The sequence below is a fragment of the Streptomyces sp. JJ38 genome (genome assembly GCF_019303475.1).
Lineage (GTDB): Bacteria > Actinomycetota > Actinomycetes > Streptomycetales > Streptomycetaceae > Streptomyces.
Genome location: NZ_JABLSI010000021.1, coordinates 10,047 through 66,578 on the forward strand (window position 1 = coordinate 10,047; position 56,532 = coordinate 66,578).

Annotated in this window: 54 protein-coding genes, 1 tRNA gene and 2 pseudogenes (1 of these 57 cut by a window edge); 48 read left to right on the forward strand and 9 right to left on the reverse strand. The window is 73.5% G+C overall.

Features of this window, described 5'->3' with window-relative positions; translation table 11 throughout:
- Positions 1-53: transfer RNA gene (locus tag HPT28_RS13995), tRNA-OTHER, on the forward strand; it begins 77 nt to the left of the window's first position.
- Here HPT28_RS13995 and HPT28_RS27425 read toward each other — a convergent pair.
- On the reverse strand, positions 16-660 hold the full coding sequence (locus HPT28_RS27425) for a transcriptional regulator (protein WP_219091392.1): 645 nt from the start codon (positions 658-660) through the stop codon (positions 16-18). The genes HPT28_RS13995 and HPT28_RS27425 overlap by 38 nt on opposite strands.
- Here HPT28_RS27425 and HPT28_RS27740 point away from each other — a divergent pair.
- A pseudogene (locus HPT28_RS27740) lies at positions 658-878 on the forward strand (monooxygenase family protein); the annotation flags it as partial. The gene HPT28_RS27425 and the pseudogene HPT28_RS27740 sit on opposite strands and share 3 nt — an antisense overlap.
- Positions 879-1,110: 232 nt before the next feature.
- On the opposite strand, the gene ndgR reads toward HPT28_RS27740, so the two are convergent.
- Complete coding sequence (gene ndgR, locus HPT28_RS14010) at positions 1,111-1,836, reverse strand: IclR family transcriptional regulator NdgR (RefSeq protein WP_191211955.1); 726 nt, start codon at positions 1,834-1,836, stop codon at positions 1,111-1,113.
- 151 nt (positions 1,837-1,987) lie between these two features.
- Here ndgR and leuC point away from each other — a divergent pair, with 151 nt between their 5' ends.
- The 5 genes from leuC to HPT28_RS14035 all read left to right on the forward strand — a co-directional run bounded on the left by leuC (position 1,988) and on the right by HPT28_RS14035 (position 5,702).
- Complete coding sequence (gene leuC, locus HPT28_RS14015; RefSeq protein WP_219091393.1) at positions 1,988-3,412, forward strand: 3-isopropylmalate dehydratase large subunit; 1,425 nt, start codon at positions 1,988-1,990, stop codon at positions 3,410-3,412.
- Positions 3,413-3,417: 5 nt separating this feature from the next.
- Positions 3,418-4,011 (forward strand): 3-isopropylmalate dehydratase small subunit, encoded by a 594-nt coding sequence (leuD, locus tag HPT28_RS14020; RefSeq protein WP_219091394.1) that lies wholly within the window; start codon positions 3,418-3,420, stop codon positions 4,009-4,011.
- A 229-nt stretch (positions 4,012-4,240) separates the two neighbouring features.
- Positions 4,241-4,465: a hypothetical protein gene (locus HPT28_RS14025; RefSeq protein ID WP_219091395.1), complete on the forward strand. Its 225-nt coding sequence runs from the start codon at positions 4,241-4,243 to the stop codon at positions 4,463-4,465.
- Positions 4,466-4,591: 126 nt separating this feature from the next.
- Entirely contained in the window at positions 4,592-5,224 is a 633-nt protein-coding gene (locus tag HPT28_RS14030; protein WP_219091396.1) for an HU family DNA-binding protein, read from the forward strand.
- Between the two features lie 274 nt (positions 5,225-5,498).
- The gene (locus HPT28_RS14035) at positions 5,499-5,702 is read left to right on the forward strand and encodes a hypothetical protein (protein WP_219091397.1); all 204 of its coding nucleotides are present in this window, start codon (positions 5,499-5,501) and stop codon (positions 5,700-5,702) included.
- On the opposite strand, the gene cofC is transcribed toward HPT28_RS14035, so the two are convergent.
- Complete coding sequence (cofC, locus tag HPT28_RS14040; RefSeq protein WP_219091398.1) at positions 5,674-6,333, reverse strand: 2-phospho-L-lactate guanylyltransferase; 660 nt, start codon at positions 6,331-6,333, stop codon at positions 5,674-5,676. The two genes, HPT28_RS14035 and cofC, sit on opposite strands and share 29 nt — an antisense overlap.
- Before the next feature lie 159 nt (positions 6,334-6,492).
- On the opposite strand from cofC, the gene HPT28_RS14045 reads away from it, so the two are divergent.
- From HPT28_RS14045 to HPT28_RS14055, 3 genes are all read left to right on the forward strand, one after another.
- Positions 6,493-7,338: a 1-acyl-sn-glycerol-3-phosphate acyltransferase gene (locus HPT28_RS14045; protein ID WP_219091399.1), complete on the forward strand. Its 846-nt coding sequence runs from the start codon at positions 6,493-6,495 to the stop codon at positions 7,336-7,338.
- The gene (locus HPT28_RS14050; protein ID WP_219091400.1) at positions 7,335-8,336 is read left to right on the forward strand and encodes an NAD(P)H-dependent glycerol-3-phosphate dehydrogenase; all 1,002 of its coding nucleotides are present in this window, start codon (positions 7,335-7,337) and stop codon (positions 8,334-8,336) included. The genes HPT28_RS14045 and HPT28_RS14050 overlap by 4 nt, the downstream gene beginning before the upstream one ends.
- Before the next feature lie 144 nt (positions 8,337-8,480).
- The gene (locus HPT28_RS14055) at positions 8,481-9,638 is read left to right on the forward strand and encodes a D-alanine--D-alanine ligase family protein (protein ID WP_219091401.1); all 1,158 of its coding nucleotides are present in this window, start codon (positions 8,481-8,483) and stop codon (positions 9,636-9,638) included.
- 170 nt (positions 9,639-9,808) lie between these two features.
- On the opposite strand, the gene HPT28_RS14060 is transcribed toward HPT28_RS14055, so the two are convergent.
- Positions 9,809-10,042: an Lrp/AsnC family transcriptional regulator gene (locus HPT28_RS14060; protein WP_219091402.1), complete on the reverse strand. Its 234-nt coding sequence runs from the start codon at positions 10,040-10,042 to the stop codon at positions 9,809-9,811.
- 98 nt (positions 10,043-10,140) lie between these two features.
- On the opposite strand from HPT28_RS14060, the gene HPT28_RS14065 reads away from it, so the two are divergent.
- Complete coding sequence (locus tag HPT28_RS14065) at positions 10,141-11,127, forward strand: thiamine-phosphate kinase (protein WP_219091403.1); 987 nt, start codon at positions 10,141-10,143, stop codon at positions 11,125-11,127.
- A 66-nt stretch (positions 11,128-11,193) separates the two neighbouring features.
- The gene (thiD, locus tag HPT28_RS14070) at positions 11,194-11,994 is read left to right on the forward strand and encodes a bifunctional hydroxymethylpyrimidine kinase/phosphomethylpyrimidine kinase (protein ID WP_219091404.1); all 801 of its coding nucleotides are present in this window, start codon (positions 11,194-11,196) and stop codon (positions 11,992-11,994) included.
- Positions 11,995-12,075: 81 nt separating this feature from the next.
- Here thiD and rpmB read toward each other — a convergent pair whose 3' ends face one another.
- Complete coding sequence (gene rpmB, locus HPT28_RS14075; protein WP_219091405.1) at positions 12,076-12,261, reverse strand: 50S ribosomal protein L28; 186 nt, start codon at positions 12,259-12,261, stop codon at positions 12,076-12,078.
- 414 nt (positions 12,262-12,675) lie between these two features.
- On the opposite strand from rpmB, the gene HPT28_RS14080 reads away from it, so the two are divergent.
- From HPT28_RS14080 to mutM, 9 genes are all read left to right on the forward strand, one after another.
- The gene (locus HPT28_RS14080; RefSeq protein ID WP_219091406.1) at positions 12,676-14,319 is read left to right on the forward strand and encodes a DAK2 domain-containing protein; all 1,644 of its coding nucleotides are present in this window, start codon (positions 12,676-12,678) and stop codon (positions 14,317-14,319) included.
- 84 nt (positions 14,320-14,403) lie between these two features.
- On the forward strand, positions 14,404-16,647 hold the full coding sequence (gene recG / locus HPT28_RS14085; RefSeq protein ID WP_219091407.1) for an ATP-dependent DNA helicase RecG: 2,244 nt from the start codon (positions 14,404-14,406) through the stop codon (positions 16,645-16,647).
- Positions 16,648-16,816: 169 nt separating this feature from the next.
- Positions 16,817-17,404 (forward strand): 16S rRNA (guanine(966)-N(2))-methyltransferase RsmD, encoded by a 588-nt coding sequence (rsmD, locus tag HPT28_RS14090; protein WP_219091408.1) that lies wholly within the window; start codon positions 16,817-16,819, stop codon positions 17,402-17,404.
- 26 nt (positions 17,405-17,430) lie between these two features.
- Positions 17,431-17,910 (forward strand): pantetheine-phosphate adenylyltransferase, encoded by a 480-nt coding sequence (coaD, locus tag HPT28_RS14095; RefSeq protein ID WP_219091409.1) that lies wholly within the window; start codon positions 17,431-17,433, stop codon positions 17,908-17,910.
- A 71-nt stretch (positions 17,911-17,981) separates the two neighbouring features.
- On the forward strand, positions 17,982-19,322 hold the full coding sequence (locus tag HPT28_RS14100) for an ATP synthase F0 subunit B (protein ID WP_219091410.1): 1,341 nt from the start codon (positions 17,982-17,984) through the stop codon (positions 19,320-19,322).
- A gap of 210 nt (positions 19,323-19,532) precedes the next feature.
- On the forward strand, positions 19,533-20,144 hold the full coding sequence (locus tag HPT28_RS14105) for a DUF177 domain-containing protein (RefSeq protein WP_308119224.1): 612 nt from the start codon (positions 19,533-19,535) through the stop codon (positions 20,142-20,144).
- Between the two features lie 2 nt (positions 20,145-20,146).
- A complete protein-coding gene (gene rpmF / locus HPT28_RS14110; protein ID WP_191211935.1) occupies positions 20,147-20,320 on the forward strand; it encodes a 50S ribosomal protein L32 in 174 nt (57 codons plus the stop codon).
- A gap of 19 nt (positions 20,321-20,339) precedes the next feature.
- The gene (gene rnc / locus HPT28_RS14115) at positions 20,340-21,152 is read left to right on the forward strand and encodes a ribonuclease III (protein ID WP_219091411.1); all 813 of its coding nucleotides are present in this window, start codon (positions 20,340-20,342) and stop codon (positions 21,150-21,152) included.
- A gap of 7 nt (positions 21,153-21,159) precedes the next feature.
- Positions 21,160-22,074 carry a bifunctional DNA-formamidopyrimidine glycosylase/DNA-(apurinic or apyrimidinic site) lyase gene (gene mutM, locus HPT28_RS14120; RefSeq protein WP_219091412.1) on the forward strand — a complete coding sequence of 305 codons (915 nt, stop codon included), beginning with the start codon at positions 21,160-21,162 and terminating at the stop codon, positions 22,072-22,074.
- A 25-nt stretch (positions 22,075-22,099) separates the two neighbouring features.
- Here the strand turns inward: mutM and HPT28_RS14125 are convergent, their stop codons facing one another.
- Complete coding sequence (locus HPT28_RS14125; protein ID WP_308119225.1) at positions 22,100-22,909, reverse strand: CAP domain-containing protein; 810 nt, start codon at positions 22,907-22,909, stop codon at positions 22,100-22,102.
- A 257-nt stretch (positions 22,910-23,166) separates the two neighbouring features.
- Here HPT28_RS14125 and HPT28_RS14130 point away from each other — a divergent pair.
- The 5 genes and pseudogenes from HPT28_RS14130 to ftsY form a co-directional block, all read left to right on the forward strand.
- Positions 23,167-23,439, forward strand: a pseudogene (locus HPT28_RS14130) (acylphosphatase); the annotation flags it as partial.
- A gap of 325 nt (positions 23,440-23,764) precedes the next feature.
- Positions 23,765-23,971: a hypothetical protein gene (locus HPT28_RS14135; protein WP_219091414.1), complete on the forward strand. Its 207-nt coding sequence runs from the start codon at positions 23,765-23,767 to the stop codon at positions 23,969-23,971.
- Positions 23,972-24,186: 215 nt separating this feature from the next.
- Positions 24,187-27,750, forward strand: a complete 3,564-nt coding sequence (smc, locus tag HPT28_RS14140) for a chromosome segregation protein SMC (RefSeq protein WP_219091415.1) — start codon at positions 24,187-24,189, stop codon at positions 27,748-27,750.
- Between the two features lie 242 nt (positions 27,751-27,992).
- Positions 27,993-29,414 (forward strand): sugar porter family MFS transporter, encoded by a 1,422-nt coding sequence (locus tag HPT28_RS14145; RefSeq protein ID WP_308119226.1) that lies wholly within the window; start codon positions 27,993-27,995, stop codon positions 29,412-29,414.
- Positions 29,415-29,577: 163 nt separating this feature from the next.
- Positions 29,578-30,798 (forward strand): signal recognition particle-docking protein FtsY, encoded by a 1,221-nt coding sequence (gene ftsY / locus HPT28_RS14150; protein WP_219091416.1) that lies wholly within the window; start codon positions 29,578-29,580, stop codon positions 30,796-30,798.
- A 97-nt stretch (positions 30,799-30,895) separates the two neighbouring features.
- Here ftsY and HPT28_RS14155 read toward each other — a convergent pair whose 3' ends face one another.
- Positions 30,896-31,618: a bifunctional DNA primase/polymerase gene (locus tag HPT28_RS14155; protein ID WP_219091417.1), complete on the reverse strand. Its 723-nt coding sequence runs from the start codon at positions 31,616-31,618 to the stop codon at positions 30,896-30,898.
- 325 nt (positions 31,619-31,943) lie between these two features.
- On the opposite strand from HPT28_RS14155, the gene HPT28_RS14160 reads away from it, so the two are divergent.
- From HPT28_RS14160 to ffh, 5 genes are all read left to right on the forward strand, one after another.
- Positions 31,944-33,455, forward strand: coding sequence for a hypothetical protein (locus HPT28_RS14160; protein WP_219091418.1), 1,512 nt, complete (start codon positions 31,944-31,946; stop codon positions 33,453-33,455).
- Between the two features lie 362 nt (positions 33,456-33,817).
- Complete coding sequence (locus tag HPT28_RS14165; protein WP_219091419.1) at positions 33,818-35,110, forward strand: ammonium transporter; 1,293 nt, start codon at positions 33,818-33,820, stop codon at positions 35,108-35,110.
- A complete protein-coding gene (locus HPT28_RS14170) occupies positions 35,107-35,445 on the forward strand; it encodes a P-II family nitrogen regulator (RefSeq protein ID WP_219091420.1) in 339 nt (112 codons plus the stop codon). Before HPT28_RS14165 ends, HPT28_RS14170 begins: the two co-directional genes overlap by 4 nt.
- A 63-nt stretch (positions 35,446-35,508) precedes the next feature.
- On the forward strand, positions 35,509-38,004 hold the full coding sequence (locus HPT28_RS14175) for a [protein-PII] uridylyltransferase (RefSeq protein ID WP_219091421.1): 2,496 nt from the start codon (positions 35,509-35,511) through the stop codon (positions 38,002-38,004).
- A gap of 174 nt (positions 38,005-38,178) precedes the next feature.
- On the forward strand, positions 38,179-39,735 hold the full coding sequence (gene ffh, locus HPT28_RS14180) for a signal recognition particle protein (RefSeq protein WP_219091422.1): 1,557 nt from the start codon (positions 38,179-38,181) through the stop codon (positions 39,733-39,735).
- Between the two features lie 62 nt (positions 39,736-39,797).
- Here ffh and HPT28_RS14185 read toward each other — a convergent pair whose 3' ends face one another.
- Positions 39,798-40,592, reverse strand: a complete 795-nt coding sequence (locus HPT28_RS14185; protein ID WP_219091423.1) for a methyltransferase domain-containing protein — start codon at positions 40,590-40,592, stop codon at positions 39,798-39,800.
- A gap of 296 nt (positions 40,593-40,888) precedes the next feature.
- On the opposite strand from HPT28_RS14185, the gene proS reads away from it, so the two are divergent.
- The 17 genes from proS (at position 40,889) to HPT28_RS14270 (ending at position 55,526) form a co-directional block, all read left to right on the forward strand.
- Positions 40,889-42,304, forward strand: a complete 1,416-nt coding sequence (gene proS, locus HPT28_RS14190; RefSeq protein ID WP_219091424.1) for a proline--tRNA ligase — start codon at positions 40,889-40,891, stop codon at positions 42,302-42,304.
- 264 nt (positions 42,305-42,568) lie between these two features.
- Complete coding sequence (locus HPT28_RS14195) at positions 42,569-43,159, forward strand: hypothetical protein (RefSeq protein ID WP_219091425.1); 591 nt, start codon at positions 42,569-42,571, stop codon at positions 43,157-43,159.
- A 342-nt stretch (positions 43,160-43,501) separates the two neighbouring features.
- A complete protein-coding gene (gene rpsP / locus HPT28_RS14200; protein WP_219091426.1) occupies positions 43,502-43,957 on the forward strand; it encodes a 30S ribosomal protein S16 in 456 nt (151 codons plus the stop codon).
- Between the two features lie 2 nt (positions 43,958-43,959).
- Positions 43,960-44,199, forward strand: coding sequence for an RNA-binding protein (locus HPT28_RS14205; RefSeq protein ID WP_219091427.1), 240 nt, complete (start codon positions 43,960-43,962; stop codon positions 44,197-44,199).
- 164 nt (positions 44,200-44,363) lie between these two features.
- Entirely contained in the window at positions 44,364-44,990 is a 627-nt protein-coding gene (gene rimM, locus HPT28_RS14210) for a ribosome maturation factor RimM (protein WP_219091428.1), read from the forward strand.
- Positions 44,987-45,796, forward strand: a complete 810-nt coding sequence (gene trmD / locus HPT28_RS14215) for a tRNA (guanosine(37)-N1)-methyltransferase TrmD (protein WP_219091429.1) — start codon at positions 44,987-44,989, stop codon at positions 45,794-45,796. The genes rimM and trmD overlap by 4 nt, the downstream gene beginning before the upstream one ends.
- A gap of 128 nt (positions 45,797-45,924) precedes the next feature.
- Entirely contained in the window at positions 45,925-46,275 is a 351-nt protein-coding gene (gene rplS, locus HPT28_RS14220) for a 50S ribosomal protein L19 (RefSeq protein WP_219091430.1), read from the forward strand.
- Between the two features lie 201 nt (positions 46,276-46,476).
- A complete protein-coding gene (gene lepB / locus HPT28_RS14225; RefSeq protein WP_219091431.1) occupies positions 46,477-47,199 on the forward strand; it encodes a signal peptidase I in 723 nt (240 codons plus the stop codon).
- On the forward strand, positions 47,192-48,424 hold the full coding sequence (gene lepB, locus HPT28_RS14230) for a signal peptidase I (protein WP_219091432.1): 1,233 nt from the start codon (positions 47,192-47,194) through the stop codon (positions 48,422-48,424). The genes lepB (HPT28_RS14225) and lepB (HPT28_RS14230) overlap by 8 nt, the downstream gene beginning before the upstream one ends.
- Entirely contained in the window at positions 48,414-49,229 is an 816-nt protein-coding gene (gene lepB, locus HPT28_RS14235; protein ID WP_219091433.1) for a signal peptidase I, read from the forward strand. Before lepB (HPT28_RS14230) ends, lepB (HPT28_RS14235) begins: the two co-directional genes overlap by 11 nt.
- 99 nt (positions 49,230-49,328) lie before the next feature.
- Complete coding sequence (lepB, locus tag HPT28_RS14240; RefSeq protein ID WP_374226963.1) at positions 49,329-50,072, forward strand: signal peptidase I; 744 nt, start codon at positions 49,329-49,331, stop codon at positions 50,070-50,072.
- Between the two features lie 38 nt (positions 50,073-50,110).
- Positions 50,111-50,434, forward strand: a complete 324-nt coding sequence (locus HPT28_RS14245) for a DUF2469 domain-containing protein (protein ID WP_219091434.1) — start codon at positions 50,111-50,113, stop codon at positions 50,432-50,434.
- 134 nt (positions 50,435-50,568) lie between these two features.
- Positions 50,569-50,943: a YraN family protein gene (locus HPT28_RS14250; protein ID WP_219091435.1), complete on the forward strand. Its 375-nt coding sequence runs from the start codon at positions 50,569-50,571 to the stop codon at positions 50,941-50,943.
- Between the two features lies 1 nt (position 50,944).
- Positions 50,945-52,552, forward strand: coding sequence for a YifB family Mg chelatase-like AAA ATPase (locus HPT28_RS14255; protein ID WP_219091436.1), 1,608 nt, complete (start codon positions 50,945-50,947; stop codon positions 52,550-52,552).
- Positions 52,489-53,730, forward strand: a complete 1,242-nt coding sequence (gene dprA / locus HPT28_RS14260) for a DNA-processing protein DprA (RefSeq protein WP_374226964.1) — start codon at positions 52,489-52,491, stop codon at positions 53,728-53,730. Before HPT28_RS14255 ends, dprA begins: the two co-directional genes overlap by 64 nt.
- 304 nt (positions 53,731-54,034) lie before the next feature.
- A complete protein-coding gene (whiG, locus tag HPT28_RS14265; RefSeq protein ID WP_219091437.1) occupies positions 54,035-54,877 on the forward strand; it encodes an RNA polymerase sigma factor WhiG in 843 nt (280 codons plus the stop codon).
- A gap of 88 nt (positions 54,878-54,965) precedes the next feature.
- Complete coding sequence (locus tag HPT28_RS14270) at positions 54,966-55,526, forward strand: TetR/AcrR family transcriptional regulator (protein ID WP_219091464.1); 561 nt, start codon at positions 54,966-54,968, stop codon at positions 55,524-55,526.
- Here the strand turns inward: HPT28_RS14270 and HPT28_RS14275 are convergent.
- Positions 55,489-56,274 carry a M23 family metallopeptidase gene (locus HPT28_RS14275; protein WP_308119229.1) on the reverse strand — a complete coding sequence of 262 codons (786 nt, stop codon included), beginning with the start codon at positions 56,272-56,274 and terminating at the stop codon, positions 55,489-55,491. The genes HPT28_RS14270 and HPT28_RS14275 overlap by 38 nt on opposite strands.
- Positions 56,275-56,532 lie beyond the last annotated feature (258 nt).

A 56,532-nucleotide genomic window follows, 5' to 3' on the forward strand; every position in this document is an offset into this window, starting at 1 on the left:
TAGCACGCCGCCCTCTCAAGGCGGTAGCGCCGGTTCGAATCCGGTCGGGGGTACTCGATCAGGGAAACCCCGCACCTCACGGTGCGGGGTTTCTCGTTGTGTGCCCTCCGTCTCGGGGTGGGCCGCCGGCCGAGCGGCCCACCCCGAGGCAGGCGGCTCAGGTCCGGCGTACGGCAGGAGCTCCTCCAGGGCGCGGGGGTAGCCGAGCCGTAACCGGGTGGCCACCGCCTCGACGAGAGCCTCCTGGCCGCAGGACGTGGCGACCTGGTGCCAGCCGAGTCGCTCCCGCAGCTCGGCGACCCGGCGCCGGGCGGCCTCCCGCTCTTTCGGCCCGGCCGTGGACGGCCGTCCGCCCGGCACCGCCTCCACGGCGGTGCTGAGCCGCGAACCCTGGTCCAGCCCCTCGTTCTCGATGGCGCTCAGCACGTCCCGCGCCGTCGCCACCGCTGCCCGGCCGGTCTGGATCAGGGCCCGGGCCAGGCCGAGTCGCCGGAGGTGCTCCTCGGTGTGCTCGGCCTGCGTCGCGCTCCCCCGCTCGCCGGGCGGCAGCAGCCCCTCCCGCAGGTCGTACTTGACCGTCGCCGTATCGGGATGCGCGTCAACCGGATGCCGGCGGTACGCACGTGATGGCCGGTGCTGTGGGCCACGCCTTCCGGGCATCGTCCGGCGTGGGCGGCTTTCAACCGACGGGCGCGGGGGTCCGGAGGTGCTGTGGGGATCTGGTACGAGACATACGTGGTCCCCGGCGGGGCCTACGAGAGCGTCCATGCCCCGATGCCGCCCTTCGGGCCGGCCGCGGCCACCGGCGTCGAGCCGGTGGGGGCAGGGGCGAGCGTGCGGCACAGCGGCTGCGGCTTGGCCGCGGCTCGCTGGGCTGACGCCGCGCCGTGCCCCCACGGGGGCCCGTGCGCCTGGGGGTCTGCGCGAAGGGGCAGGGCTGGCACGTGCAGCCACCGTGCTCCGGCGCCTGTAGGGGGTTGCCCCTCCTCGGGCGTTGCGGGCCGTGTGTGTGCGCCCACGCGGGGAAGCCCGCGCACGGCCACGGGACCGCCCGGGCGGCGACGCACGGGTGGGGGCGGCCTGGTTCCCCGGGTGAGTCGCCGGGCGGCCTCAACCGCGGCGCAGAGCCTCGGAGAGCCGGTTGGCGGCGTCCACGATGGCCTGGGCGTGCATGCGGCCCGGGTGCCGCGTCAGGCGCTCGATCGGTCCGGATACCGAGACGGCGGCGACGACGCGGTTGGATGGGCCGCGCACCGGGGCGGAGACGGAGGCCACCCCCGGCTCGCGTTCGCCGACGGACTGGGCCCAGCCCCGCCGTCGCACGCCGGAGAGCGCCGTAGCGGTGAACCGGGCGCCCTGAAGTCCCCGGTGCAGTCGCTCCGGCTCCTCCCACGCCATGAGGATCTGGGCGGCGGAGCCGGCCTTCATCGGCAGCGTCGAGCCCACGGGCACGGTGTCGCGCAGGCCGGAGAGCCGCTCGGCCGCGGCCACGCAGATGCGCATGTCGCCCTGGCGCCGGTAGAGCTGCGCGCTCTCCCCGGTGACGTCGCGCAGGTGCGTGAGTACCGGGCCGGCGGAGGCCAGGAGCCGGTCCTCCCCGGCCGCGGCGGCCAGCTCGGAGAGCCGGGGGCCGAGTATGAACCGGCCCTGCATGTCCCGTGCCACGAAGCGGTGGTGCTCGAGAGCCACCGCGAGCCGGTGCGCCGTGGGGCGCGCCAGGCCGGTCGCGCTCACCAGTCCGGCGAGCGTGGCCGGACCGGACTCCAGAGCGCTCAGTACCAGAGCTGCCTTGTCGAGAACGCCCACACCACTTGAGGCGCCGCTAGAGTTGTCCATGCGTCGATACTTGCGTCTCACATTACGAAACGCAAGTTCAATATCCCCGGGAACCCGCCAGTCTGGGGTGACGGCTACCACCTGGGCACGCAGTGGGTGGGGCGAGGATCTCTATGTGTGGTCGGCGGCGCGGCCGGCCGGAGGGACAGCGATGGGACGGACACTCGCGGAGAAGGTCTGGGACGACCACGTCGTCCGGCGTGTGGAGGGCGAGCCTGACCTGCTCTACATCGATCTCCACCTGCTGCACGAGGTGACCAGCCCGCAGGCCTTCGACGGTCTGCGCAAGAGCGGGCGTGCCGTGCGTCGCACCGATCTCACCATCGCCACCGAGGATCACAACACCCCGACCCTCGACATCGACAAGCCGATCGCCGACCCCGTCTCCCGTACGCAGCTGGAGACCCTGCGGAAGAACTGCGCGGACTTCGGTGTGCGCCTGCACCCGCTGGGCGACGTCGAGCAGGGCGTCGTCCACGTCGTGGGACCGCAGCTCGGCCTCACGCAGCCGGGGATGACGGTCGTGTGCGGCGACAGCCACACCTCCACCCACGGCGCCTTCGGCGCGCTGGCCTTCGGTATCGGCACCAGCCAGGTCGAGCACGTGCTGGCCACCCAGACGCTGCCGCTGGCGCCGTTCAGGACGATGGCGATCACCGTCAACGGCGAGCTGCCGGCCGATGTCACCGCCAAGGACCTGATCCTCGCGGTCATCGCGAAGATCGGCACCGGCGGCGGCCAGGGCTACGTGCTGGAGTACCGGGGCGAGGCCATCGAGAAGCTGTCGATGGAAGCGCGCATGACCATCTGCAACATGTCGATCGAGGCCGGTGCCCGCGCGGGCATGATCGCCCCGGACGAGACGACGTTCGCGTACGTCAAGGGCCGTCCCCACGCCCCCGAGGGCGCCGACTGGGACGCGGCCGTCGAGTACTGGCGCACACTGCGGACCGACGAGGACGCGGTGTTCGACCGCGAGGTCGTCATCGAGGCCGCCGAGCTGGCCCCGTTCGTGACCTGGGGAACCAATCCCGGCCAGGGTGCCCCGCTGTCGGCCAGCGTCCCGGACCCCGCGTCCTTCACCGACGAGAGCGAGAAGCTGGCGGCCGAGAAGGCCCTGGAGTACATGGGCCTGTCCGCGGGCCAGCCGCTGCGGGACATCGCGGTGGACACCGTCTTCGTCGGCTCCTGCACCAACGGCCGCATCGAGGACCTGCGCTCGGCCGCCGCCGTCATCGAGGGCCGCAAGGTTGCCGACGGCGTCCGCATGCTGATCGTGCCCGGCTCCGTACGGGTCGCCCTGCAGGCCGTGGAAGAGGGCCTGGACAAGGTGTTCACCGCCGCGGGGGCCGAATGGCGGCACGCGGGTTGCTCGATGTGCCTGGGTATGAATCCCGACCAGCTCGCCCCGGGGGAGCGCTCGGCTTCCACGTCCAACCGCAACTTCGAGGGCCGGCAGGGCAAGGGTGGACGCACCCATCTGGTCTCGCCGCCGGTGGCCGCCGCCACCGCGGTGCTGGGCCACCTCGCCTCGCCCGCCGACCTGTCCGACAACGCCGTGCCCGCGGGAGTCTGATCACGATGGAAGCCTTCACCACCCACACCGGCCGGGCCGTTCCGCTGCGCCGCAGCAACGTCGACACCGACCAGATCATCCCGGCGCACTGGCTGAAGAAGGTCACCCGCGACGGGTTCGAGGACGGACTCTTCGAGGCGTGGCGCAAAGACGACGCGTTCGTCCTGAACCAGCCCGAGCGCGAGGGTGCGACCGTCCTGGTGGCCGGGCCGGACTTCGGTACCGGTTCCTCGCGTGAGCACGCCGTCTGGGCCCTGCAGAACTACGGCTTCAAGGCGGTCATCTCCTCCCGCTTCGCCGACATCTTCCGGGGCAACTCGCTCAAGAACGGCCTGCTCACGGTCGTTCTGCCGCAGGAGACGGTGGACGTCCTGTGGAAGTTGACCGAGTCCGACCCCGCGGTGGAGGTCACCGTCGACCTCGTGGCGCGCAAGGTCGTCGCCCCGGGCGTCGATGCGGACTTCGAACTGGACGAGAACGCTCGCTGGCGCCTCCTGGAGGGGCTGGACGACATCAGCATCACGCTGAAGAGCGAAGCCGACATCGCGACGCACGAGGGTCGGCGCCCCGCCTTCAAGCCGCGCACGCAGGCGGCCTGAACTCCCGGCGGCAGACCCCCGTTCGCAGCAACGCGGTGCCCCCGTTCTCCGGAACGGGGGCACCGCGTTTTCGTCCGCTCTGACCGGGTACGGGAGCGCTGAAGTCGAGGGGTTTACCGTACAGTTGGCTGGATAGGTACCCTGGGTGGCTGGAACCGCACGGGTCTGGCGGGGTGGAGCGTTGACGCCTCCTGAGGCGACAACTCCCCCCAGATGGCACAATCGGTGCATGGAAGGCGACGACGAACTGGCTCTGTACGGTCTCGTCGCCGACCGGCTCAAGGAAGCACACCGCAAGGTGCGCGCACTGCAAGTCCCGGAGAGTGAACGGGAGGCGCTCATCCGGAAGCTGCTCGTTGTCACGGCCGCGTCGAAACACGACCTGGCCTCGGCGGCGCAGCGGCTCGAACGGCTGATGGAGGAGATCGACGGCCGCCGCTTCCCTTCTGCGTGACCGACGGAGTTCGTTGCGGCACAAGGGTGATTAGCCCGTTTCGTGTTTGATTTGCGGTATATATCTGCCTACCGTGCGAAAAAGCTTGAACATCATTCGTTACGGAATGCCTCCGAAGGGGAAGACGTGAACAAGGCGCAGCTCGTTGAAGCGATCCAAGACAAGTTGGGCGGTCGCCAGCAGGCCGCCGACGCGGTCGATCACGTGCTGGACGCGATCGTCCGCACGGTGTGCGCGGGTGAGCGCGTCTCGGTCACCGGCTTCGGCTCGTTCGAGAAGGTCCAGCGCCCCGCGCGCTACGCCCGCAACCCGCAGACGGGCGAGCGGGTTCGGGTCAAGAAGACGGCCGTGCCCCGCTTCCGCGCCGGCCAGGGCTTCAAGGACCTGGTGAGCGGCGAGAAGAAGCTCCCCAAGAACGACGTCGCGGTGAAGAAGGCGCCCAAGGGCAGCCTCTCCGGGGGTACCACCACCAAGAAGGCCGCCACCAAGAAGGCCGCGGCGAAGAAGGCGGCGGCGAAGAAGGCGACGGCCAAGAAGGCGCCCGCGGCGAAGAAGACCACGGCGAAGAAGACGACGGCCAAGAAGGCGCCCGCGGCGAAGAAGACCACGGCGAAGAAGACGACCGCCAAGAAGACCAGCGCGGCGAAGAAGACGACCGCCAAGAAGGCCCCCGCGAGGAAGAGCACCGCCAAGAAGGCGCCCGCGCGCAAGACCACCGCGCGCAAGACCACCGCGAAGAAGACCGCGCGCAGCCGCTGAGCACCGCTCGGGCAGCCGGGCCGGGTCCGCTGGGCCCGGCCCGCGGCATGTCCGGCCCCGATGGCGCTTCGAAGGGGCGCGGGGGACCGCGCGAACAGCCTCGGTGCCTCCGCAGGCCGCGCCGTGAGTCGAGGAGCAGCCCGCGCAGACCCGGGCCGGGGCGCCTGGGCCCCGCGCCGGCCAGCCGTGGGCCTTCGGGTGGACCCCAGCGCGAGACGGCGATGGGTGCTCCCTCCCCGCGGCTCGTCCGCCGGACAGGCCTTAGGCTCTGGGTATGCAGGCCACCGCGTACACCTACGATCCGCAGACCCGCACGGGCAGCGTCCTGTTGGACGACGGCACCCCCGTGTCCTTCGACGCCGCCGCCTTCGACGCGGGCGGCCTGCTCCTTCTGCGCCCCGGCCAGCGGGTCCGCATCGAGACCGAGGGCGGCGAGACCGAGCGCCGTATCACCCTGGTGACATTGCAGACGCTGTGAGGGTGTGACACCCGACGCCCAGGGCCAGCGCCGCACCGAGATCGGCGCCGGTGTCCACGTCCCGGCGCACGCTGTCCACCCCGGTGACGCCGAGTTCCACCGCTCCGGACGCCCGGTGCCGCCGCCGGGACTCCCCGCCGAAAGCCGGTGCGAGGGCCACTCCGGGGCGTGCGGTCAGGAGCGTCGTCCCCACCCCGGCGGCGTCCGCCAGGAAGGCGCGGGGGAATCGCGCCGCGGCGGCCAGGACCCGGCCCAGTTCCGCCGGGCGCAGCGCGGGCAGATCCGCGTTGAGGGCCGCGAGGTGGGTGCGCGGGGCCTGGGCCCGCACCCGCTCGGCGCCGTGCCGCAGGGCCGGGTTCAGCCCGGCCCCCGGTATGTCCGGCAGCACCCGCGCCCCGAGCGACGTCAGCTCGCGGGTCGCGAGCGGATCGTCGGTGACGACCACCACACTCCACACCCCGGGGCAGGCCAGCGCCGCCGTCACGGTGTCCAGGGCGAACGCCAGCGCGAGCCGCGGGCGCAGGTCGTCGTCGAAGGTGGGAGCCAGTCTGCTCTTGGCCAGCCCCAGCGTTTTGAGGGGAACGACGACTGACCAGCGCGCCCCGGCCACCTCTCGCGTCTCCTGCTGCATCGGGCCCATTCTCACCCGGCGGTGAACCCTGGGGTTACGGTGTCCTCGACAGGGTGGTGGCCGAGGGCCACACTTGTGCGGTTGTCCCCGGCGCACAGCGCGAGCCGGCCGGTCCGGTGCGACCGCCCGGTGAGAAGAGCAAGAGGAGATGGTGTCCCGGTGTCCCGCCGAAAGATCGGGTTCTGGTACCGCTTGGCGGCGGTCATCGCCAAACCCCTGTTGCTCCTCCTCTTCAAGCGGGATTGGCGCGGAATGGAGAACATTCCGGCGTCGGGCGGATTCATCGTCGTGGTGAATCACAACTCGTATCTGGACCCGCTGTCCTACGCGCACTTCCAGTACAACACCGGACGGGTTCCGCGCTTTCTGGCGAAGGTGAGCCTTTTCGGCCGCGGCTTCGTGGGCGCCGTGATGCGGGGGACCGGCCAGATCCCCGTCTACCGCGAGTCCGCCGACGCCATCGGCGCCTTCCGGGCCGCCGTGGAGGCCGTCAACAAGGGAGAGTGTGTGGTCTTCTACCCGGAGGGCACCCTCACCCGCGATCCGGAGCTGTGGCCGATGGAGGGCAAGACGGGGGCCGCCCGGGTGGCCCTGCTGACCAGGGCCCCCGTCATCCCCGTCGCCCAGTGGGGCGCTCACGAGGCCGTGCCGCCGTACGCGAAGCGCAAGCGGCTGCGGCTGTTCCCGCGCAAGACGCTGCGCGTCCGGGCCGGGAAGCCGGTGGACCTCTCCGCGTTCCTCGACCGGGAGCCGACCGCCGAGGTGCTGCGCGGCACCACCGACGCCCTCATGGACGCCATCACCGCCGAGCTGGCCGACCTGCGCGGCGAGCCCGCGCCGCAGGAGCGCTACGACCACCGCAAGGCCGTGGCGGAGCGCCGCCGCACCCGCCGCCCGGCGGCAGCGGAGGCCGCCCCGGACGCGCAGGCCGAGCAGGAAGGGCAGGCCGCCCCGCCCGGTCAGGACCGCCCGCGCACGTCGGCCGCAGGGGAGGAGCCCGCATGACGAAGTCAGCCGTGTTCGGCACCGGCTCCTGGGGCACCGCCTTCGGCATGGTGCTCGCGGACGCCGGCTGTGAGGTGACGCTGTGGGGGCGCAGGCCCGAGCTGGCCGAAGCGGTCAACACGCGGCACACGAACCCCGACTACCTCCCCGGCGTGGAACTGCCCGCGTCGCTGCGGGCCACGACGGACCCCGCGGAGGCCGCCGCGGGCGCCGAGTTCACCGTCCTGGCCGTGCCCTCCCAGTCGCTGCGCGGCAACCTGGCCGCCTGGGCGCCGCTGCTGCCCCCGGACACCGTCCTCGTGTCGCTCATGAAGGGCGTGGAGCTGGGCAGCACCAAGCGCATGAGCGAGGTCATCCAGGAGGTCGCGGGCGCCCCGCCGGAGCGCATCGCCGTCCTCACCGGGCCGAACCTGGCCAAGGAGATCGCGGCCCGGCAGCCGGCGGCCTCGGTCGTCGCCTGCCGGGACGAGGAGGTCGCGCGGCGGCTCCAGAAGGTCTGCCACACCCCGTATTTCCGGCCCTACACCAATACCGACGTCGTCGGCTGCGAGCTGGGCGGCGCCGTGAAGAACATCATCGGGCTCGCCGTGGGCATCGCCGACGGCATGGGGCTGGGCGACAACGCCAAGGCCTCGCTCATCACTCGCGGCCTGGCGGAGACCACCCGCCTCGGCGTCCGGCTCGGCGCCGACCCCGCGACCTTCGCCGGCCTCGCGGGCCTCGGCGACCTGGCGGCGACCTGCTCCTCCCCGCTCTCCCGCAACCACACCTTCGGCGCCAACCTCGGCCGGGGCATGACGCTGGAGGAGACCATCGCCGTCACCCGGCAGACGGCCGAGGGCGTGAAGTCCTGCCGGTCCGTGCTGGACCTGGCCACCGGGCACGGCGTCGAGATGCCCATCACCGAGACGGTCGTGGAGATCGTGCACGAGGGCAAGGCGCCCCTGATGGCCCTCAAGGAGCTGATGGGACGCAGCGCCAAGGCAGAGGGCCGCTGACGGTTCCGTCCGGGGCTCCCGCGCGCCCTCACGGGCCGCGGGGCCGCGGGACGGACGGGCCCGGACGTGTGCGGTGCGTAGCGTGCGGGCCACGGCCCGTGCCGTGCCTGCGCCGGAGGCCGATCAGCCGGTAATCTCAGCGCGATGAGCACGTCAGACACCTCCAGCACCTCCCCCCGTCCGTCGCGCAAGCCGCGCGTCGCCGTCGTCTTCGGCGGGCGCAGCTCCGAGCACGGCATCTCCGTCCTGACCGCGGGAGCCGTGCTCCGCGCGATCGACCGTGAGAAGTACGACGTGCTGCCGATCGGCATCACGCCCGACGGGGGCTGGGCGCTCACCAGCGACGCACCCGAGCGCATGGCGATCACCGACCGCCGACTGCCCAGCGTGCCGGAGCTGGCCGAGTCCCGAACCGGCAGCGTGGTCATGCCCGTGGACCCGGCCAGCCGCGAGGTGGTCTACAGCGAGCCCGGCCGCGTGCCCGAGGCGCTGGGCGACGTCGACGTCGTCTTCCCCGTCCTGCACGGCCCCTACGGCGAGGACGGCACCCTCCAGGGCCTGCTGGAGCTCTCCGGCGTCCCCTACGTGGGCTCCGGCGTGCTGGCCTCGGCCGTCGGCATGGACAAGGAGTACATGAAGCGGGTCTTCCTCTCCTACGGCCTGCCGGTCGGCCCGTTCACCGTGATCCGGCCCCGCGAGTGGGAGCAGGACCAGGCCGCCGCGCGCAAGAAGATCGTCGACTTCGCCGCCGAGCACGGCTGGCCGGTGTTCGTGAAGCCCGCCCGAGCCGGCTCCTCCATGGGCATCACCAAGGTCGACGACCTCACCGGGATCGACGAGGCGATCGAGGAAGCCCGGGCGCACGACCCCAAGATCCTCGTCGAGTCGCTACTGCGTGGCCGGGAGATCGAGTGCGGCGTGCTGGAGTTCGGCGACGGCCCCCAGGCCAGCGTCCCCGCCGAGATCCCGCCCGTCACCAGCCACGACTTCTACGACTTCGAGGCCAAGTACATCGACTCGGCCACCGGCATCGTGCCCGCGCCGCTCACCGACGAGCAGACCGCCGAGGTCCGCGCGCTCGCCGTCCGGGCCTTCGACGCCGTCTCCTGTGAGGGCCTCGTCCGGGCGGACTTCTTCCTCCTGGAGGACGGCCGGTTCGTCATCAACGAGATCAACACGATGCCCGGCTTCACGCCGATCAGCATGTACCCGCGGATGTGGCAGGAGTCGGGCGTGGGCTACGCCGAACTCGTGGACCGGCTGATCCAGGCCGCGCTGCACCGTTCCACGGGGCTGCGCTGACCCCGACGGCGTCCGCCCCCGGGTTGTAGGGTTCGCTCCCGGGGCGGGGCCCGGGCTCCGGAAGCGGACGCGGAAGCGTGCCCGGGCCGGGCGGAAGGGGGCGCGCGGAAGGCGCGGGCAGGGTGGAACGACGGCGGGAGCCCAGGGCTCCCGCCGTGAGCTGTGGGGAGCTACAGATGGACGACCGGGCAGGTCAGCGTGCGGGTGATGCCGTCCACCTGCTGGATTCGGGCGACCACGAGCTTGCCCAGCTCATCCACGGTGTCGGCCTGGGCGCGGACGATCACGTCGTAGGGTCCGGTCACGTCCTCGGCCTGGACGACACCCGGGATCTCCCCGATCACCCGCGCGACGGTCGACGCCTTGCCGACCTCGGTCTGGATCAGGATGTAGGCCTGTACCACGGGACCTCCAGGGCGGCTTCGAGGATCATGGGAGTGGGAGGGACGCTACGGTATCGCGTCGTCACCACCAGCGGCGAGCTTTGTGAAAGGGCAGACGGATGCTGAGTTTCCCCGGGGGCCGTCCCCCGACCCCTGGGACCGTCGGCGATCTCGGGGAGTTCGGCCTCATCCGGGAGCTGACCGCCCGGCTGACGGCCACGCCGGCCGTCAAGCTGGGCCCGGGCGACGACGCCGCCGTCGTGGTCGCCCCCGACCGCCGCGTCGTCGCCAGCACCGACGTGCTGCTGGAGGGGCGGCACTTCCGGCGGGACTGGTCCACCGCCTACGACGTCGGGCGGAAGTCCGCCGCCCAGAACCTCGCCGACATCGCCGCCATGGGCGCGGCGCCCACCGCGCTGTTGCTCGGTCTCGTCCTGCCCGCCGACCTGAACGCCAACTGGCCGGTGGAGCTGATGGACGGGCTGCGGGACGAGTGCGACGTCGCCGGAGCCGCCGTGGTCGGCGGCGACGTGGTGCGTGGTGAGACGATCACCATCGCCATCACGGCTCTCGGCGACCTGCGGGGCCGGGAGGCGGTCACGCGCGCCGGAGCCCGGCCCGGGGACGTCGTCGCCGTCACCGGCTGGCTGGGCTGGTCGGCCGCCGGGTACGCGATACTCAAGCGCGGCTTCCGGTCCCCGCGGGCGTTCGTCGAGGCCCACCGCCGGCCCGAGCCGCCCTACCACGCGGGCCCGGCCGCCGCGGGGCTCGGCGCCACCGCCATGACGGACGTCAGCGACGGGCTCATCGCCGACCTCGGGCACATCGCCGAGGCCAGCAAGGTCCGCATCGACCTGAGCACCGAGGCGTTCGACATCCCCGCACAGATGCACGACATCGGACAGGCCGTCGGCGTCGACCCGATGCGCTGGGTCCTGACCGGGGGAGAGGACCACGCCATCGTCGCGACGTTCCCGCCCGGCCGGAAGCTGCCCGCGCGCTGGCGCGTCGTCGGCGAGGTGCTGCACCCCTCGGCCTCCTCCCGCGTCACCGTCAACGGCGCGCCCTGGCACGACGGCGGCGGCTGGGACCACTTCGGCGCCTGACCCCGGCCCAGGCCACCCCGCCCCGGACGCCGAGGACGGCCACGTGCGTTGCGTAGGCTTCCGCCCATGCGCATACCCCCAAGGGTTCTCACCATCGCCGGCTCCGACTCCGGGGGCGGGGCGGGCGTCCAGGCGGACCTGAAGACCATGCTGGCCCTGGGCACCCACGGCATGAGCGTCCTGACCGCCGTCACCGCGCAGAACTCGCTGGGCGTGCAGGGCGCCTGGGAGCTCCCGGCCCAGGCCGTGCGGGCCCAGTTCCGCAGCGTGGTGGAGGACATCGGCGTCGAGGCCGTGAAGACCGGCATGCTGTCCTCCGCCGAGCTGGTCCTCACCGTGGCCGGGCTCCTGCGGCGGCTGGACGTGCCCGTCGTCGTCGACCCGGTCGGCGTCTCCAAGCACGGAGACCCGCTGCTCGCCGCCGAGGCACTGGAGGCGGTGCGCACGGAGCTGCTGCCGACCGCCACCGTGGCCACCCCGAACCTCGACGAGGTCGCCCAGCTCACCGGCATCACCGTCACCACGGAGAGCGAGCTGCGCAAGGCGGCGTCGGCGGTCCTCGGATTCGGCCCGCGCTGGGCCCTGATCAAGGGCGGCCACCTGCGTGGGGAGGCCACCGACCTCCTCACCGACGGTGACCGGGAGCACTGGCTGCGGGCACCCCGCCACCCGAACCGGCACACCCACGGCACCGGCTGCACCCTCGCCAGCGCCGTCGCCGCCGAGCTGGCCAAGGGCGCGGACGTTCCCGCGGCGGTGGCGGCGGCCAAGGAGTACGTCACCGGGGCCATCGCGGCCGGCTTCGCCCTCGGCTCCGGCATCGGCCCCGTCGACCACGGCTGGCGTTCCCGTCGAGACGCTCGGTGACGACCGCCGGGCAGCACAAAGCCGGTCCGCCGTGGGCGGACCGGCTTGCGGCAACCGGGAGGCTGCGCTGCGACTAGGGCGTCAGCGCGAGACCTTGCCGGCCTTGATGCACGAGGTGCAGACGTTGAGGCGCTTCGGCGTCCCACCGACCGTGGCACGCACGCGCTGGATGTTGGGGTTCCAGCGACGCGGGGTGCGGCGGTGCGAGTGGGAGATGCTGTTGCCGAAGCCCGGCCCCTTGCCGCAGACGTCGCAGTTGGCAGCCACGGGTCACTCCAAAGACTTCAGATACACGTACGGTGGGTCCTGGCCTCGCGGAGATCAGACCGAACGCTCCGGAGCGAAGTCCCGATCCGACGGGATCGGACCGAACGCTCACAGGACTGACCGGCTTTGCCAGGGAGATGGTCACCTGACTCAACGCATCGCGTCAGGCAACCGAAGCAGCATACAACGACTGCTCACAGACCCTGAAATTACCATGGGTCGCCTCGCTCCCGCCCGGCGCCCGTCCCCGCCCACCCGCCGCCGCTCCCCTGCTCCCGCCCCGGACGGCACTCCCGCCCCGGACGGCCGTCGCGGCGTGCGACTACCCTTCCCGGCTGGGCCTCGTGGGCCGGGCGCACCGCCCGGTCACGGGAAGGGCGGGGCCGGACACGAGCTGAGGAGGTGCGTCGCCCGGTGCCGCACACGCTGGACGCCGCCACGGTCCGCACCTGGTGTGCCCGCGCCCTGGACGCCCTGGGCAGCGCCCGGGAGACGATCGACGCGATCAACGTCTATCCCGTCGCCGACGCCGACACCGGCACCAACCTGTACCTCACCGTGGAGGCCGCCGCGCAGGCCGTGGAAGCCGCGGGAGCGGGAGAGCCCACGCTCGCCGAGGCCACGGCCGCCATGGCCCACGGCGCGCTGCTGGGCGCCCGCGGCAACTCCGGCACCATCCTCGCCCAGCTCCTGCGCGGCCTGGCCGGTGAGATCGCGGCGGGCCGGGACCTGCGCTCCGCGCTGCACGGCGCGGCCCGGCTGGCCCGGGCCGCGGTGGCCCACCCCGTGGAGGGGACCATCCTCACCGTGGCGACGGCCGCCGCGGAGTCCGCCGAGCGCGCCGGGGGCGGGGACGCCGAGGTGGCCCGGGCCGCGTGCGAGGGCGCGCGGGCGGCGCTGGCCGCCACACCCGCACGGCTGCCGGTGCTGGCGGGGGCCGGAGTGGTGGACGCCGGCGGCTACGGCCTCGTCACCGTGCTCGAAGCGCTGCTCACCGCGCTCACCGGCGAGCTTCCGGCGGCGCCGCCCCCCGAGCGCGTCCGCCCCGCCGGAAGCACGCCGTCCGTGTTCCCCGGCTGCGCGGCCGGCCCGGAGGCAGGCCCGAAGGCCGGCCCTGAAGCAGGTCCGGACGCCGGCCGGGAGAGCGGCACGGAGACGGAGGGGCCGGAGTTCGAGGTGATCTACCTCCTCGACGCCACCGAGGCCGCCGTCGAGCGCCTCCGGGAGCGGCTCGACGGGCTTGGGGACTCGCTCGTCGTCGTGGGCGGTGACGAGCTGTGGCACGTCCACGTGCACGTCGACGACGCGGGTGCCGCCGTCGAGGCGGGGATCGAGGCGGGGCGTCCGCACCGGGTGCGCATCAGCCACCTGGCCGGACGGCACGCCGCCCCGGAGCCCGTGGAGCGCGCGGTCGTCGCCGTCGTCCCGGGGGAGGGGCTGGCCCGGCTGTGCGATGAGGCGGGGGCCCTCGCCGTCACCGTGCGCCCCGAGGAGCCGCCGGGCAGCGGCGAACTGGCCGCCGCCGTGCGGCGTGCGCACGCGCGCGAGGTCGTTTTGCTGCTCGGTGGCCCGGAGCTGCGGCACACCGCGGCCGCCGCGGCCGAGCAGGCGCGTGCGGAGGGCGTACGGGTGGCGATCATCCCGGCCCGCTCCCCGGTGCAGTCCCTGGCGGCGCTCGCCGTGCACGAGGCGGAACGGCGCTTCGACGAGGACGTCGTGGCGATGACGGCCGCGGCCGGAGCGACCCGCTACGCGGAGCTGACCGTCGCCGAGCGGCGCTCGTGGACGACGCAGGGCGTGTGCCAGGCCGGGGACGTGCTCGGGCTCATCGACGGCGACGTCGCCGTGATCGGCGGGGACCTGACGGACTGCGCGGCCGAGGTCCTGGACCGGATGCTCGCCGCGGGCGGCGAGCTCGTCACGCTCGTCCTCGGGGGCGGGGCGCCCGACGGGCTCGTCCGCGTCCTCACCGACCGGGTGCGCCGCTCCCACCTCGGGGTGGACACCGTCGTCTACGAGGGGCGCCAGCCCTCGCCGCTGCTGATCGGCGTCGAGTAGCGGGCCTGGAGGCGAGGGCGGCACCGGCGCGGGACGCGGTGCTCCATGCCGTTGTCGGCACCGTGGGGGAAGATGGGCCGCACGATGGAGAGTCCACTGGCCGAGCCGCTGAAGAAGACGGTCGGCGGCACCACCGCGAAGGTGCTCGCCGACCACCTCGACCTGCACACCGTCGGCGACCTGCTGCACCACTATCCGCGCCGGTACGCGGAGCGCGGCGAGCTGACGCGCCTGGCCGACCTGCCGTTGGACGAGCACGTCACGGTGGTCGCGCGGGTGGCCGACGCCCGGCTGCTGTCGTTCAACCGCGGCCGGGGCCAGCGGCTGGAGGTCACGCTGACGGACGGCAGCGGGCGGCTCCAGCTCGTCTTCTTCGGCCGGGCGGCCTACGCACACGAGAAGAAGCTGGTCCCGGGGCGGCGGGGGATGTTCGCGGGCAAGGTCTCCGTCTTCAACCGCAAGCTGCAACTGGCCCACCCCGACTACAAACTGCTGGACGAGGACGGCGACGCCGAGGCGGTGGAGCGCTTCGCCCGGGCACTGCTGCCGCTCTACCCGGCCGTCAGGCAGCTCAACTCGTGGAAGATCGAGCAGGCCGTGGAAACGGTGCTGAACTCGATGGAGGCCATCGGGTGGAAGGGCCTGGGCGATCCGCTGCCCGTCTCCCTGCGGGAGGGCCGGGACCTCCTGCCGCTGCCCGAGGCCCTGCGGTCCGTGCACCGCCCGCGGTCGTGGGCGGAGGTGCACGCGGCGCGGCGGCGGCTGAAGTGGGATGAGGCGTTCGTCCTGCAGGTCGCGCTGGCTCGCCGCCGTTCGGCCGAGGCGCAGCTGCCCGCCGTGCCCCGCGCCGCGCGGGACGACGGCATCCTCGCGGCGTTCGACGCCCGGCTGCCCTTCACCCTGACGGAGGGTCAACGCCGCGTCAGCGAGGAGATCTTCACCGACCTGGCCACCGCCCACCCCATGCACCGGCTGCTCCAGGGCGAGGTGGGCAGCGGCAAGACCATGGTGGCGCTGCGGGCGATGCTCACCGTGGTGGACGCCGGCGGCCAGGCGGCTCTGCTCGCCCCGACCGAGGTGCTGGCGCAGCAGCACCACCGGTCCATCGTGGAGATGCTGGGCGAGCTGGCCGAGGGGGGCCTGCTCGGCGGCGCCGAGCACGGCACCCGGGTGGTCCTCCTCACCGGCTCGATGGGCGCCGCCGCGCGCCGTCGGGCGCTCCTGGAGCTGGCCACGGGCGAGGCCGGGATCGTCATCGGCACGCACGCGCTCATCGAGGACAAGGTGAAGTTCCACGACCTCGGCCTCGTCGTCGTGGACGAGCAGCACCGGTTCGGCGTCGAGCAGCGGGACGCCCTGCGCGCCAAGGGCGAGCAGCCGCCGCACCTGCTGGTGATGACGGCGACGCCGATTCCGCGCACCGTGGCCATGACGGTCTTCGGCGACCTGGAGACCTCCGTGCTGGACCAGTTGCCCGCCGGGCGGTCCCCCATCGCCAGCCATGTCGTTCCCGCGGCCGACAAGCCGCACTTCCTGACCCGCGCCTGGGAGCGGGTGCGCGAGGAGGCCGAGGGCGGGCACCAGGCCTACGTCGTCTGCCCGCGCATCGGGGACGAGGAGGCGGACGGCGAGGCGGCGGAGGAGGACGCGGCGGGCTACGGGGCCGGGGAGTCCGAGGAAGCGGGGAGCGGCGGCGCCCAAGATGGCGAGCGGCGGCAGCCCCTTGCCGTGCTGGACCTGGCCGCGCAGCTCACCGGGGGGCCGCTCGCCGGGCTGCGGGTCGAGGCGCTGCACGGCCGCATGGCCCCGGAGGCGAAGGACGACGTGATGTGCCGCTTCGCGGCGGGCGAGGTCGACGTGCTCGTGGCGACGACGGTCATCGAGGTCGGCGTCAACGTCCCCAACGCCACGGTCATGGTGATCATGGACGCCGACCGCTTCGGCGTCTCCCAACTGCACCAGCTCCGCGGCCGGGTCGGGCGCGGTTCCGCGCCCGGGCTGTGTCTGCTGGTGAGCGAGATGCCCGAGGAGAGCGCGGCCCGCACGCGGCTGGACGCCGTGGCGGGCACGTTGGACGGCTTCGAGCTCTCCCGGATCGACCTGGAACAGCGCCGGGAGGGAGACGTCCTGGGGCAGGCCCAGTCGGGGGTGCGCTCCAGCCTGCGGATGCTCACGGTCGTCGAGGACGAGGAAGTCATCGCCGAGGCCCGGGCCGAGGCCACGGCCGTCGTCGCCGCCGACCCGGGTCTCGACGGCCATCCGGAGCTGCGCACGGCCCTGGCGGCCCTGCTCGACGAGGAGCGCGAGAGCTACCTCGACAAGGGCTGAACCGCCCGGAGAGCCGGTGCGGGATCCGGGCAGGGGGCCGGACGGCCCGCGGCCCGGCCGGAGTGCGGCCCGGGGCATATCGTGGGGGCGAGGCGGCCGGTGGCCGTCGCGACCGATCAGGCCGGCACGTCGCGCACGTGCCCACGTCAGCAGCTAAGGAAGCCTCGCCATGACCCGCGTGATCGCCGGAGCCGCAGGGGGGCGGCGGCTGGCCGTGCCGCCGGGGCAGTCCACCCGGCCCACCTCCGACCGGGCCCGGGAGGGGCTGTTCTCCAGCTGGGAGGCCCAACTCGGCGGAGGCTGGGAGGGGCTGCGCGTCCTGGACCTGTTCGGGGGCTCGGGCGCCGTCGGCCTGGAGGCGCTCTCCCGGGGCGCCGAACACGTCCTGCTCGTCGAGTCGAACGCCCGGGCGGCCCGCACCATCAGGCAGAACGTCGCGGCGCTCGGGTTGCCCGGCGCGGAGGTGCGGGTCGGCAGAGCCGAGCAGGTCATCGCGGGTGCACCGGGGGTTTCCTTCGATGTCGTCTTCCTGGACCCGCCGTACGCGGTCCCGGACGACGATCTTCGCGAGATCCTCCTCACACTCGCCGGTCAGGGCTGGTTTGCGGACGGCGCACTGGTCACCGTGGAGCGGAGCACGAGGGGCGGGGAGTTCCGTTGGCCCGAGGGCTTCACGGCGCTGCGCTCCCGGCGCTACGGCGAGGGGACGCTCTGGTACGGTCGCGCCGCCCGAACGGAAGTCACCGCCGCGTCATGAACAGCCCGGAGAGCGAGGAAAAGCCAGTGCGCCGCGCAGTCTGTCCGGGGTCCTTCGACCCCATCACCAACGGCCACCTCGACATCATCGCCCGCGCGGCCAGGCTGTACGACGTCGTGCACGTCGCCGTGATGATCAACAAGAGCAAGCAGGGGCTGTTCACGGTCGAGGAGCGCATCGAGCTCATCGAGGCGGTCACCTCGGAGTTCGGCAACGTCGTCGTCGAGTCCTTCCACGGGCTCCTGGTCGACTTCTGCAAGCAGCGCGACATCCCGGCCATCGTCAAGGGCCTGCGCGCCGTCAGCGACTTCGACTACGAACTGCAGATGGCGCAGATGAACATCGGCCTCTCGGGCGTGGAGACGCTCTTCGTGCCGACCAACCCCACCTACAGCTTCCTCTCCTCCAGCCTGGTCAAGGAGGTCGCCACCTGGGGCGGCGACGTCTCCCACCTGGTACCGCCGCAGGTCTCCGCGGCGCTCGCCAAGCGGCTCACGCGTCCCTGACGGGGCGCCGAGGCCACCCGGGCGTCCCTCGCGCTGTTCCCCCGGCGGTCCCTGCCCGTACAGTCGCTCCCGTGGACGTACAGTCAAGACTCGACGACATCGTCGCGGCGGTCCGTAACGCCCGAGCCATGCCCATGTCCGCCTCCTGCGTGGTGAACCGGGCGGAGCTGCTCGGCCTGTTGGAGGAGGTACGCGACGCCCTCCCGGGTTCGCTCGCGCAGGCGCGGGAACTCCTCGGCGGCCGGGAGCAGATGGTCGCCGAGGCCCAGGAGGAGGCCCAGCGCATCATCGAGGCGGCCCGCACCGAGCGCGGGTCGATGGTCTCCGACACCGAGGTCGCCCGCCGTTCCCAGGCGGAGGCCGACCGCATCCTGGCCGAGGCGCGCCGGGAGGCGGAGTCCATCCGGGCCGAGGCGGACGACTACGTCGACAGCAAGCTGGCCAACTTCGAGGTCGTCCTCAGCAAGACGATCGACTCGGTGGGCCGCGGCAAGGACAAGCTGCTGGGCCGCGCCACCGACGCGGACGCCCCCTTCGGCCACGATCCGGAGCAGGGCCACGAGGGCCCTGCGGCCCCGGAGCGCTCCGCGGACCCGGATGAGTTGCGGGAGCGCGCGGACACCTACGTGGAGGCGCAGTTCCAGGCGTTCGAGTCGGTGCTGACCAAGACGCTCGACGCCGTCGGGCGGGGCCGCAAGAAGCTCACCGGGCACCGTCCGATGGACGAGCTGGGAGCCCATCTGGCGGCCCAGGAGGAGGCCGGAGCGGACGGGCACCACCAGGTCCACGTCTCCGACGCGGAGTATCTGGCCGGGCTCGCGGAACCGCAGGCGGACATCCCCGCCCAGGCGCAGCCGCCCGTCACCGAGCCCGTTCCCCCGGGGGGCGTGCCCGAGCCCACCGCCCCGCCGCAGCCGGCTCCGGCGGCCCCTGCACCCGCCGACCCCTACGCCCCGGCCGCGGCCTACGACCAGGGCGGCTTCCAGCCCGCCTACGGCCAGGAGGCCGACCCGTACCAGCAGGGCGGCTACGCCTACCCGCCCCAGCCCGGCTACGCCCAGCAGGGTTACCCCCCGCAGCCGGTGCCCGAGGCCCCGCAGCCCGGGCACCCCGGGGGCTACGCCGAGCCCGACCCGTACGGTTACCCGCAGCAGGCCTACCCGGACGGCTACGGCCAGGTCCCGGCGTACGGCACCGAGGCCGGTTACCCGCAGCAGGGGACGGGCGGCTACCCGCAGCAGCACGCCCAGCACCAGCACCAGGCCGAGCACCAGCACCAGCACCAGGCCGAGCACCAGCACCAGCACCAGGCCCAGTACCAGGCCCAGGCCCCGGCCCTGGACGAGACCAGCTTCTTCGACACCAGCATGATCGACATGGAGGAGCTGCGCCGCTACGAGCAGGGGCGCTGACCGGCCCCGGAAGCGCGCGTTCCGCCGTCGGCCGGGCCGTCCGTCCCGGCCGACGGCGATTGGGCCGATCGGAGCCGGTGAAGTATCCTGGCTCATCGGTCGCGCGTACGCCCGCGGCTTTCGGCTGCCCGGCGATGCCGGGCCGGGCCACAGTCACACCGATGAAAGCAGGAAGCCCTGAACGCCCCCCTCGACCACCGTGCCCCGCTCGTGTTCGACACACGCGAGCTGGGCCGTCGTCCCGGTGCGCTCAAGCGGCTCTCCCGCACCGTCGAGGCGCCCCGCGACCTCGGCACGGAGGTCATCGGGGTGCCCGAGGGCGCGTCGGTCGAGCTGGAGCTGCGGCTTGAGGCGGTCATGGAGGGCGTGCTCGTCACGGGTACCGCCCGCGCACCGCTGACCGGCGAGTGCGTAAGGTGTCTGGAGCCGCTGGAGCAGGAGTGCGAGGCGGACTTCCAGGAGCTGTACTCCTACCCCGAGACCGACGACCGCGGCCGCGCCGTGGCCGCCGGTGACGACGCCGAAGGCGCCGAGGAGGAGGAGGACACGCTCTTCCTCGAGGCCGACCTGTTCGACCTCGAACCCGTGCTGCGGGACGCGGTGGTGCTGTCGCTGCCCATGCAGCCCGTGTGCCAGGAGGACTGCCCAGGGCTCTGCCCGCGGTGCGGCGCCCGGCTCGCGGACGAGCCGGACCACCAGCACAACGAGGCCGCCGACATCCGGTGGGCGGCCCTGGAGGGACTCGCCGAGAGCATCCGCCACGGCGAGAAGGACAACGTGAACGGCACCCGACCCGGTGCCGACGAGAAGCAGGAGAAGTAGCCGTGGCCGTTCCCAAGCGGAAGATGTCGCGCAGCAACACGCGCCACCGCCGGTCGCAGTGGAAGGCTGCGGTCCCCACCCTGGTGGCGTGCGAGCGCTGCTCGGAGCCCAAGCAGCAGCACATCGCGTGCCCCAGTTGCGGTACCTACAACAAGCGTCAGGTTCTCGACGTCTGATCGGCGGGTGACAGGCTCCATGTCAGACGCCAGTACGCCCAAGCGGGCAGCGGCGAGTCTGGTGGATGCGGCCTCGTCCCACACGCTTCTGGAAGGGCGGCTCGGGTATCACCTTGAGTCCGCCCTTCTGACGCGTGCGCTGACGCACCGCAGTTTCGCGTACGAGAACGGCGGGCTGCCCACGAACGAGCGCCTGGAGTTCCTCGGTGACTCGGTCCTGGGTCTCGTGGTGACCGACACGCTCTACCGTGCCCACCCGGAACTGCCGGAGGGCCAGCTCGCCAAGCTGCGCGCCGCGGTGGTCAACTCCCGTGCCCTCGCCGAGGTCGCCCGGGGGCTGGATCTGGGTGCCTTCGTCCGGCTCGGCCGTGGCGAGGAGGGGACCGGCGGCCGCAACAAGGCGTCGATCCTGGCGGACACGCTGGAGGCGGTGATCGGCGCCGTCTACCTCGACCAGGGGCTGACGGCGGCGGAGGAGCTGGTGCACCGGCTCTTCGACCCGCTGATCGAGAAGTCCGCACTGCTCGGTGCCGGCCTGGACTGGAAGACCAGCCTCCAGGAGCTCACGGCGGCCGAGGGGCTCGGGGTGCCCGAGTACGTGGTCACCGAGACCGGCCCCGACCACGAGAAGACCTTCACGGCTGCTGCCCGCGTCGGTGGTGTCGCGTACGGCACCGGCACCGGCCGCAGCAAGAAGGAAGCCGAACAGCAGGCCGCCGAGACGGCCTGGCGGGAGATCCGGGCCGCGGCGGACGCGGCGGCCGCCGGCGGAACTCCCGCGGAGGGCACCGAAGACGCCACGGCCGGCGGTACCGCCGACCCGGCGGGCTGAGGGCGCCGTGCCCGAGCTGCCCGAGGTGGAGGTCGTCCGGCGCGGACTGGACCGCTGGGTCGCCGGCCGGACCGTCGAGGCGGTCACGGTGCTGCACCCGCGCGCCGTGCGCCGTCATGTGGCGGGCTCGGCGGACTTCGCCGCCCGGCTCTCGGGCCATCGCTTCGGTGCCGTCCGGCGCCGGGGCAAGTACCTGTGGCTGCCGCTCGGCCCTCCGGACGCGGGTCCGGAGGACGCCGAGCGGCTGCCGTTCGCCGTCCTGGCGCATCTGGGGATGAGCGGGCAGCTCCTCGTCCAGCCCGCCACGGCACCGGACGAGCGGCATCTGCGGGTGCGCATCACCTTCACCGACCGCGACGGGGGCGAGCTGCGCTTCGTCGACCAGCGCACCTTCGGCGGGCTCTCCCTGCACCCCGTCACCGAGGACGGGCTGCCCGACGCCATCGCGCACATCGCCCGCGACCCGCTCGACCCGGCGTTCGACGAGGCGGCCTTCCACGTCGCCCTCCGGGCCAAGCGCACCACGGTCAAGCGGGCGCTGCTGGACCAGTCCCTGGTCAGCGGCGTCGGCAACATCTACGCCGACGAGGCGCTGTGGCGCTCCCGGCTGCACTACGACCGGCCCACGGCCACGCTCACCCGGCCGCGCGTCGCCGAACTGCTCGGACACGTACGCGACGTCATGACCGCGGCCCTCGCCGTGGGGGGTACGAGCTTCGACAGCCTCTACGTGAACGTCAACGGCGAGTCCGGCTACTTCGACCGGTCGCTGGACGCCTACGGCCGCGAGGAGGAGCCCTGCCGCCGCTGCGGCACCCCGATACGCCGGCGCCCCTGGATGAACCGTTCCAGCTACTTCTGCCCGCGCTGCCAGCGGCCGTGGCGCCCGCGGTCCACGGGCGCCACGGCCGCGGCACGCTGACCGGGCCGCCGGGTCCGAACGGGGGTCAGTAGCCGAAGGACTGCGTCCACCAGGGGCCGCCGTCGGCGAAGTGCGCACCGACACCCAGACTGGTGAAGCCGCAGTTCAGGATGTTCTTCCGGTGGCCGGGGCTGTTCATCCAGGCCTGCATGACGGCCTCGGCGTCGGCCTGGCCGCGGGCTATGTTCTCGCCGCCCAGGTGGGAGACGCCGTCCTCCTCGGCGCGGTCCCAGGGGTCGCGGCCGTCCGGGTCGGTGTGGGAGAAGTAGCCGCGCCGCGCCATGTCCGCGCTGTGGTCGCCGGCCAGCCGGGCCAGCGACGCGTCGGCCCGCAGCGGGCTGCAGCCCGCCCGGGAGCGTTCCTGGTTGACCAGGGTCAGCACCCGGGCCTCGGCGGCCGAGTGGGCGCCGGAGTCTCCGGGCGGCGACGGCGGGTCGGCGGTCGGTGCGGGCGGCTTCGGGGTCGGGCTGGGCTTCGCGGGCGCGGAGGTCTCAGGCGCGGGCTTCGCGGACCGGTCCTCCGCGTCCCGCTGCTTCTCCCCGGAGGGCTCGGCGGTCGGCGTCGGGCTGTCCTCGGGCGTCGTGGACGGCTCGGGCGTGGGCGAGGGCGAGCGGCGCTCCTCACTGCGCGAGGCGGCGGCGTCGTCCCGGCTCCCGGCGCCCTCCGACGCGCCGGGAGTGCGGGACGAGGCGCTCTCGGTCCGGGCCGTTCCCGGCCCGCCGTCGAGGAGACCGAACCCCTCGCCGAGCCCCGGGACCACTCCGGCTCCCACGGCCACGGTGCCCAGCACGGCCGTGGCGGAGACCGCCAGCAGGCCGGCTCTGAGTGGTGTCACCCTGCGCTTGCGATGTCGGTGGCGACCCATCTGCTGCAGTCCTCACGTACTCGACGGCGTTCGTGTCACTCGATGGAGTGAGACTCGTGTCCGGGGACAGTACGCCATCGCCGTCCGCCCGGAGGTGCGGAGGGGGGAATACGGCCGATAGCGTGCGTCACATGAGCACAGTGCGAAACAGGGCGGCCGCCGAGACGGGTGAGGCTCCCGGGGCCACGGCGGGGACGGCGGCGGAGGCCCGTGACGGCGCGGCGGCGGACGTCCGGCTGACCGCCTGGGTGCGCGGGCGTGTGCAGGGCGTCGGTTTCCGTTGGTACACGCGGGCGAACGCCTTGCGCATCGGCGAGCTGACCGGCTTCGTGGTGAACCTGTCCGACGGCCGGGTGCAGGTCGTGGCCGAGGGCCCGCGGGCGAACTGCGCCGCGCTGCTGGAGTGGCTGACCAGCGCGGACACGCCCGGGGACGTGACGGGCGTCACGGAGATCTGGGACGCGCCGCGGGGCGGCTACCCCGGATTCGAGATCCGCTGAGCCGGGACGGGCCGGTGTCCTCGACGTGAACTGGTTGCCAATCCGGGCGTGACGTGCAAGGCTGCGGCACGAGTGATCCACAGCGCGCCACCCGTCACGGGGTCCGCAGCTCCGGCCGAAGTCGCCGTCGAGCCGGGCCGTCCGTGCACACGGCGTGTGATCGTGTTGACCGTCGTAACTTTTGGTGAGACGCTGGAAGCCCCGCGCACCTTGCTTCTTCAGCCCTGAGAACCTCTATGCAGAGCGGACGTTGCGGGTGCCTATCCCTCACGACCCAGACGACCCACCACTGCGGTCGGTCACTCATTGTGGAGGACCATCCATCATGGCAAAGGCGCTTCTCGGTTACGTCGGCGGCTCCGACCCCCGAGTCCTCGCCGAGATGCGACGGCTTCAGCAGCGCGTCCAGGACCTGGAATCCGAACTGATCCGGATGCAGGCCGAGAACGACGCGCTGTCGGCTGCCGCACGTCACGGCGACTCGCTGCTTGACAGCATCGACGTTTCCAAGGGCGAGCCTGCACTCACCTGACCCGAGACCCGGGGCGGGTGCGCGTACGGCGCTCATCCTGTTGCAGAACTGCGAGGGACGCTTCGGCGTCCCTTCGTCATGTCTCACGCTGTCCGTCGTGGCCGTCTGGTGATCCGTCCCGCGCGGCGCCCCCTGGCTGTCGGCTGCTCGTTACCGTGTGATGTGCCCTGCACCTTCTGCGGTGAAACCGCGCCCCGGAGGTAAAGTCACCCGGCGTGCACCTCAAGAGCCTGACCCTGCGCGGGTTCAAGTCCTTCGCCTCGGCCACCACGCTGCGCTTCGAGCCCGGCATCACCTGCGTGGTCGGGCCGAACGGCTCGGGCAAGTCGAACGTGGTGGACGCCCTGTCCTGGGTGATGGGGGAGCAGGGGGCGAAGTCCCTGCGCGGCGGCAAGATGGAGGACGTCATCTTCGCCGGGACGTCCGGCCCCACGGGCCGGGCACCGCTGGGCCGCGCCGAGGTCTCGCTGACCATCGACAACGCCGACGGCGCGCTGCCGATCGACTACGCCGAGGTCACGATCACCCGGATCATGTTCCGCAACGGCGGCAGCGAGTACCAGATCAACGGCGACACCTGCCGGCTGCTGGACATCCAGGAGCTCCTGTCGGACTCCGGCATCGGCCGGGAGATGCACGTGATCGTCGGGCAGGGACAGCTCGACGGCGTCCTGCACGCCGACCCGACCGGCCGCCGGGCCTTCATCGAGGAGGCCGCCGGCGTCCTCAAGCACCGCAAGCGCAAGGAGAAGGCGCTGCGGAAGCTCGACGCGATGCAGGCCAACCTCGCCCGCGTACAGGACCTCACGGACGAACTCCGCCGCCAGCTCAAACCGCTCGGCCGCCAGGCCGCCGCCGCCCGCAAGGCCGCCGTCATCCAGGCCGACTTGCGCGACGCCCGGCTGCGGCTGCTGGCCGACGACCTGGTGGCGCTGCAGAACGCGCTGCGGGCCGAGGTCGCCGACGAGGCCGCGCTGAAAGAGCGCAAGGAGGCGGCCGAGGCGGCCCTGCACACCGCGCAGCGCCGCGAGGCCGAACTGGAGGAACAGGTACGCCGTCTGACCCCGCGTCTGGAACAGGCGCAGCAGACCTGGTACGCCCTCTCGCAGCTCGCCGAACGCGTCCGGGGGACCGTCAGCCTCGCCGACGCCCGGGTCACCAGTGCCCGCTCGGCCCCGCCCGAGGAGCGGCGCGGCCGGGACCCGGAGGACCTGGAGCGCGAGGCCGAGCGCATCCGCGAGCAGGAGGCGGAGCTGGAGGCCGCGCTGGAGGCGGCGAGCCGCGCGCTGGAGGACACCGCCGAGCACCGCGCGGAGCTGGAGTCGCGGCTGAGCGAGGAGGAGCGCCGGCTCAAGGACGCCGCCCGGGAGATCGCCCAGCGCCGGGAGCAGCTCGCCCGGCTCGGCGGTCAGGTGAGCGCGGCCCGCAGCAAGACGGCCTCGGCTCAGGCGGAGATCGACCGCCTCACCGCGGCACGGGACGACGCCGTCCGGCGCCGGGCGGGCGCCCGGGAGGAGTACGAGGCCCTTCAGGCCGAGGTGGACGGGCTGGACGAGGGGGACGCCGAGCTGGCGGCCCGCCACGAGGCCGCCCGCGAGGAGCTGGCGGCCGCCGAGGCCGCGCTCAGCGCCGTGCGCGACGAACTGGCCGCCGCCGACCGGGAGCGTGCCGCCACCGCCGCCCGCCGGGACGCCCTGGCCCTCGGCCTGCGCCGCAAGGACGGCACCGGGGCCCTGCTGCAGGCCCGGCACGAGCTCGTCGGCGTCCTCGGGCCGGCCGCCGAACTGCTGACCGTGGAGCCGGGGTACGAGGTGCCGGTCGCCGCCGCCCTGGGCGCCGCCGCGGACGCCGTCGCCGTGACGACTCCGGGCGCCGCGGCCGAGGCGCTGCGGCGGCTGCGCAAGCAGGACGCCGGACGGGCGGCCCTGCTCGTCGGGGGTGCCGAGCCGCCGGGGCCCGAGCCGGGCCCCGAGGGGCCCCGGTACGCGGCCGGGCTGGTCGGCGGCCCGGAGGAGCTGCTGCCCGCGGTCCGGCTGCTGCTGCGGCACATCGTCGTCGTCGACACCCTGGACGACGCCGAGGAGCTGCTGCGCGCCCGCCCCGGGCTCACCGCGGTCACGACGGACGGCGATCTGCTCGGTTCCCACGTCGCGCAGGGCGGCTCGGCCGGCGCGCCGAGCCTGCTGGAGACGCAGGCGGCGGTGGACGAGGCGAGTGCAGCCGTTAAGCGGCTGGACGCCCGGTGCGCGGAGCTGACCGAGGAACGGGAGCGGGCCGCGCGGCGGCTGCGGGAGTGCTCGGCCGCCGCCGAGGAGCTGGGACGGCAGCGCAGCACCGCCGACCGGGAGAAGTCCGCGGTGGCCGCCCGCCTGGGCCGGCTGGCGGGTCAGGCCAAGGGGGCCTCGGAGGAGGCGGAGCGTTGCGAGGCGGCGGTGGCCAAGGCCGAGGACGCCCTCGTGCAGGTCACCGCTTCGGCCGCCGAACTGGCCGAGCGGCTGGCCGTGGCGGAGGAGGCCGCCGACGCCCTGGAGGAGCCCGACGCCTCGGTGCGGGACCGCTTGGCCGCGGACAGCGCGAACGCGCGGCAGACGGAGATGGAGGCCCGCCTCCAGGTACGCACCCACGAGGAGCGGGTCCGGGCGCTGGCGGGCCGGGCGGACGGGCTGGACCGCGCCGCCCGCGCGGAGCGGGAGGCGCGGGCACGGGCCGAGCGGCGCCGGGCGCGGCTGCGGCACGAGGCCGAGGTGGCGGCGGCGGTGGCCTCCGGCGCCCGGCAGTTGCTCGCCCACATCGAGGTGTCGGTGACCCGGGCGGAGCAGGAGCGGGGCGCGGCCGAGGCGGCCCGGGCCGAGCGGGACCGGGAGCTGACGGCCGAGCGGGCGCGGGGCCGGGAGCTCAAGGCGGAGCTGGACAAGCTCACCGACTCGGTGCACCGGGGCGAGGTGCTGGGCGCGGAGAAGCGCATGCGCATCGAGCAGCTGCGTACCCGGGCGCTGGAGGAGCTGGGGGTCGAGCCGGAGGTCCTGGTCGCGGAGTACGGGCCGGACCAGCCCGTGCCGCCCTCGCCGCCGGCGGCGGGTGAGGAGCTGCCGGAGGACCCGGACGACCCGCGCAACCGGCCGGTGCCCTTCGACCGGGCGGAGCAGGAGAAGCGGCTGGCGGCCGCCGAGCGGGCGTACCAGAAGCTGGGCAAGATCAACCCACTGGCGCTGGAGGAGTTCGCGGCGCTGGAGGAGCGGCACCAGTTCCTGAGCGAGCAGCTCGAGGACCTGAAGAAGACACGCAGCGACCTGCTGCAGGTCGTGCGGGACGTGGACGAGCGGGTGCGGCAGGTCTTCACCGAGGCGTTCCACGACACCGCGCGCGAGTTCGAGGGGGTCTTCGCCCGGCTGTTCCCGGGGGGCGACGGACGGCTCGTGCTGACCAACCCGGACGACATGCTCACCACCGGCGTCGACGTCGAGGCCAGGCCGCCGGGCAAGAAGGTCAAGCGGCTGTCCCTGCTGTCCGGCGGCGAACGCTCGCTGACCGCCGTCGCGCTGCTGGTGTCGATCTTCAAGGCGCGGCCCAGTCCGTTCTACGTCATGGACGAGGTGGAGGCCGCGCTGGACGACACCAACCTCCAGCGGCTGATCCGGATCATGAAGGAGCTCCAGGAGAGTTCGCAGCTCATCGTGATCACCCATCAGAAGCGGACGATGGAGGTCGCCGACGCCCTCTACGGGGTGTCCATGCAGGGAGACGGCGTGTCCAAGGTCATCAGCCAGCGGCTGCACTGAGCCGCCACCGTCCGTGCACCGTTTCGGCGCATTCTTCATGCCTTGAACTCATGTGTTGAACTCTTGTCTGGGGATGCGCGTAGAACAGGTTCATCGCGCGGTCTTGACTTCGAAACATGAACGCATAGTCTCTCCACGTCGCTTCTGGCTTCGGCCGGCGGGCGCACGGTCAGGCGTGCGCCGCAGCGAGAGCGACACGCCCCCCCATCCCGGCTCCGAGGCCGGGGCCGCAGGAGTGCACCGTGACCAGAACCGAGCCGGTGGGCCCGGACGCCGCGAGACGGCCCCGGCAGCTCACGTTCGTCGTCTTCATCGCCGCCTCGGCCGCCATGGGCGGCTTCCTCTTCGGGTACGACAGCGCCGTGATCAACGGTGCCGTGGAAGGCGTCCGCGGCAAGTTCGACGTCGGCGACGCCACCCTCGGCGCCGTCATCGCCATCGCCCTGCTCGGCGCCGCGCTGGGCGCGATGGTCGCCGGGCGCCTCGCCGACCGCCTCGGTCGGCCGCGCGTCATGCAGCTCGCCGCGGTCCTCTTCACCGCCAGCGCCATCGGCTCCATGCTCCCGTTCTCCCTGTGGGACCTGGCCTTCTGGCGCACGCTCGGCGGTGTGGCCATCGGCATGGCCTCCGTCATCGCCCCCGCCTACATCGCCGAGGTCGCCCCGGCCGCCTACCGCGGCCGGCTGGCCTCCTTCCAGCAGGCCGCCATCGTCCTGGGCATCGCCTGCTCCCAGCTGGTCAACTACGGGCTGCTCACCGCGGCCGACGGCGAGCAGCGCGGCCATCTCCTCGGGCTGGAGGCCTGGCAGGTCATGCTCGGCGTCGAGGTGCTCCCGGCCGCCCTCTACGGCCTGCTCGCCCTGCGCATCCCCGAGTCGCCCCGCTACCTCGTCGCCCAGGGGCGGACCACCGAGGCGCGGGCGGTGCTGGCCCTGGTCGAGCCGGAGCGGACCGACCTGGAGGCCGAGGTCTCGCGGATCGCCACGCAGATGCGCCGGGAGCACAAGCCGAGCCTGAAGGACCTCACCGGTGGGCGCTTCGGGCTGCTGCCCATCGTCTGGGTCGGCATCGGGCTGTCGATGTTCCAGCAGCTCGTCGGCATCAACGTGATCTTCTACTACAGCTCCTCGCTGTGGCAGTCCGTCGGCATCGACCCGGCCGGCTCGTTCTTCTACTCCTTCACGACGTCCATCATCAACATCGTCGGCACCGTCATCGCGATGCTGCTCGTGGACCGGGTGGGGCGCAAGCCGCTGGCCCTCGTCGGCTCGGCCGGCATGGCGCTGTCGCTCGGACTGGCCGCCTGGGCCTTCTCCTTCACGTCCGGCGTCGGGGACGACGTCACGCTGCCGGACACCCAGGGCGCCGTGGCGCTGGTGGCCGCCCACGCGTTCGTGCTCTTCTTCGCGCTCTCCTGGGGCGTCGTCGTCTGGGTGATGCTCGGCGAGATGTTCCCCAACCGGATGCGCGCCGCCGCGCTCGGCGTCGCCGCCGGCGCCCAGTGGGTCACCAACTGGCTGATCACCGCGAGCTTCCCCTCGCTCGCCGAGTGGAACCTCTCCGGCTCGTACGTGATCTACACGGCCTTCGCCGTGCTCTCCATCCCGTTCATCCTCACATGGGTGCCGGAGACGAAGGGCAAGGCGTTGGAGGAGATGGGCTAACCCGACCCCGCCGCCCACTCCTCAGCGCTGCCCCGGCTCACCGAGCCGGGGCAGCGCCGCTTGCGGATGCCGAGGAGCGCATGGCCGATACTGGTCGGGCCGCCCGCCAAGCGGCCGGCCGCCCAGCGGAAGATCAGGCAACAGCTAGGAACCCAGGGAATCCATGGAAATCGTCATCCTCCTCGTCGTCATCGCCGTGGTCGCCCTCGGCGCCATCAGCGGGCTCCTCATCAGCGGGCGCCGCAAGAAGAAGGAGGTACGGCCCCCGCAGGGGGGTGCCCCGACGATCACCGCGCCCCCCGCCGAACCGCACGTCGGTGAGGAGGCCGAGGGCGCGCCCGAAGCCCCCGGACGCACCGTGGACGAGGTGGGGCTGCCCGGCGCCACCGAGGCGCCTTTGGCCACCGAGGAGGTCGTCGAGGAGCTTCCCGAGGCGCCGGCCGTCGAGGTCCCGCCGCCGAGCGCCGGCCGCCTCGTACGGCTGCGCTCCCGCCTGTCCCGCTCGCAGACCAGCCTCGGCAAGGGGCTGCTGACGCTCCTCTCGCGCGACCGGCTCGACGAGGACACCTGGGAGGAGATCGAGGACACGCTGCTGACCGCCGACGTCGGCGTCGCCCCCACCCAGGAGCTCGTCGACCGGCTGCGCGAGCGCGTCCGGGTCCTCGGCACCCGCACCCCGGACGAGCTGCGCGCCCTGCTCCGTGAGGAGCTGCTGAACCTCGTGGGCACCGAGGCCGACCGCACCGTGCACACCGAGACCTCCGGCGTCGAGGACCGCCCGGGCGTGATCCTCGTCGTCGGCGTCAACGGCACCGGCAAGACGACGACCACCGGCAAGCTGGCCCGCGTCCTCGTCGCCGACGGCAAGTCCGTCGTCCTCGGCGCGGCCGACACCTTCCGAGCCGCAGCCGCCGACCAGCTCCAGACCTGGGGCGAGCGCGTGGGCGCCCGCACCGTGCGCGGCCCGGAGGCCGGCGACCCGGCGTCCGTCGCGTTCGACGCCGTCAAGGAGGGCGTTGACGAGGGCGCCGACGTCGTGCTCGTCGACACCGCGGGGCGGCTGCACACCAAGACCGGCCTCATGGACGAGCTGGGCAAGGTCAAGCGCGTCGTGGAGAAGCAGGGGCCGGTGGACGAGGTCCTCCTCGTGCTGGACGCCACCACCGGCCAGAACGGGCTGGTGCAGGCCCGGGTGTTCGCGGAGGTCGTCGACATCACCGGCATCGTGCTGACCAAGCTCGACGGCACCGCCAAGGGCGGCATCGTCGTCGCGGTGCAGCGGGAACTGGGCGTCCCGGTCAAGCTCGTCGGCCTCGGCGAGGGCCCGGACGACCTGGCCCCCTTCGAGCCCGAGGCCTTCGTGGACGCCCTCTTGGGCGACTGAGGCCCGCGCCCCGAGCGCGCCGACGGGCCCGGGGGACGCCCCCGGGCCCGTCGCCCGTCACACCGTCGGCGTGTACCTCCCTCGGTCCCTCGCCCCGTCAGGCCGTCGGCAGCCATCCCGGGGAGACCGCGCCGACGCGGCGGCTCAGCCGCAGCAGTGTGCTCAGCAGCAGCCGCGCCTCCGGCGGACGCCCCGCGGACTCCAGCGTCGGCGGGCGCAGCCAGCGCACGGGCCCCATCCCGCCCACGTCCGAGGGAGGTGCGGTGATGTACCCGCCGGACCCGAGACAGCTCAGCCCCAGCCCCTCGCGGCCGCCCCCCGAGCGCCGCAGCAGCTCGGGCAGCTCCACCGATGCGCCGGGGGCCACCAGGAACCAGGCGTGGCCGTGCGGGGCGAGGGCGACGGGTCCGAGTGGCGCCCCCATGCGTTCGAGCCGGACGAGCGCCCGCCGCCCGGCCTCCTCGGGTACCTCGACGACGTCGAACGCCCGTCCCGTCGGCAGCAGCAGTGCCGCGCCGGGCACCCGGGCCCACGCCCGGCCCGCCTCGTCGAGCGTCGCCCCCGCCGGCACCTCCAGCCCGGCGTCCAGCGGGTGGGCGCCGGGCGCCGGGCAGGCCCGCGAGCCACAGGAGCACTCCGGGCCGCCGACACCGCGCACCGCCCGCGCACCGGGGACGACGTCCCAGCCCCACAGCCCGGTGTACTCCGCCACCGCGGTGCCTACCGGATCCGAACCCCGGGGCCGGCCCGGCCGTCGCCCGCGCCGTGCGGCCAGCCGCAGCTCCCGGAGCTCGCGGATGCCGCCGATCGTGAAGCCCATGCTCCCTCCAACGGGTCTCCCGGGCCGATGGTTACGCCGCGTGCCGCACGCCGGGCCCGCCGTCCCACCGTTCCGCGCGTGCGACGGGTCCCGCCGCACGCGTCACCCGACCGAGTGGTCGTTGCCGTATGCCAAGTGTTAGTCAGCCCGCTCGTCGTTAGCGTCTTCGGGAGGGGTGGCGAATGGTGGCGTTTCCTTGGTCCACCCTCGCCACCGGGTAAGCGCCGGACTACATTCGGTGCAGGCAGAGACCAGGCAGCAGCGTTCCGGGTATGACGGGGGCACCACCCGAACGCGCTTTCTCCCGGAGAAGTGGGGGCCTCCAGTGGGCGGCAACGGCAGTAACGGCGCCTCGGCCGACAAGCGCCCGAACGAACAGCTCCGTTCGTGGTTCGTGCGCAGCGGCTGGTCCAAGGGCGAGCTGGCGCGGCAGGTGAACCGCCGGGCCCGCGAGATGGGCGCACATCACATCAGCACGGACACCTCGCGGGTGCGCCGATGGCTCGACGGCGAACAGCCGCGGGAGCCGATCCCGCGCATCCTGTCCGAGCTGTTCTCCGAGCGCTTCGGCTGCGTCGTCCCGGTGGAGGACCTGGGCCTGCGCCAGCCCCGGCAGACGGCCGCGGGCTCGGGCATCGACCTGCCCTGGACGGGCCCGCAGACGGTCTCGATGATCAACGAGTTCTCCCGCAGCGATCTCATGCTCGGCCGCCGCGGCTACCTCGGCACCTCGCTGGCCATGTCGGCGGGCCCGGCACTCATCGAGCCGATGCAGCGCTGGCTGGTGCCCACGCCGAGCGCGCCCGGCGACACAGCCGGGCTCGTGTCGGTGCCCTCCCAGGGCGGCCCCCGGCGCGGCCACCGGCTCTCCGGCCCCGAGCTGGAGCTGCTGGAGGAGACGACCCGCATGTTCCGCGGCTGGGACGCGCAGTGCGGCGGCGGGCTGCGGCGCAAGGCCGTCGTCGGTCAGCTGCACGAGGTCACCGACCTGCTCCAGGAGAGCCATCCGGAGCCGGTGCGGCGGCGGCTCTTCTCCGTCACGGCGCAGCTCGCCGAGCTGGCCGGCTGGATGAGCTACGACGTCGGCATCCAGCCCACGGCACAGAAGTACTTCGTCCTGGCCCTGCACGCCGCCAAGGAGGCGGGGGACCGGCCGTTCGGCGCGTTCGTGCTGTCCAAGATGGCCCGGCAGATGATCCACCTGGGCCGGGCCGACGACGCGCTGGAGCTCATCCACCTCGCCCAGTACGGCAGCCGGGACGGCGCCACCGCCGGCACCCAGTCGATGCTGTACACGCTGGAGGCCCGCGCCCACGCCAACATCGGCCAGCCCAAGCAGTGCCACCGCGCGGTGCGGATGGCCGAGGAGACGTTCCGCGACGTCGACACCGCCCGGGAGCCCGAGCCGGACTGGATGGGCTTCTTCTCCGAGGCCGAGCTGAACGCGGAGAACGCCCACTCCTACCGCGACCTCGCCTACGTCGCCGGGCTCAGCCACACCTACGCCCGGCTCGCCCAGCCGCACATGGAGACGGCGGTGCGGCTGTTCGGCGAGGAGTGCGACGGGGACGGCGGCGGCCACCCCCGCTCCTACGCGCTCAACCTCGTCGGACTCGCCACCGTGCACCTGCTGCGCAAGGAGCCGGAGCAGTGCGCCGCCCGCGCCGGCCAGGCCCTCGACGTCGCCAAGCGGCTGCGCTCCGAACGGGTGAACACCCGCATCCGGAAGACGGCGGCCAACGCCCGCCGCGAGTACGAGCACGTCGCCGACGTCATCGCTCTCGGTGACCGGCTGTCCGGGGAATTGCGGACGGCTGAGGCCGCGACCGCGGTCTGACCCCCGGCCCCACGGGCGTCCACCGCGCCTCCCGTGCCCCCGCGCACACCACCGGACCGCCGACCGCGCACCCCGCCCCGAGCACCCGACACGGCTCCTCCACGCCAGGTCACCCCGGGCGGGGCGCGGTCGGCCCGTCGTCCTCCCCACCGCCCCGCCGTGCTCTCCGCGCGGTCGTGCGCACCGGCGCGCGCGGGCCCGCGGCCCGACACCGTCGTTCATGCGGACGTAACACAGCGGCCGCCTTCGTCACGGCACCGAAACAGCGGCGCGCATCACAGGAAACCGGCCGCCCCCACGCTGATGGACATCCCCAGCCCCAGATCCGCCCCCACGGGTCGTGACATGAGGAGACGTCCACTTTGAACGGCGCGGATACCGCTTTCGTCCTGATCAGCGCAGCGCTGGTCATGCTGATGACCCCAGGCCTGGCCTTCTTCTACGGCGGCATGGTCCGGGTGAAGAGCGCACTCAACATGCTGATGATGAGTTTCATCGCGCTCGGCATCGTCAGCGTGCTCTATGTCCTCTTCGGATACTCGCTCTCGTTCGGCGCCGACACCGGGGGGATCATCGGCAGCCTGGAGTTCGTCGGGCTCGACGGCATCGACCCCGACACCCTGACCGGCGGCGACGAGGGCATCCCCGTCTTCGCCTTCGTCCTCTTCCAGATGCTGTTCGCCGTCATCACCCCGGCCCTGATGAGCGGTGCGCTCGCCGACCGGGTGAAGTTCAGCGCCTGGGCGGTGTTCATCACCCTGTGGGTCAGCATCGTCTACTTCCCGGTCGCGCACTGGGTGTGGGCTGAGGGCGGCTGGCTCTTCGACCTCGGCGTCATCGACTTCGCCGGCGGCACCGCCGTCCACATCAACGCCGGCATCGGCGGCCTCGCGGCCGTCCTCGTCGTCGGCAAGCGCATCGGCTTCAAGAAGGAGCCCATGCGCCCGCACAGCCTGCCGCTCGTGCTGCTGGGCGCCGCGCTGCTGTGGTTCGGCTGGTTCGGCTTCAACGCCGGCTCGGCCCTCGCCGCCGACGGTACCGCCGCCAACATGGCCCTGAACACGCAGGTCGCCACGGCCACGGCCGTCCTCGGCTGGCTGCTGTACGAGCGCATCAAGCACGGCGCGTTCACCACGCTGGGTGCCGCCTCCGGTGCCATCGCCGGTCTGGTCGCCATCACCCCGGCCGGTGCCTCGGTCAACGCCCTCGGCGCGATCGCCATCGGCCTCGTCGCCGGTGTGGCCTGCTCCTGGGCCGTCAGCTGGAAGTTCAAGCTCAACTACGACGACTCGCTGGACGTCGTCGGCGTCCACCTCGTCGGCGGTCTGATCGGCACCCTGATGGTCGGCTTCCTGGCCACCGAGGGCGCGGGCCTCACGCAGTTCGGCAAGCAGGCACTCGGTGCCTTCTCGGTCATGGCCTTCACCTTCGTCGTCACCTGGGTCCTGGCCAAGCTGGTCGATGTCACGATGGGCCTGCGCGCCAGTGAGGACGACGAGGTGGCCGGCGTGGACCAGGCGTTCCACGCGGAGACCGCCTACGACTTCAGCCAGGTCGGCACCTCCTCGGCCCGGGCGGCCGTGAAGCCCGCCGCGGACGCGGCCGACGCCGCAGGCGCCACCACCACCGACGAGGGCAAGAAGGTCGACGCATGAAGCTGATCACCGCAGTCATCAAGCCGCACCGTCTCGACGAGGTGAAGGACGCGCTCCAGGCGTTCGGCGTGCACGGGCTGACCGTCACCGAGGCCAGCGGCTACGGGCGGCAGCGCGGCCACACCGAGGTCTACCGCGGCGCGGAGTACACCGTCGACCTGGTGCCGAAGATCCGCATCGAGGTGCTGGTGGAGGACGACGACACCGAGCAGCTCATCGAGGTGATCGTGAAGGCCTCGCGCACCGGGAAGATCGGCGACGGGAAGGTGTGGAGCGTCCCCGTCGACGAGGCGGTCCGGGTGCGGACCGGGGAACGCGGCCCCGACGCGCTCTGACGCGCGAGGCCCCGCTGGACGAACGAAACCGAACAGCGCACACCACGGGAGTTGGGTGACCGGATGACGGCCGAGACCACGGAAACGACCGGAAAGACGGAACCCGACGACGGCTACGCGGCGGCCCGGCTGCGCCTCCTGACGGGGGCGGAGTCCGGGCCGCCGCGCCGTGCGGCGCTCGCGTCCCTCACCGACGCCTGGCTCGGCCGGCTGCTGGCCGGGGCGGGGGCGCCGCCCGGGGTCGCCCTGGTGGCCGTCGGCGGCTACGGGCGGCGCGAGCTGTCCCCGCGCAGCGACCTCGACGTCCTCCTGCTGCACGACGGCACGATGGACCCCGGCGAGCTGGCGGCGCTGGCCGACCGCCTCTGGTACCCGGTCTGGGACCAGGGCCTCGACCTCGATCACGCCGTCCGCACCCCCGCCGAGGCCCGCAAGACCGCGGCCGAGGACCTCAAGGCGCAGCTCGGCCTCCTGGACGCCCGGCACATCGCCGGCGACGCCGCGCTGACCGCCGTTCTGCGCACCGAGCAGTTCGCCCAGTGGCGCGCCCACGCCCCGCGCCGCCTCCCCGAGCTGCGGGAGCTGGGCCAGGAGCGCGCCGAGCGCCACGGCGAACTGCAGTACCTGCTCGAACCCGACCTCAAGGAGGCGCGGGGCGGGCTGCGCGACGCCACCGCCCTGCGCGCCGTCGCCGCGTCCTGGCTCGCCGACGCCCCGCGCGAGGGGCTGGCCGCGGCCCGGGCCACCCTGCTCGACGTCCGCGACGCCCTGCACCTGACCACCGGGCGCGGCGGCGACCGGCTCGCCCTCCAGGACCAGGACCAGGTGGCTGTGAGCCTCGGCGTGCACGGCGCCGACGCACTCCTGCGCCAGGTCTACGAGGCCGCCCGTACCCTCACCTACGCCCAGGACGTCACCTGGCGCGAGGTCGGCCGGGTGCTGAAGGCCCGCGGCGCCAGGCGGGGCCTGCGCTCGCTCGTCGGCCGCGGTGAGGCCCGGCGCGGAGCGCCCGAGCGCACACCGCTGGCCGAGGGCGTCGTCGAGCAGGACGGCGAGGTCGTCCTCGCCCGGACCGCGCGCCCCGAGCGCGACCCCTGCCTCGTGCTGCGGGCCGCAGCCGCGGCGGCCCAGGCCGGGCTGCCCCTCGCCCTGGCCACCGCGCGCCGGCTGGCGAAGGACGCGGCCCCGCTGCCCGTCCCCTGGCCGTCCGAGGCCCGCGAACTCCTCGTCACCCTGCTGGGCGCGGGCGCCGACACCGTGCCCGTGTGGGAGGCGCTCGAGGCCGAGGGCCTGGTCACCGCCCTCCTGCCCGACTGGGAGCGGGTGCGCTGCCGCCCCCAGCGCAACCCCGTACACCGCTGGACCGTCGACCGCCACCTGGTCGAGACCGCCGTACAGGCCTCCGCACTCACCCGCCGCGTGCACCGCCCCGACCTCCTCCTCGTCGGCGCGCTCCTGCACGACATCGGCAAGGGATGGCCCGGGGACCACTCCGTGGCGGGGGAGACGATCGCCCGCGACATGGCCGCCCGCATCGGCTTCCCGCCCGAGGAGGCCGCCGTCCTCGCCCGCCTCGTCCGGCACCACCTGCTGCTCGTCGAGACGGCCACCCGCCGGGACCTGGCCGACCCGGCGACCGTCGGCGCCGTGGCCACGGCCGTCGGCGACACCGGCACCCTGGAACTGCTGCACGCCCTGACCGAGGCGGACGCGCGCGCCACCGGTCCCGCCGCCTGGTCCGCCTGGCGGAGCAGCCTCGTCACCGAGCTCGCCCGCCGCACCGCCGCCCTGCTGGCCGGCGAGGCCCCGGCCGGGCAGGAGGATGCCGAGCCCGCCGCGCTGAGTGCCGAGGCCGAGCGCCTCGCCGTCGAGGCCGCCCGCACCGGCGGCCCCGTGCTCGCCCTGCGCCCGCGTCCGGAGGGCCCCGCCGGCCGTGCGGAGGACGTCGTCAGGCAGGACGCCGGGGCGGTCGACGGGGAGGCTCCGGACGCGCCCGTCGGCGTCGAGCTGCTGGTCGCGCTGCCGGGACACCCCCGCGCCCTGTCGGCCGTGGCCGGGGTGCTGGCGCTGCACCGGCTGACGGTGCGGGCGGCCGACCTGACCCGCACGGATCCGGTCGGCGCGGGCCCGGTGCTGCTGCTCACCTGGCGGGTGGCCGCCGAGTACGGCTCCCTCCCGGAGGCCGGGCGGCTGCGCGCCGACCTCCGGCGGGCGCTGGAGGGCACCCTGGACGTTGCCGCCCGGCTCGCCGAGCGGGAGAAGGCGTACCGGGGCAGGCGTCGCGGGCTGCAGGCGCCGCCGCCGCGCGTCACCGTCGCACCGGACGGCTCGCGGCGGGCCACGGTCATCGAGGTGCGGGCGCAGGACGCCTCCGGACTGCTGCACCGCATCGGGCGCGGCCTGGAGGAGGCGGGCGTCACCGTGCGCAGCGCCCACGTCAGCACGCTCGGCGCCAACGCCGTCGACGCCTTCTACGTGACCGACGCCATGGGGGCGCCGCTGCCGCGGCCCGCCGCCGAGGAGCTCGCCCGCGCCCTGCAGACCTCCCTGGGCGGATAGGTCCGGCACCCGCCCAACGTTTCATGCATGAGCGGCACGTACCGTCCGTGGGCGGAACGGATACCCTTGGTCGGTGCGTGCCGTGATGCCCTGCCCCGCCCGGCTCAGGGCCGGCCGGGACACCGCGGCACGACTGACCGCCGGCACCGATGAACGTGAGGATTCGCGACCGCCGTGTTCGACACTCTTTCCGATCGCCTCGCAGCAACCTTCAAGAACCTCAGGGGCAAGGGCCGCCTGAGCGAGGCGGACATCGACGCCACGGCGCGCGAGATCCGCATCGCTCTGCTGGAGGCGGACGTCGCCCTGCCCGTGGTGCGCGCGTTCATCAAGCAGATCAAGGACCGGGCGCTGGGCGCGGAGGTCTCCAAGGCCCTCAACCCCGCCCAGCAGGTCATCAAGATCGTCAACGAGGAGCTGATCGGCATCCTCGGCGGCGAGAGCCGCCAGGTGCGGTTCGCCAAGCAGCCGCCGACCGTCATCATGCTCGCCGGTCTGCAGGGCGCCGGTAAGACGACGCTGGCCGGAAAGCTGGGCAAGTGGCTCAAGGGCAAGGGACACGCACCGCTGCTCGTCGCCTGTGACCTCCAGCGGCCCAACGCGGTCGGCCAGCTCTCCGTCGTCGCGGAGCGGGCCGGGGTGGGCGTCTACGCCCCCGAGCCCGGCAACGGTGTCGGGGACCCGGTGAAGGTCGCGCGGGACTCCATCGAGTACGCGCGCGGCAAGCAGTTCGACGTCGTCGTCGTGGACACCGCGGGCCGCCTCGGCATCGACGAGGAGATGATGCGGCAGGCGGCCGACATCCGGGACGCGGTGCGGCCGGACGAGACCCTGTTCGTCGTCGACGCCATGATCGGTCAGGACGCCGTCCACACGGCCGAGGCCTTCCGGGACGGTGTCGGGTTCGACGGCGTCGTGCTCTCCAAGCTCGACGGCGACGCCCGCGGTGGCGCGGCCCTGTCCATCGCCCACGTCACCGGGCGCCAGATCATGTTCGCCTCCAACGGCGAGAAGCTGGACGACTTCGACGCCTTCCACCCGGACCGGATGGCGTCGCGCATCCTGGGCATGGGCGACGTGCTCAGCCTCATCGAGAAGGCCGAGCAGACCTTCAGCCAGCAAGAGGCCGAGAAGATGGCCGCCAAGCTGGCGAAGGGGCCCAAGGAGTTCACCCTCGACGACTTCCTGTCCCAGATGGAGCAGGTCAGGAAGATGGGCTCGATCTCCAAGCTGCTCGGCATGATGCCGGGGATGGGCCAGATCAAGGACCAGATCAACAACCTCGACGAGCGGGACGTCGACCGCACCGCCGCGATCATCAAGTCCATGACGCCCGGTGAGCGCCATGACCCCACGATCATCAACGGCTCCCGCCGTGCGCGTATCGCCCGGGGTTCGGGCGTGGACGTCAGCGCGGTGAAGAACCTCGTGGAGCGCTTCTTCGAGGCCCGCAAGATGATGTCCCGCATGGCCCAGGGCGGCGGCATGCCGGGGATGCCGGGGATGCCGGGCATGGGGGGCGGCGGCACCAAGAAGAAGGCCAAGCAGCAGAAGAAGGGCAAGGGCAAGCGCCAGTCGGGCAACCCGATGAAGCGCCGCGAGGAGGAGCAGGCCGCCGCGGCGCGCCGTTCCGAGAACGGCGGCGGCGCCTTCGGGCTCCCCGGTGCCGGCCAGAGCCCGGAGGACTTCGAGCTGCCCAAGGAGTTCCGCGACCTGCTGCCCCCCAAGTGAGGGCACTCCCTCGCCGCACGTGACGGGGGTGGCGGCGGGCCGGACCCGCCGCCGCCCCCGCCTCACACCCGGGCGATCACATAACGGAACAGGTTGGGCAGCCACACCGTGCCGTCGGAACGGACGTGCGGGTGCAGGGCCTCCGCCAGCTCCTTGCTGACCTGCACCTCGTCGGTCGCCCGCACCGCCGCCGCGTAGAAGCCGGTGGACAGCAGCCCGCGCACCGCGCTGTCGAGGTCCGCGTAGCCGAACGGGCAGGAGACCCGGCCCGAGCCGTCCGGGCGCAGCCCCGCCTGCCGGGCCAGGTTCTCCAGGTCGTCCCGGCCGCGCGGCTGCCAGGAGGCCGCGTGGTGCGGCGGTTGCGCCAGCCGGGTGGCGATCCGCAGCGCCGGGGTGGCGGCACAGCGTTCGGCGGGGCCCCAGTCGGCGACCACGACGGCGCTGCCCCGTTCGGCGTGGCGGGCGGCGGCGGCGAGGGTCTCCGCGCCGGGGCGGGCGTCGAAGGCCGTCACCAGGTTGGGGGCCGGGCCCTCCGGGGGCGAGTCGTGCGTGGGGGAGCCGTGGGCGAGCCGTACCGGGTAGGGCCGCGCCCCCCACTGGGGCTCGGCGCAGAGCCGGGCCCGGGCGAGTGCGAGGCGGTGCTCGTCGGTGTCCATGCCCGTGACGTCCGCGCCCCGGCTCGCGGCCAGCAGCAGGGCGAGCCCCGAGCCGCAGCCGAGGCCGAGCAGGCGGGTGTGGGGGCCTACCTCGAGGCGGTCGTATACGGCCTCGTAGAGCGGCACGAGCATCCGCTCCTGGATCTCCGCCCAGTCGCGGGCGGCGCGTGGAAGCTGCTGAGCCGTGAATGTGGCTGTCATCACAGGCGCCCCTATCCGGTCCGCGTGTCCGTCTGTCCGCCGGAGCTGTGCCGCGCGGCTGCTGTCGGTACCCCCCGAGGTGTGGACGCGTCCGGTTCCGCCCGGAGTCGCGCCCTATGCCAGGGAACTGCCGATCGGTCCCGGCGTCCAGTGGACGTGGCGGATGGATGCGTGGCGTTTCGAGGGGTCGCGGCCGCGCGCCCCGCCCGCCGCGGCGGCCGGGGCGGAGGTGGCCAGAGGCGGGCGGAGACCTACCGATTCACGCTTTGCCGCCGCGTCGCCGTAACATGCGCGCCATGGCAAAGGCTCCCGTACTCACACCCCAGGCGGACGATTTCCCGCGCTGGTACCAGGACCTGATCAACAAGGCCGAGCTGGCCGACAACGGGCCGGTACGCGGCACCATGGTCATCCGACCGTACGGGTACGGGCTCTGGGAGCGTATGCAGCGGGAGCTCGACCTGCGGATCAAGGCCGCGGGCGCCGAGAACGCCTACTTCCCGATGTTCATCCCCCAGTCGTACCTGACCCGCGAGGCCGAGCACGTCGAGGGCTTCGCGCCGGAGCTGGCCGTGGTCACGCACGGGGGCGGCAAGGAGCTGGACGAGCCGGTCGTCGTCCGGCCCACGTCCGAGACGATCATCAACGAGTACTTCTCGAAGTGGGTCCAGAGCTATCGTGACCTGCCGCTTCTCATCAACCAGTGGGCCAACGTGGTCCGCTGGGAAATGCGTCCCCGGGTGTTCCTCCGAACGAGTGAGTTCCTGTGGCAGGAGGGCCACACCGCCCACGCCACCTACGAGGACGCCCGTGCCTACGCGGCCCGCATCCACCGGGACGTGTACGAGGACTTCATCAAGGGCGTCCTCGGCATCGACGTCGTCATCGGCCGGAAGACGGCCCGCGAGCGCTTCGCCGGGGCGATCAACACGCTGACCCTCGAGGGCATGATGCGGGACGGCAAGGCCCTGCAGTTGGGCACGAGCCACGAGCTCGGCCAGAACTTCGCGAAGGCCTTCGACACCAAGTACCTGTCCAAGGACGGCGACCAGCAGCTCGTCTGGCAGACGTCGTGGGGCGTCTCGACGCGCATGGTCGGCGGGCTGATCATGTCGCACGGCGACGACAACGGGCTCCGGGTGCCGCCGCGGCTCGCCCACGTCCAGGCCGTCGTGCTCGCCATCAAGGGTGACGACGCGGTGCTGGCCGCCGTGCGCGAGGTCGGCGAGCGGCTCGCGGACGCCGGGGTGCGGGTGCACGTGGACGATCGCACCGACACCCCCTTCGGCCGCCGTGCGGTCGACTGGGAGCTCAAGGGCGTCCCCGTCCGCATCGAGATCGGCCCGCGCGACCTGGAGAACGGCACCGCGATGCTGGTGCGGCGGATCGCGGGCGGCAAGGAGCCCGTCCGGCTCGAAGCCCTCCCCGAGCTGCTGCCGAAGGTCCTGGAGGAGGACCAGGCCCAGCTGCTGCGGGAGTCGCGGGAGCGCCGGGAGGCGAACACGACCGACGTGGCCACCGAGGCGGAGGCGGCGGAGGTCGCCGTCGGCGGCGGCTGGGCCCGGATCCCGTGGGACCGGCTCGGCCCGGAGGGCGAGGCCCGGCTCGCCGAGCAGGCCGTCACGGTGCGCTGCCTGCACCTCGAGGACGGCTCGGTCCCGGACAGCGACGATGCGCCGGGCGCGCTCGCGGTCGTCGCGCGCGCGTACTGACCGGTGCGTACGGGGGCGGCGCCGCGCCCGGTGCCGCCCCCTCGTCTCGGCGTGGGGCCTGACGTCCCCGCCTGTCTCCGCGGCCCTTGCCTGTCCTGGCGGGGCGGCCTGCACAGCTGGATGATGATCGGCGGATGTACGGATTCGATCGGAAACCGTACATCCGCCGTCGTCGATCGGACGCAAAACTGACTGGTACGTGCAAATTATTGGGAAAGGCCCCGTAATCGGAACACTCGGTGGTTCCGGCTCGTTGTACACGACGTGAGCACGACACCACCTGTTCTCGCCGCCGAGCTGGCTTCCGCGTGGGTCGACATCCAGCGTCGTCACCCGGAGCTGCCCGATCTGGCCGCACCCGAGTCCCTGATCGGAGAGTCCTCGTCCGCCTGTGGCGCGGAGCTCTCCTTCGAGCGCCTGCTGCATGAGGCCGTCCACGGGGTCGCCGCCGCGCGCGGTGTCCGGGACACCTCACGCGCGGGCCGATACCACAACCGCCGATTCCTGGCCATCGCCGAGGAGATGGGCATGGCACACACCGAGGAACCGCATCCGAGCAGCGGCTTCTCGCTCGTCACGCTGACGCCCGAGGCGCGCCGGCGGTACCGGAGCACGGCCGAGCGACTGCAGCGCGCGCTGCGGGCCCACACGGCCGCCACCCGGACCGACACAGCCCGGTCCTTCCGCGGCCCCGCCGCCCGACACGGCTCCTCCGGGGGCGGTGTGCGCGTGAAGGCCGTCTGTGACTGCGGGCGCAACGTGCGCGTCGTCCCCTCCGTGCTGGAGCAGGCGCCCATCATGTGCGGGGCCTGCGGCAAGCAGTTCCGCATCCCCGAGGTGATGGCCGTGGGCTGAGCCGCGCATCCGACGATCCGACGACCCGACGAGTCGATCCCGAAGCGACACACCGTCGCGTCGTCCCGGCGGACACTCGCCAGGACGGACAGCGCCAACGGCCGGCCCCCCTCGACTGCCGTAGCGCCGCGACCGTGATCCGCACCGGGCCGTGCCGACTGGGGTGCCCCCAGACCCCCGTCGGGCGGTCGCCCGCTCATGTGGCAGAATGGACGGCTGTACTCGACAGCCGGCCGGACCCTCTCTCCCTCGGCTGACGCGTCCACCGGGCTCCCGGGCACCACAACCCCACGTGGCTCTTCCCGATGCCCACCCACGTCAAGACCAGGAGACACCACACCCGTGGCAGTCAAGATCAAGCTGAAGCGTCTGGGCAAGATCCGTTCGCCTCACTACCGCATCATCGTCGCCGACTCGCGCACCCGCCGTGACGGGCGCGCCATCGAGGAGATCGGCCTGTACCACCCGGTGCAGAACCCCTCCCGCATCGAGGTCGACAGCGAGCGCGTCCAGTACTGGCTGGGTGTCGGCGCGCAGCCGACCGAGCCCGTCATGGCCATCCTCAAGGTCACCGGCGACTGGCAGAAGTTCAAGGGCCTGCCCGCGCCGCCGCCGATGAAGGTCGCGGAGCCGAAGGCCGACAAGAAGGCCCTCTTCGAGGCCGCCGCCAAGGAGTCCGCCGACGAGCCGAAGGGTGAGGCGATCACGCCCAAGGCCAAGAAGGCGGACAAGGCCGAGAAGGCCGACAAGGGTGCCGACGCCGAGGCCGCGGCCTCCGCCGAGACCACCGAGGCCTGAGCATGCTGGAGGAGGCCCTCGAACATCTCGTCAAGGGCATCGTCGAGCATCCGGAGGAGGTGCAGGTCGCGTCCCGCAACCTGCGCCGCGGGCGTGTGCTGGAGGTCCGGGTCCACCCCGATGACCTCGGCAAGGTGATCGGCCGCAACGGCCGTACCGCCCGGTCCCTGCGCACGGTCGTGGGGGCGCTCGGGGGCCGTGGCATCCGCGTCGACCTGGTCGACGTGGACGCCGTCCACTGACGCCGTTACCCGGCGCGGCCTCACCCACAGCACCGGCACGGGCCGGGAACGGCTCAGCCGTTCCCGGCCCGTGTGCGCTGGACGGCCGCCCCGAGGCCGACCCCGGGCCGCGGCCGACGGGCCCCAAGCAGTCCGGAAGCAGAGCTGGAGAAGAAGGAACACACGTGCAGCTCGTAGTCGCGCGGATCGGCCGCGCCCACGGCATCAAGGGCGAGGTCACCGTCGAGGTGCGCACGGACGAGCCCGAGCTGCGGCTCGCTCCCGGCGCGGTACTCGCCACCGACCCGGCCGGCGTCGGCCCGTTGACCATCGAGCACGGCCGTGTCCACAGCGGCCGGCTGCTGCTGCGCTTCGCCGGGGTGGCCGACCGCTCCGCCGCCGAGGCCCTGCGCAACACCCTGCTGATCGCCGAGGTGGACCCGGACGAACTCCCCGACGACCCCGAGGAGTTCTACGACCATCAGCTCATCGACCTGGACGTCGTCACCCAGGACGGCGAGGAGGTCGGCCGCATCGCCGAGATCGCGCACCTGCCCGCCCAGGACCTGTTTGTCGTCAAGCGTCCGGACGGCGGCGAGGTGCTCATCCCGTTCGTCGCCGAGATCGTTCCCGAGGTCGACCTGGAGGAGCAGCGGGCCGTCATCGACCCGCCGCCCGGGCTGCTCGGCGAGGCCGAGGAGCCGGACGGGCGGCCGGAGCCGCCCGTGGACGCCTCCGCGCAAGCCTCCGCCCCCGGCGCCGGCCACGAGGGCGAAGACGAAGGCCGGGAAGGCGAGGGCCGGCCGCGGTGAGGCTCGACGTCGTCACGATCTTCCCCGAGTACCTCGAACCGCTGAACGTCTCTCTCGTCGGCAAGGCCCGCGCCCGGGGACAGCTCGACGTGCGCGTCCACGACCTGCGCTCCTGGACCCACGACCGCCACCACACCGTGGACGACACGCCCTACGGCGGCGGCCCGGGCATGGTCATGAAGCCCGAGCCGTGGGGCGAGGCGCTGGATGAGATTCTCGCATCGGGCGCGGGCGAGCCCGTGATCGTCGTCCCCACACCGAGCGGTCGGCCCTTCACCCAGGAGCTGGCCGCCGAGTTGGCCGGGCGGGACTGGCTGATCTTCACCCCGGCCCGCTACGAGGGCATCGACCGCCGCGTCATCGACGAGTACGGCGAGCGCTGCGACGTCCGCGAGGTCTCCATCGGCGACTACGTCCTCGCGGGGGGCGAGGCGCCCGTCCTGGTCATGGTCGAGGCGGTGGCCCGGCTGCTGCCCGGCGTCCTCGGCAACGCGGACTCCCACCGCGACGACTCCTTCGCCGTCGGCGCCATGGCCGACCTGCTCGAAGGCCCCGTCTACACCAAGCCCCCCAGCTGGCGCGGCCGGGAGATCCCCGAGATCCTCGTCAGCGGTCACCACGGCCGCATCGCCCGCTGGCGCAGGGACCAGGCCATCACCCGCACCGCCACGCACCGGCCCGACCTCATCCGGCGCTGCGACCCCGCCGCGCTCGACGCCCACGACCGGGAGATCCTGGCGGAGCTGGGCTGGAGCCTCCTGCCCGAGGGCCGATTTGGGCAGGCCGGGGAGGCCGTGGAAGAATAGGCCGTCGGCCTCAGCCCGCGCGTGCGACCCTGCCACAGGGGGATCAACGCCGCCGTGGCCCGGCCACCCGAACCATCAACGACCATTCCGCTGCTGACCTGTGGCAGTGGCGAGGAAAGCAGACGAGCATGTCTCACCTTCTCGACAGCGTCGACGCGGCGTCGCTCCGCAGCGACATTCCCGCGTTCCGCCCCGGCGACACCGTCGACGTCCACGTCCGCGTCATCGAGGGCAACCGCTCCCGTGTGCAGCAGTTCAAGGGCGTCGTCATCCGCCGGCAGGGCTCCGGCCTGCGGGAGACCTTCACGGTCCGCAAGGTGAGCTACGGCGTCGGCGTCGAGCGCACCTTCCCGGTGCACACGCCGGTCGTGGAGAAGATCGACGTGGTCACCCGCGGCCAGGTCCGTCGCGCCAAGCTCTACTACCTGCGTGAGCTGCGCGGCAAGGCCGCCAAGATCAAGGAGAAGCGCGAGAGCTGAGCCGTCGCGCACCGAAGCACACCCGGCGGCCGGGCCCCATCGACGGATGCGGCCCGGCCGCCGCTTCGTGATGGGGGCCGGGCCGCACCGCCCCGGCCTGCCCGAACGTTCGCGTGATCCACTGGACACCGCTTAGGCTCTCCGTCCGGTGACACACCGCCCGCCCGACGAGCCGGGCGGGCGACGACGGAAGCGGACTCCATGACCGACACCTCTGGACCGGAGGAGGAGGCACCTCCGGCGGTCCCGGCCACGCCGGGCGCCCCGGCCGGGGTGCGCGCGCGTCGGTCGCGCCTGCGGCGGGCGGCCGTCGGGGCGGTGGCGGTCCTCGTCCTCCTGCTACTCGTGAACGCCTTCGCCGTGCAGCCCTACCGGATCACGAGCGGCTCGATGGAGAACACGCTCCGGGTCGGCGACCGGGTCCTGGTGAACAAGCTCGCCTACCGGTTCGGCGACACTCCGGGGCGCGGGGACGTTGTCGTCTTCGACGGGACGGGTACGTTCGCCGTGGAGGACACGGGCGGCACCACCGTCTCCCACGTCCTGCGCACGGCCGGCGCGCTGGTGGGCCTCGCCGAGCCGCCGGGCAACGACTACGTGAAGCGGGTCGTCGGCGTCGGCGGGGACAGGGTCACCTGCTGCGACGAGCAGGGGAGGATCGAGGTGAACGGGGAGCCGTTGACAGAGGACTACCTCCATCCCGAGGGCGGCGACGCACGCGCCTCCACGGTCGACTTCGACATCGTCGTGCCCCCGGGACGGCTGTGGGTGATGGGGGACCACCGCGCCGACTCCCGTGACTCCCGCGACCATCTCGGCCGCCCCGGCGGGGGCACCGTGCCCGTCGAGGACGTCATCGGCCGCGTCGAGTGGGTCGGGTGGCCGGCCGACCGCTGGGCCTGGCTGCGGACAGCGCATGGGTAAGCGCGGGCGGCCCCGCTCCGCCGCGCCCGCGCCCGCCCGCGGGGCCCGGACCACCGACACCGGCCCCGGCGTCGCGGAGGTACGGAGCCCGGCCGGGGCACGGGGACCCGCGGGGGCACCGACGTCCGCCGGACAGGAGCCCGCGGAGCCCGCCGCGCCCGTCGCCGAGGAGGCGCCCGTCCGAGGCGAGGGCCGCGCGGCACGGCGCAAGGCCGCCCGACGGCTGCGGCGCCGCCGTCGGCTGTCGGCCACCAAGGAGATCCCCATCCTGCTCGGTGTGGCGGTGCTCATCGCGCTCCTGTTGAAGACGTTCCTCGTGCAGGCCTTCGTCATCCCCTCCGGCTCCATGGAGCAGACGATCCGCATCGACGACCGGGTGCTGGTGGACAAGCTGACGCCGTGGTTCGGATCGGAGCCCGAGCGGGGCGACGTCGTCGTCTTCGAGGACCCGGGCGGCTGGCTGGAGGACCAGCAGCAGCCCGAACCCCAGGACGACCCCGTCGGCATCGCGCAGGCCAAGTCGTTCCTGACCTTCATCGGCCTGCTGCCCTCCGACGACGAGCAGGACCTCATCAAGCGCGTCATCGCGGTGGGCGGCGACCGGGTGGTCTGTTGCGACGAGGACGGCCGCGTCACCGTCAACGGGACGCCGCTCAACGAGCCCTACCTCCACCCCGGCAACCGGCCCTCCGAGATTCCCTTCGACGTCACCGTGCCCGAGGACCGGCTCTTCGTCATGGGCGATCACCGGAGCAACTCCGCCGACTCCCGCTTCCACCTGGAGGACCCGGGTGAGGGCACCATTCCCACCGATCTCGTCGTCGGCCGGGCCGTCGTGATCGCCTGGCCGCTCTCGCACTGGACCGGTCTCGGAGAGCCGGAGACGTACGCTTCGGTGCCGGACCCCTCCGGCCGGGCGCCCACGGCGTCGGCCGGGCCACGGGACGGGAAAGCACAGGAATTCACGCCCATCCCGATGCCTGGGGAACTCGCGCTCGTTATCGGAGTGGCGGGCCTGCGCCGTTGGACGGGTGGGCGGTGGCACAGCGTAAGGAGAGAACGTGGGGAACGTGGCGGTCGGCCCCCGGGCCGGGTCCGGTGGAGACGATCCGGAGGACCGGCCCGAGGAGGAGCGCGACGGACGTCCCGGGGCGGGCGGCTCGTCGGCCGACGACACGGCCGGTGCTCCCGGCGCGTCCGATGGCTCCGGCGCCGTGGGCGGTGAAGGCCCGCGGGGGCCGGAGGACGGCGCCCCGGGCACCGGGGAGAGCGGCGGGAAGGGGCGCCGCGGCGGCAAGCAGCACCGCTCCTTCTGGAAGGAGCTGCCCCTCCTGGTGGGCATCGCGCTCGTCCTCGCGCTGGTGATCAAGTCCTTCCTGCTCCAGGCTTTCTCCATCCCCTCGGACTCCATGCAGAACACGCTGCAGCGCGGCGACCGGGTGCTGGTGGACAAGCTGACGCCGTGGTTCGGCTCGGAGCCGGAACGCGGCGAGGTCGTCGTCTTCGAGGACCCGGGCGGCTGGCTCGACACGCCGCCGCCCGAGCCGAACCCCGTGCAGCAGGTGCTGAGCTTCATCGGCCTGATGCCCTCGGCCGACCAGCAGAACCTGATCAAGCGCGTCGTCGCGGTCGAGGGCGACCGGGTGGAGTGCCGCAGGGGCGGCCAGGTCATGGTCAACGGCGAGCCGCTGGACGAGTCCGCCTACCTCTATCCCGGCAACACACCCTGCGGCGACCGTCCGTTCGGCCCGCTGACGGTGCCCGAGGACCACGTCTGGGTGCTCGGGGACCACCGGCAGGAGTCGCAGGACTCCCGGTACCACATGGAGGACCCGGGGAGCGGCGGTGCCGTGCCCGAGGACAAGGTCGTCGGCAGGGCCGTCGTGATCGCCTGGCCGGTCGGCCGCTGGGACTTCCTGTCCGTGCCCGACTCCTACGACCAGCTCTCCGCGGCGGCTCCGGCCGCCCTCGCCGTCGCCGGGACCCTGCCCGTGGCGCTCTGGCTCCGACGCCGCCGCCCCGCGGCCTGACCGTCCTTTCCCGGGGACACCGGCCGCCCGGGCCCGGCCGGTGTCCGCCTACCGCGGGTAAGGTGCGGCCAGCACATCCGCACCGGAGGTGAGCCCCGCATGACCACGGCAGCCACGCCGTCCCGAGCGCCCGGCCGGCGCCGCCGCAGCACCGCCGCCACCCTGGCCAATGTCGCCATGGGCCTCGGCGCCGTCCTCTTCCTCGGCGCCTTCGTCTGGGCCGCCCTCCTCTACCGCCCCTACGTGGTGCCGACGGATTCGATGGCGCCGACGATCAGCGCGGGGGAGCGGGTGCTCGCCGAGCGCGTCGAGGGTACGGATGTGCGCCGCGGGGACGTCGTCGTCTTCCAGGACACGACGTGGGGCGACCTCCCGATGATCAAGCGGGTGATCGGCGTCGGGGGCGACACCGTGGTCTGCTGCGACGCCGAGGGCCGTCTGACGATCAACGGCGAACCCGTCCCCGAGCCCTACCTCGACACCCCCGGCCGGGCCTCCGCCACCGAGTTCTCCGCCACGGTGCCGGAGGGCCGGCTGTTCCTGCTGGGCGACCACCGGCGGGACTCCGTGGACTCGCGCAGCCGGCTCGCCGGAGGCGCCGCGGCCGACGGCGCGGTGCCGCGGGACGCCGTCGTGGCGCGCGTCGACGTCACCGCCTGGCCGCTGGGGGAGGCCGGGGTGGTGGAGCGCCCCGAAGGCTTCGCGGCCCTGCCCGGCGGGATCTCCGCGCCGGGCCCGCTGCCCACGCTCTTCTGGGCGGGCGTGACGGGTGCCGTGCTGATCCTGGGCGGAGCCGCGCAGGGGCCGATCGCGCGGCGGGCCGGACGGCGCGGCCGGCGCTGACGCACAATGGGGGGACGCAGGCTGAAGGGGAACATGCCATGAGCGCCGAGGACCTCGAGAAGTACGAGACCGAGATGGAGCTGAAGCTCTACCGGGAGTACCGGGACGTCGTCGGCCTGTTCAAGTACGTCATCGAGACCGAACGCCGCTTCTACCTCACGAACGACTACGAGATGCAGGTGCACTCGGTCCAGGGGGAGGTGTTCTTCGAGGTCTCCATGGCCGACGCCTGGGTGTGGGACATGTACCGTCCCGCCCGCTTCGTCAAGCAGGTCCGGGTGCTGACCTTCAAGGACGTGAACATCGAGGAGCTCAACAAGAGCGACCTCAACCTTCCGGAGGACTCCGGCTTCAGCGGCTGACGTCGCCCCGAACCCGCCCCGATCACTCGACCGGGTGATCGAGTTGTCCACAGCCGGCCGGTTGTCCACAGAGACAGGGGAAGATCCCCGCGGCTCCCGCGCCCCCGCCACAGTCGGCGCTGGAGGTGGGCGACATGAACCGACAGGGAGCCCTGGGCCGGTACGGCGAGGATGTGGCGGCCCGCAGGCTGCGGGAAGCGGGCATGGCCGTCCTGGAGCGCAACTGGCGCTCGGCGGACGGCGAGATCGACATCGTGGCGCGGGACGGGGACGCGCTGGTGATCTGCGAGGTCAAGACGCGAAGCGCGGGCTCGGGCCAGCATCCGATGGAGTCCGTCACGCCGCGCAAGGCCGCCCGGCTGCGGCGGCTCGCGTCGCGCTGGCTCGCCGAACGGTGGCTGGTCCGCTATGGCAGGCCACCCACCGGCGGAGTGCGGATCGACGTGATCGGCGTGCAGCTGCCCCGGCGCGGCGCCCCGGTCGTCCAGCACGTGCGAGGGGCGGCGTGACATGGCCTTCGCACGCACCTGCTCGGTGGCCCTCGTCGGAGTGGAGGGCGTGGTCGTCGAGGTCCAGGCGGACCTGGAGCCCGGCGTCGCCAACTTCACGCTGATCGGCCTGCCGGACAAGTCCCTGATGGAGAGCAAGGACCGGGTCAGGGCCGCCGTGGTGAACTCCGGTGTCGAGTGGCCGCAGCGCAAGCTCACCGTGGGGCTGAGCCCCGCCTCGGTGCCCAAGGGCGGCAGCGGCTTCGACCTCGCTGTGGCCAGCGCCGTTCTCGGCGCGGCCGAGCGGGTCGACCTGCGGCGGCTGGCCGACACGATGATGATCGGCGAGCTCGGGCTCGACGGCCGGGTGCGCCCCGTGCGCGGGGTCCTGCCCGCGGTGCTGGCCGCCGCCGACGCCGGGTACCGACAGGTCGTGGTGCCCGAGCAGGCGGCCGGCGAGGCCCGGCTCGTGCCCGACGTGGCCGTCCTCGGCGTCCGCAGCCTGCGCCAGGTCATCGCGGTGCTGGCCGACGAGCCGGTCCCGGAGGAGGACGCGGCCGAGGACATCGGCCCCGAGCCGGTGCTCGGCGGCTCCGCTCTCGTCGGCACGGTCGCCGGCGGCAGCGGGCAGGCGGGAGCCCGGCCCGTGGACCTCGCGGAGGTCGCCGGGCAGCTCGCGGCGCGGCGGGCCCTGGAGATCGCCGCCGCCGGCCGGCACCACCTCTTCCTGAAGGGGCCTCCGGGCGCCGGCAAGACGATGCTGGCGGAGCGGCTTCCCGGCCTGCTGCCCCCGCTCAGCCGTGCGGAGTCGCTGGAGGCCACCGCGGTGCACTCCGTCGCCGGGGTGCTGCCGCCTGGGGAGCCGCTGATCTCCCGGCCGCCGTACTGCGCCCCGCACCACTCGGCGAGCATGGCCTCGCTCATCGGCGGCGGCACCGGTCTGCCCCGCCCCGGGGCCGTCACCCTGGCCCACCACGGCGTGCTCTTTCTGGACGAGGCCGCTGAGGCGAGCGCCCGCGTGCTGGACGCCCTGCGGCAGCCGCTGGAGTCGGGCGGCGTCGTCGTCGCGCGGGCCCAGGGCATGCTGCGGATGCCCGCCAGACTGCTGCTCGTCCTGGCGGCCAATCCCTGCCCCTGCGGGCGCCACGGCGCCACCGGAGAGCCCTGCGAGTGCCGCCCCTCCGCCATCCGCCGCTACCGTGCGCGGCTCTCCGGTCCCCTGCTCGACCGGGTGGATCTGCGGGTCACCGTCGAGCCGGTGGCCCGGGCCGAGCTCCTCGCGCCCGACGGCGGCGCCGAGGACACCGCGACCGTCGCCGAACGGGTGCTGGCCGCCCGGGAGCGCGCCGCCCAGCGCTACACGGGCACGCCGTGGCGGACGAACAGCGAGGTGCCCGGCTACGAGCTGCGCACCCGCTGGCGGGTCGCCCCAGGCGCACTGAGCTCGGCCGAGGCCGATCTGGAACGCGGGCTGCTGACGGCCCGCGGGCTGGACCGCGTCCTGCGCGTGGCCTGGACGGTGGCCGATCTGGCCGGGCACGACCGCCCACGGGCCGAGGACGTCGACTGCGCTCTCCAGCTCCGCACCGGCGTCAGCCGCGGCACCGCGCTCTTCGGGGCCGGGCGGTGAGCGGTGGCCGGGCGGCGGGCGGCGGGGCCGTGCCCGCGGGGCAGGGCGAAGTCGAGGAGGAGGACCGGCTGGCCCGGGTGGCGCTCAGCCGCATTCTGGAGCCGGGGGACGAGCTCGCGGGCGGCTGGGTCGCCCGGTACGGGCCGGTCGAGACGGCGCGGGCGCTCGCCGGAGAGCGCCCGCTGCCCGGGGCGGGTGCCCGCCGCTGGGCGGGCCTGCGGCTGCGGGCCGCCGCCGTGGACCCGGCCGCCGATCTGGCCAGCGCCACCGCGCTCGGCGGCCGGTTCCTGTGCCCCGGCGACGCCGAGTGGCCCGGCCAGCTCGATGACCTCGGGGCCGTCCGACCGCTGGGGCTGTGGGTGCGGGGCGCGTCCTCCCTGCGCTTCGCCGCGCTGCGGTCCGTCGCCGTGGTCGGCGCCCGGGCCTGCACCGAGTACGGCGCCCACGTCGCCTCCACGCTGGGCTGCGGCCTCGCCCGGCGCGGCTGGACGGTCGTCTCGGGTGCCGCCTACGGGGTGGACGGCGCCGCGCACCGGGGAGCGCTCGCCGTGGGCGGCGCCACCGTGGGCGTGCTGGCCTGCGGGGTGGACGTCGCCTACCCGCCGGGCAACCGGGAGCTGCTCGCCCGGCTCGGGGAGCAGGGCTGGCTGCTCGCCGAGCTCGCCCCCGGGGAACATCCCACCCGCCCTCGCTTCGTCCTGCGTAACCGCGTCATCGCCGCGCTCGCCCGGGGCACCGTCGTCGTGGAAGCGCAGCTCCGCAGCGGCTCGCTGGTCACCGCGCGGTGGGCGGAGCGGCTCGGGCGGCAGACGATGGGCGTGCCCGGCCCCGTCACCTCCGGGCTGTCGGCCGGAGTGCACCGGCTCCTGCGTACCGAGGGGCGGCTGGTGACCTGCGCCGACGAGGTCATCGAGCTGGTCGGGAGCATCGGGGAGCTGGCCCCCGAGCCGAGAAGCCCGCTGCTCCCGCGCGATCTGCTCCCCGCGGCCACGGCGCGCGTGCTCGAGGCCCTGCCCGCCAGGCATGCCGTCACGGTGCCGTGGCTGGCGCGCGCCGCGGCGACCGCGGCGGAGGAGACCCGGGCGCGGCTGACGGAGCTGCGCTCGCTCGGCTTCGTCGAGTGCTCACGAGACCGCTGGCAATTGACGCGCCCGGCCGGGCGACACCCCAACGGGTGACGAAACGGTCCTTGACCTGGAACAACCGCGTGGAAGGGTGAGCATATGAGCCCGGAACGGCAGATACCGGTGGCCCGTGCGCGGCGCCACGGGGGCGCCTTGTCCCACCAGGGTGCGGGCCGAAGAACGTATCTGCGCATCCCGCATCGCACCCTCATCGCCCGGCGCGACGTGTTGATCACGCTACGCTCACGAGGTTCTCCGTCTCCGTCGCGAGAGCCACGGCCCGGGTCGCCACGGCGACCGCTGTCCGTCCACGAGTTCCCCGTCCGCACCGACCCCGCAGAACGGCTCCAGGTAACGCATGCCCCACCACATGTCCGCGTCACCCCGGCCGGCCCCGGCGCCGCCGGCCGCGACCGGTACGGAGGCGCCACCCGTCGCCCCCAGCTCGCTGGAGCAGTTGTGGCGGGCGTACAAGGACACGGGCGACGAACGGCTGCGGGAGCAGCTCATCCTGCACTACTCGCCACTGGTGAAATACGTCGCCGGGCGCGTCAGCGTGGGGCTGCCGGCCAATGTGGAGCAGGCCGACTTCGTCTCGTCCGGCGTCTTCGGGCTCATCGACGCGATTGAGAAGTTCGAACCGCAGCGGTCCATCAAGTTCGAGACGTACGCCATCACGCGCATCCGCGGGGCGATGATCGACGAGCTGCGCGCGCTCGACTGGATTCCCCGGTCAGTGCGCCAGAAGGCCCGCGCCGTCGAGCGCTCGTACGCCTCGCTGGAGGCCAAGCTGCGGCGGACGCCCAGCGAGACCGAGGTCGCGGCGGAGATGGGCATCCCCGTCGAGGACCTCCACGCCGTCTTCAGCCAGCTCTCGCTGGCCAACGTCGTCGCGCTGGAGGAGCTGCTCCACGCCGGCGGCGAGAGCGGCGACCGGCTCAGCCTCATGGACACCCTGGAGGACACGGCGGCCGACGACCCGGTCGAGGTCGCGGAGGACCGGGAGCTGCGCCGCCTGCTGGCCCGGGCGGTGAACACGCTGCCGGAGCGGGAGAAGACGGTGGTCACGCTCTACTACTACGAGGGGCTGACGCTCGCCGAGATCGGCGAGGTGCTGGGCGTGACCGAGAGCCGGGTGAGCCAGATCCACACCAAGTCCGTGCTCCAACTCCGGGCCAAGCTCGCGGAGGTGGGCCGCTGAATCGTCTTTCCGGACGTGTGCGCCCCTCCTGACCGGCCGGTCGGGAAGTCGTAGGGTGGAACACGTGCCCAGGATCCGAGCGGCCACAGTGGCCGAGCATCGCACCATGCAACGCCACGCCCTGCTGGAGGCGGCCCGCACGCTGCTGTCCGAGGGAGGCACCGAGGCGCTGACCTTCCCCGCCCTGGCCGAGCACACGGGGCTGGCCCGCTCGTCCGTCTACGAGTACTTCCGCTCCCGCGCGGCCGTCGTCGAGGAGCTGTGCGCGGTCGACTTCCCGGTGTGGGCCGCCGAGGTCGAGGCGGCGATGGCCGCCGCGAGCACTCCGGAGGGGCAGATCGAGGCCTATGTCCGGCGGCAGCTCGCCCTCGTCGGAGACCGGCGGCACCGGGCGGTCGTGGCGATCTCCGCCGGTGAGCTGGACCAGGGCGCTCGCGAGCGTATCCGCGCGGCCCACGGCGGGCTCGTCGCGATGACGGTCGAGGCACTCGAAGCGCTCGGTCACGAGCAGCCCCGGCTCGCGGCGGTCCTGCTCCAGGGCGTGGTCGACGGTGCCGTCCGCCGAATCGAGCTGGCCGTGGAGGACCCGGCAGCCGTGACGGAGGCCGCCGTCACCATGGCCCTGCACGGGGTGGCGGGCGGCTCCTGACCCGCTGCGCCTGCGCGGCCTGCCGCCGCAGGGCGCGACGGGCCAGGACGGCGGCGCCGGCCAACCCGGCGGCCACGCCCAGCGGGGCCGTCGAACCGGGCGGCACACGGACACCGGCCGGCAGCCAGCCGGGCGCGCCCGGGCGCCCCGGCCCCGTGCCCCGGTCCGCCCCACGCCCCTCCGGGGGTGAGCCGTGCCCCGGCAGCGGCACACCGAAGACCGGCAGCAGCACCGAGGGCCCGCGCAGCGCCGCGAGTGGGTCCAGATAGGTGTCGCCCCGGCGCAGACCCCAGTGCAGACAGGCCCGCGGCGCACAGTGCGAGGGCCCGTCCGCCAGGGCGCCGAGGGTGGCCCCGGCCGCCACCCGCTCACCCGTGGTGACGGAGGCCCGCAGCGGCTCGTAGGTCGCGCGCAGCGCCGCCCCACCCGGCCCCGTCAGCTCGACGGAGACCACGCCCCGCCCCGCCACCCGGCCGGCGAAGACGACGCGCCCGCCCCAGGCCGCGCGCACGGACTGCCCCGCCCGGCCCGCCAGATCGACCCCGCGATGCCCCGGGCGCCAGGGCGCGGACGGAAGGTCGACGTCCCGCACGACCTCGGTGGGCGACAACGGCCACGTGGGCCGCTCGCCACCGGGAGCCGGAGAGGCGGGGAAGGGCGGGGTCGCGGACGCCGCCGCCGTCCGGCCGCCGAGGAGCGCGCCGGGCGGCAGGATGAACGGGACGAGGGCCAGGACGAGAGCGAGCACGCCCGAGAGGACGCCCGGCAGGCTGGTCGGCCGCGCGCCCGACCGGGTGACCGGAGGGACGTACGGTGGCCGCCTGGACACACATGGTGACTGCCTCATGGGTGCAGCGTGGCAGCTTCCGCGGCCGGGCGTCGTACCCGCGCGGACGCTGTGGACTACTCGCCGGTTGTGGACAAACCGGCGAACAATCGAGCGTGTCGCTTGGCGTGCGGCGGTTCCCGTACACTTCTGCTGGCGACCCGGGTCACCGGGTCGACT

Coding starts and splice junctions, on each gene's coding strand:
- HPT28_RS14170 (WP_219091420.1), top strand. CDS start 35,107: ATGAAGCTGATCACCGCAGTCATCAAGCCGCACCGTCTCGACGAGGTG.
- lepB (WP_219091432.1), top strand. CDS start 47,192: ATGGGTAAGCGCGGGCGGCCCCGCTCCGCCGCGCCCGCGCCCGCCCGC.
- HPT28_RS14175 (WP_219091421.1), top strand. CDS start 35,509: ATGACGGCCGAGACCACGGAAACGACCGGAAAGACGGAACCCGACGAC.
- HPT28_RS14050 (WP_219091400.1), top strand. CDS start 7,335: ATGACGAAGTCAGCCGTGTTCGGCACCGGCTCCTGGGGCACCGCCTTC.
- proS (WP_219091424.1), top strand. CDS start 40,889: ATGGCAAAGGCTCCCGTACTCACACCCCAGGCGGACGATTTCCCGCGC.
- HPT28_RS14205 (WP_219091427.1), top strand. CDS start 43,960: ATGCTGGAGGAGGCCCTCGAACATCTCGTCAAGGGCATCGTCGAGCAT.
- cofC (WP_219091398.1), bottom strand. CDS start 6,333: ATGCAGCAGGAGACGCGAGAGGTGGCCGGGGCGCGCTGGTCAGTCGTC.
- rplS (WP_219091430.1), top strand. CDS start 45,925: ATGTCTCACCTTCTCGACAGCGTCGACGCGGCGTCGCTCCGCAGCGAC.
- recG (WP_219091407.1), top strand. CDS start 14,404: ATGGAGAGTCCACTGGCCGAGCCGCTGAAGAAGACGGTCGGCGGCACC.
- leuD (WP_219091394.1), top strand. CDS start 3,418: ATGGAAGCCTTCACCACCCACACCGGCCGGGCCGTTCCGCTGCGCCGC.
- rsmD (WP_219091408.1), top strand. CDS start 16,817: ATGACCCGCGTGATCGCCGGAGCCGCAGGGGGGCGGCGGCTGGCCGTG.
- ndgR (WP_191211955.1), bottom strand. CDS start 1,836: ATGGACAACTCTAGCGGCGCCTCAAGTGGTGTGGGCGTTCTCGACAAG.
- ftsY (WP_219091416.1), top strand. CDS start 29,578: ATGGAAATCGTCATCCTCCTCGTCGTCATCGCCGTGGTCGCCCTCGGC.
- HPT28_RS14185 (WP_219091423.1), bottom strand. CDS start 40,592: ATGACAGCCACATTCACGGCTCAGCAGCTTCCACGCGCCGCCCGCGAC.
- leuC (WP_219091393.1), top strand. CDS start 1,988: ATGGGACGGACACTCGCGGAGAAGGTCTGGGACGACCACGTCGTCCGG.
- HPT28_RS14035 (WP_219091397.1), top strand. CDS start 5,499: ATGCAGGCCACCGCGTACACCTACGATCCGCAGACCCGCACGGGCAGC.
- HPT28_RS14250 (WP_219091435.1), top strand. CDS start 50,569: ATGAACCGACAGGGAGCCCTGGGCCGGTACGGCGAGGATGTGGCGGCC.
- HPT28_RS14055 (WP_219091401.1), top strand. CDS start 8,481: ATGAGCACGTCAGACACCTCCAGCACCTCCCCCCGTCCGTCGCGCAAG.
- lepB (WP_374226963.1), top strand. CDS start 49,329: ATGACCACGGCAGCCACGCCGTCCCGAGCGCCCGGCCGGCGCCGCCGC.
- whiG (WP_219091437.1), top strand. CDS start 54,035: ATGCCCCACCACATGTCCGCGTCACCCCGGCCGGCCCCGGCGCCGCCG.
- thiD (WP_219091404.1), top strand. CDS start 11,194: ATGCGCATACCCCCAAGGGTTCTCACCATCGCCGGCTCCGACTCCGGG.
- HPT28_RS14025 (WP_219091395.1), top strand. CDS start 4,241: ATGGAAGGCGACGACGAACTGGCTCTGTACGGTCTCGTCGCCGACCGG.
- HPT28_RS14245 (WP_219091434.1), top strand. CDS start 50,111: ATGAGCGCCGAGGACCTCGAGAAGTACGAGACCGAGATGGAGCTGAAG.
- HPT28_RS27425 (WP_219091392.1), bottom strand. CDS start 660: ATGCCCGGAAGGCGTGGCCCACAGCACCGGCCATCACGTGCGTACCGC.
- HPT28_RS14155 (WP_219091417.1), bottom strand. CDS start 31,618: ATGGGCTTCACGATCGGCGGCATCCGCGAGCTCCGGGAGCTGCGGCTG.
- lepB (WP_219091431.1), top strand. CDS start 46,477: ATGACCGACACCTCTGGACCGGAGGAGGAGGCACCTCCGGCGGTCCCG.
- HPT28_RS14255 (WP_219091436.1), top strand. CDS start 50,945: ATGGCCTTCGCACGCACCTGCTCGGTGGCCCTCGTCGGAGTGGAGGGC.
- HPT28_RS14065 (WP_219091403.1), top strand. CDS start 10,141: ATGCTGAGTTTCCCCGGGGGCCGTCCCCCGACCCCTGGGACCGTCGGC.
- HPT28_RS14135 (WP_219091414.1), top strand. CDS start 23,765: ATGGCAAAGGCGCTTCTCGGTTACGTCGGCGGCTCCGACCCCCGAGTC.
- rnc (WP_219091411.1), top strand. CDS start 20,340: ATGTCAGACGCCAGTACGCCCAAGCGGGCAGCGGCGAGTCTGGTGGAT.